Source organism: Azonexus sp., assembly GCF_041909095.1.
Lineage (GTDB): Bacteria > Pseudomonadota > Gammaproteobacteria > Burkholderiales > Rhodocyclaceae > Azonexus.
Genome location: NZ_JAYREB010000010.1, coordinates 60,269 through 113,171 on the forward strand (window position 1 = coordinate 60,269; position 52,903 = coordinate 113,171).

General features: G+C 65.4%; 61 protein-coding genes and 1 riboswitch (2 of these 62 cut by a window edge). Of the genes, 37 read left to right on the plus strand and 24 right to left on the minus strand.

Annotation, left to right across the window (positions count from 1 at the left end):
* From imuA to ACE3OV_RS15735, 3 genes are all read left to right on the plus strand, one after another.
* Nucleotides 1-162 carry the end of a translesion DNA synthesis-associated protein ImuA gene (gene imuA / locus ACE3OV_RS15725; protein WP_374328416.1) on the plus strand. 552 nt of this gene lie to the left of the window's left edge, so the window shows 162 of its 714 coding nt (coding positions 553-714); its start codon lies beyond the left edge, outside the window; it ends in the stop codon at nt 160-162.
* Complete coding sequence (locus ACE3OV_RS15730) at nt 95-1,528, plus strand: DNA polymerase Y family protein (RefSeq protein ID WP_374328417.1); 1,434 nt, start codon at nt 95-97, stop codon at nt 1,526-1,528. The genes imuA and ACE3OV_RS15730 overlap by 68 nt, the downstream gene beginning before the upstream one ends.
* An 84-nt stretch (nt 1,529-1,612) precedes the next feature.
* Nucleotides 1,613-3,823 carry an OsmC domain/YcaO domain-containing protein gene (locus ACE3OV_RS15735; protein ID WP_374328418.1) on the plus strand — a complete coding sequence of 737 codons (2,211 nt, stop codon included), beginning with the start codon at nt 1,613-1,615 and terminating at the stop codon, nt 3,821-3,823.
* Nucleotides 3,824-3,947: 124 nt separating this feature from the next.
* Here the strand turns inward: ACE3OV_RS15735 and ACE3OV_RS15740 are convergent, their stop codons facing one another.
* From ACE3OV_RS15740 to ACE3OV_RS15755, 4 genes are all read right to left on the minus strand, one after another.
* A complete protein-coding gene (locus ACE3OV_RS15740; RefSeq protein WP_374328419.1) occupies nt 3,948-4,919 on the minus strand; it encodes a hypothetical protein in 972 nt (323 codons plus the stop codon).
* Nucleotides 4,920-5,090: 171 nt separating this feature from the next.
* Nucleotides 5,091-5,429: a helix-turn-helix domain-containing protein gene (locus ACE3OV_RS15745; RefSeq protein WP_374328420.1), complete on the minus strand. Its 339-nt coding sequence runs from the start codon at nt 5,427-5,429 to the stop codon at nt 5,091-5,093.
* Between the two features lie 109 nt (nt 5,430-5,538).
* Nucleotides 5,539-5,964 (minus strand): putative toxin-antitoxin system toxin component, PIN family, encoded by a 426-nt coding sequence (locus tag ACE3OV_RS15750; RefSeq protein ID WP_374328421.1) that lies wholly within the window; start codon nt 5,962-5,964, stop codon nt 5,539-5,541.
* Between the two features lie 34 nt (nt 5,965-5,998).
* Entirely contained in the window at nt 5,999-6,250 is a 252-nt protein-coding gene (locus ACE3OV_RS15755; RefSeq protein ID WP_374328422.1) for a type II toxin-antitoxin system Phd/YefM family antitoxin, read from the minus strand.
* Nucleotides 6,251-6,397: 147 nt separating this feature from the next.
* A riboswitch (glycine riboswitch) is annotated at nt 6,398-6,492 on the plus strand.
* A gap of 156 nt (nt 6,493-6,648) precedes the next feature.
* Between ACE3OV_RS15755 and ACE3OV_RS15760 the strand changes: the two genes are divergently transcribed.
* The 6 genes from ACE3OV_RS15760 to ACE3OV_RS15785 all read left to right on the plus strand — a co-directional run bounded on the left by ACE3OV_RS15760 (nt 6,649) and on the right by ACE3OV_RS15785 (nt 14,119).
* Complete coding sequence (locus ACE3OV_RS15760) at nt 6,649-7,317, plus strand: trimeric intracellular cation channel family protein (RefSeq protein ID WP_374328423.1); 669 nt, start codon at nt 6,649-6,651, stop codon at nt 7,315-7,317.
* 58 nt (nt 7,318-7,375) lie between these two features.
* Entirely contained in the window at nt 7,376-10,468 is a 3,093-nt protein-coding gene (locus ACE3OV_RS15765) for an error-prone DNA polymerase (protein ID WP_374328424.1), read from the plus strand.
* A 54-nt stretch (nt 10,469-10,522) separates the two neighbouring features.
* Entirely contained in the window at nt 10,523-10,918 is a 396-nt protein-coding gene (locus ACE3OV_RS15770) for a hypothetical protein (protein ID WP_374328425.1), read from the plus strand.
* Nucleotides 10,915-11,883, plus strand: coding sequence for a CapA family protein (locus ACE3OV_RS15775; RefSeq protein WP_374328426.1), 969 nt, complete (start codon nt 10,915-10,917; stop codon nt 11,881-11,883). Before ACE3OV_RS15770 ends, ACE3OV_RS15775 begins: the two co-directional genes overlap by 4 nt.
* Before the next feature lie 167 nt (nt 11,884-12,050).
* Nucleotides 12,051-13,664 (plus strand): methyl-accepting chemotaxis protein, encoded by a 1,614-nt coding sequence (locus ACE3OV_RS15780; RefSeq protein ID WP_374328427.1) that lies wholly within the window; start codon nt 12,051-12,053, stop codon nt 13,662-13,664.
* Between the two features lie 293 nt (nt 13,665-13,957).
* Nucleotides 13,958-14,119, plus strand: coding sequence for a DUF3149 domain-containing protein (locus ACE3OV_RS15785; RefSeq protein WP_374328428.1), 162 nt, complete (start codon nt 13,958-13,960; stop codon nt 14,117-14,119).
* A 51-nt stretch (nt 14,120-14,170) separates the two neighbouring features.
* Here the strand turns inward: ACE3OV_RS15785 and ACE3OV_RS15790 are convergent, their stop codons facing one another.
* Nucleotides 14,171-14,821, minus strand: a complete 651-nt coding sequence (locus ACE3OV_RS15790) for a pyridoxamine 5'-phosphate oxidase family protein (protein WP_374328429.1) — start codon at nt 14,819-14,821, stop codon at nt 14,171-14,173.
* Between the two features lie 85 nt (nt 14,822-14,906).
* Between ACE3OV_RS15790 and ACE3OV_RS15795 the strand changes: the two genes are divergently transcribed.
* Genes ACE3OV_RS15795 through bla form a run of 3 tightly spaced genes read left to right on the plus strand, consistent with a single transcriptional unit; the run spans nt 14,907 to nt 17,999 of the window.
* Entirely contained in the window at nt 14,907-16,343 is a 1,437-nt protein-coding gene (locus ACE3OV_RS15795; protein WP_374328430.1) for a PLP-dependent aminotransferase family protein, read from the plus strand.
* 46 nt (nt 16,344-16,389) lie between these two features.
* Nucleotides 16,390-17,106 carry a hypothetical protein gene (locus ACE3OV_RS15800; protein WP_374328431.1) on the plus strand — a complete coding sequence of 239 codons (717 nt, stop codon included), beginning with the start codon at nt 16,390-16,392 and terminating at the stop codon, nt 17,104-17,106.
* Between the two features lie 20 nt (nt 17,107-17,126).
* Nucleotides 17,127-17,999, plus strand: coding sequence for a class A beta-lactamase (bla, locus tag ACE3OV_RS15805; protein ID WP_374328432.1), 873 nt, complete (start codon nt 17,127-17,129; stop codon nt 17,997-17,999).
* A gap of 27 nt (nt 18,000-18,026) precedes the next feature.
* Here bla and ACE3OV_RS15810 read toward each other — a convergent pair whose 3' ends face one another.
* The 3 genes from ACE3OV_RS15810 to ACE3OV_RS15820 form a co-directional block, all read right to left on the minus strand.
* Nucleotides 18,027-18,515 carry a T6SS effector amidase Tae4 family protein gene (locus tag ACE3OV_RS15810; protein ID WP_374328433.1) on the minus strand — a complete coding sequence of 163 codons (489 nt, stop codon included), beginning with the start codon at nt 18,513-18,515 and terminating at the stop codon, nt 18,027-18,029.
* On the minus strand, nt 18,512-18,901 hold the full coding sequence (locus ACE3OV_RS15815; RefSeq protein WP_374328434.1) for a Rap1a/Tai family immunity protein: 390 nt from the start codon (nt 18,899-18,901) through the stop codon (nt 18,512-18,514). The genes ACE3OV_RS15810 and ACE3OV_RS15815 overlap by 4 nt, the downstream gene beginning before the upstream one ends.
* A gap of 189 nt (nt 18,902-19,090) precedes the next feature.
* A complete protein-coding gene (locus tag ACE3OV_RS15820; protein ID WP_374328435.1) occupies nt 19,091-20,359 on the minus strand; it encodes an ISNCY family transposase in 1,269 nt (422 codons plus the stop codon).
* A 193-nt stretch (nt 20,360-20,552) separates the two neighbouring features.
* On the opposite strand from ACE3OV_RS15820, the gene cysE reads away from it, so the two are divergent.
* The 10 genes from cysE to iscX all read left to right on the plus strand — a co-directional run bounded on the left by cysE (nt 20,553) and on the right by iscX (nt 28,088).
* A complete protein-coding gene (gene cysE, locus ACE3OV_RS15825; protein ID WP_374328436.1) occupies nt 20,553-21,302 on the plus strand; it encodes a serine O-acetyltransferase in 750 nt (249 codons plus the stop codon).
* 58 nt (nt 21,303-21,360) lie between these two features.
* The gene (locus tag ACE3OV_RS15830) at nt 21,361-21,864 is read left to right on the plus strand and encodes an Rrf2 family transcriptional regulator (protein WP_374328437.1); all 504 of its coding nucleotides are present in this window, start codon (nt 21,361-21,363) and stop codon (nt 21,862-21,864) included.
* 6 nt (nt 21,865-21,870) lie between these two features.
* On the plus strand, nt 21,871-23,028 hold the full coding sequence (locus ACE3OV_RS15835) for a cysteine desulfurase family protein (RefSeq protein WP_374328438.1): 1,158 nt from the start codon (nt 21,871-21,873) through the stop codon (nt 23,026-23,028).
* A gap of 21 nt (nt 23,029-23,049) precedes the next feature.
* The gene (locus ACE3OV_RS15840) at nt 23,050-24,261 is read left to right on the plus strand and encodes an IscS subfamily cysteine desulfurase (protein ID WP_374328439.1); all 1,212 of its coding nucleotides are present in this window, start codon (nt 23,050-23,052) and stop codon (nt 24,259-24,261) included.
* 20 nt (nt 24,262-24,281) lie between these two features.
* Complete coding sequence (gene iscU, locus ACE3OV_RS15845) at nt 24,282-24,665, plus strand: Fe-S cluster assembly scaffold IscU (RefSeq protein ID WP_374328440.1); 384 nt, start codon at nt 24,282-24,284, stop codon at nt 24,663-24,665.
* A 4-nt stretch (nt 24,666-24,669) separates the two neighbouring features.
* On the plus strand, nt 24,670-24,993 hold the full coding sequence (iscA, locus tag ACE3OV_RS15850) for an iron-sulfur cluster assembly protein IscA (protein WP_374328441.1): 324 nt from the start codon (nt 24,670-24,672) through the stop codon (nt 24,991-24,993).
* 135 nt (nt 24,994-25,128) lie between these two features.
* Complete coding sequence (gene hscB / locus ACE3OV_RS15855) at nt 25,129-25,662, plus strand: Fe-S protein assembly co-chaperone HscB (protein ID WP_374328442.1); 534 nt, start codon at nt 25,129-25,131, stop codon at nt 25,660-25,662.
* 13 nt (nt 25,663-25,675) lie between these two features.
* Nucleotides 25,676-27,556, plus strand: a complete 1,881-nt coding sequence (hscA, locus tag ACE3OV_RS15860) for a Fe-S protein assembly chaperone HscA (RefSeq protein ID WP_374328443.1) — start codon at nt 25,676-25,678, stop codon at nt 27,554-27,556.
* Nucleotides 27,553-27,897: an ISC system 2Fe-2S type ferredoxin gene (fdx, locus tag ACE3OV_RS15865; RefSeq protein ID WP_374328444.1), complete on the plus strand. Its 345-nt coding sequence runs from the start codon at nt 27,553-27,555 to the stop codon at nt 27,895-27,897. Before hscA ends, fdx begins: the two co-directional genes overlap by 4 nt.
* Nucleotides 27,894-28,088 (plus strand): Fe-S cluster assembly protein IscX, encoded by a 195-nt coding sequence (iscX, locus tag ACE3OV_RS15870; protein WP_374328445.1) that lies wholly within the window; start codon nt 27,894-27,896, stop codon nt 28,086-28,088. Before fdx ends, iscX begins: the two co-directional genes overlap by 4 nt.
* Here iscX and ACE3OV_RS15875 read toward each other — a convergent pair whose 3' ends face one another.
* Complete coding sequence (locus tag ACE3OV_RS15875) at nt 28,089-30,650, minus strand: chemotaxis protein CheW (protein WP_374328446.1); 2,562 nt, start codon at nt 30,648-30,650, stop codon at nt 28,089-28,091.
* Nucleotides 30,651-30,841: 191 nt separating this feature from the next.
* Between ACE3OV_RS15875 and ACE3OV_RS15880 the strand changes: the two genes are divergently transcribed.
* The 4 genes from ACE3OV_RS15880 to ACE3OV_RS15895 are packed head-to-tail and all read left to right on the plus strand — an operon-like array spanning nt 30,842 to nt 32,859.
* Nucleotides 30,842-31,156 carry a YkgJ family cysteine cluster protein gene (locus tag ACE3OV_RS15880; RefSeq protein ID WP_374328447.1) on the plus strand — a complete coding sequence of 105 codons (315 nt, stop codon included), beginning with the start codon at nt 30,842-30,844 and terminating at the stop codon, nt 31,154-31,156.
* Nucleotides 31,153-31,350 (plus strand): hypothetical protein, encoded by a 198-nt coding sequence (locus ACE3OV_RS15885; RefSeq protein WP_374328449.1) that lies wholly within the window; start codon nt 31,153-31,155, stop codon nt 31,348-31,350. Before ACE3OV_RS15880 ends, ACE3OV_RS15885 begins: the two co-directional genes overlap by 4 nt.
* Before the next feature lie 2 nt (nt 31,351-31,352).
* On the plus strand, nt 31,353-31,625 hold the full coding sequence (locus tag ACE3OV_RS15890; protein WP_374328450.1) for a hypothetical protein: 273 nt from the start codon (nt 31,353-31,355) through the stop codon (nt 31,623-31,625).
* Nucleotides 31,612-32,859: a threonine/serine exporter family protein gene (locus ACE3OV_RS15895; protein ID WP_374328451.1), complete on the plus strand. Its 1,248-nt coding sequence runs from the start codon at nt 31,612-31,614 to the stop codon at nt 32,857-32,859. Before ACE3OV_RS15890 ends, ACE3OV_RS15895 begins: the two co-directional genes overlap by 14 nt.
* On the opposite strand, the gene serB is transcribed toward ACE3OV_RS15895, so the two are convergent.
* The 4 genes from serB to ACE3OV_RS15915 form a co-directional block, all read right to left on the minus strand.
* Nucleotides 32,840-33,682, minus strand: coding sequence for a phosphoserine phosphatase SerB (gene serB / locus ACE3OV_RS15900; RefSeq protein WP_374328452.1), 843 nt, complete (start codon nt 33,680-33,682; stop codon nt 32,840-32,842). The genes ACE3OV_RS15895 and serB overlap by 20 nt on opposite strands.
* 17 nt (nt 33,683-33,699) lie before the next feature.
* Entirely contained in the window at nt 33,700-33,999 is a 300-nt protein-coding gene (locus ACE3OV_RS15905; protein WP_374328453.1) for a type II toxin-antitoxin system RelE/ParE family toxin, read from the minus strand.
* On the minus strand, nt 34,000-34,224 hold the full coding sequence (locus ACE3OV_RS15910) for an addiction module protein (protein WP_374328454.1): 225 nt from the start codon (nt 34,222-34,224) through the stop codon (nt 34,000-34,002).
* A 92-nt stretch (nt 34,225-34,316) separates the two neighbouring features.
* The gene (locus tag ACE3OV_RS15915; protein ID WP_374328455.1) at nt 34,317-34,844 is read right to left on the minus strand and encodes an RBBP9/YdeN family alpha/beta hydrolase; all 528 of its coding nucleotides are present in this window, start codon (nt 34,842-34,844) and stop codon (nt 34,317-34,319) included.
* Nucleotides 34,845-34,945: 101 nt separating this feature from the next.
* On the opposite strand from ACE3OV_RS15915, the gene ACE3OV_RS15920 reads away from it, so the two are divergent.
* Together ACE3OV_RS15920 and ACE3OV_RS15925 are read left to right on the plus strand one after the other, a co-directional pair.
* Nucleotides 34,946-35,203 carry a type II toxin-antitoxin system Phd/YefM family antitoxin gene (locus tag ACE3OV_RS15920; protein ID WP_374328525.1) on the plus strand — a complete coding sequence of 86 codons (258 nt, stop codon included), beginning with the start codon at nt 34,946-34,948 and terminating at the stop codon, nt 35,201-35,203.
* Nucleotides 35,200-35,610: a type II toxin-antitoxin system VapC family toxin gene (locus ACE3OV_RS15925; protein WP_374328456.1), complete on the plus strand. Its 411-nt coding sequence runs from the start codon at nt 35,200-35,202 to the stop codon at nt 35,608-35,610. Before ACE3OV_RS15920 ends, ACE3OV_RS15925 begins: the two co-directional genes overlap by 4 nt.
* A gap of 14 nt (nt 35,611-35,624) precedes the next feature.
* Here the strand turns inward: ACE3OV_RS15925 and ACE3OV_RS15930 are convergent, their stop codons facing one another.
* Nucleotides 35,625-36,569, minus strand: coding sequence for an MBL fold metallo-hydrolase (locus ACE3OV_RS15930; RefSeq protein ID WP_374328457.1), 945 nt, complete (start codon nt 36,567-36,569; stop codon nt 35,625-35,627).
* A 78-nt stretch (nt 36,570-36,647) separates the two neighbouring features.
* Between ACE3OV_RS15930 and ACE3OV_RS15935 the strand changes: the two genes are divergently transcribed.
* On the plus strand, nt 36,648-37,481 hold the full coding sequence (locus ACE3OV_RS15935; protein WP_374328458.1) for an alpha/beta fold hydrolase: 834 nt from the start codon (nt 36,648-36,650) through the stop codon (nt 37,479-37,481).
* Nucleotides 37,482-37,517: 36 nt separating this feature from the next.
* Here ACE3OV_RS15935 and ACE3OV_RS15940 read toward each other — a convergent pair whose 3' ends face one another.
* The 3 genes from ACE3OV_RS15940 to ACE3OV_RS15950 are packed head-to-tail and all read right to left on the minus strand — an operon-like array spanning nt 37,518 to nt 42,847.
* The gene (locus ACE3OV_RS15940; RefSeq protein WP_374328459.1) at nt 37,518-38,591 is read right to left on the minus strand and encodes a 3-deoxy-7-phosphoheptulonate synthase; all 1,074 of its coding nucleotides are present in this window, start codon (nt 38,589-38,591) and stop codon (nt 37,518-37,520) included.
* Nucleotides 38,588-42,025, minus strand: coding sequence for a transcription-repair coupling factor (gene mfd, locus ACE3OV_RS15945; RefSeq protein WP_374328460.1), 3,438 nt, complete (start codon nt 42,023-42,025; stop codon nt 38,588-38,590). The genes ACE3OV_RS15940 and mfd overlap by 4 nt, the downstream gene beginning before the upstream one ends.
* 54 nt (nt 42,026-42,079) lie before the next feature.
* The gene (locus ACE3OV_RS15950; RefSeq protein ID WP_374328461.1) at nt 42,080-42,847 is read right to left on the minus strand and encodes a hypothetical protein; all 768 of its coding nucleotides are present in this window, start codon (nt 42,845-42,847) and stop codon (nt 42,080-42,082) included.
* Nucleotides 42,848-42,935: 88 nt separating this feature from the next.
* On the opposite strand from ACE3OV_RS15950, the gene ACE3OV_RS15955 reads away from it, so the two are divergent.
* A complete protein-coding gene (locus ACE3OV_RS15955; protein WP_374328462.1) occupies nt 42,936-43,112 on the plus strand; it encodes a hypothetical protein in 177 nt (58 codons plus the stop codon).
* Here the strand turns inward: ACE3OV_RS15955 and ACE3OV_RS15960 are convergent.
* Genes ACE3OV_RS15960 through ACE3OV_RS15980 form a run of 5 tightly spaced genes read right to left on the minus strand, consistent with a single transcriptional unit; the run spans nt 43,102 to nt 47,403 of the window.
* Nucleotides 43,102-43,707, minus strand: coding sequence for a hypothetical protein (locus ACE3OV_RS15960; protein ID WP_374328463.1), 606 nt, complete (start codon nt 43,705-43,707; stop codon nt 43,102-43,104). The genes ACE3OV_RS15955 and ACE3OV_RS15960 overlap by 11 nt on opposite strands.
* Nucleotides 43,704-44,798 (minus strand): AmmeMemoRadiSam system radical SAM enzyme, encoded by a 1,095-nt coding sequence (gene amrS, locus ACE3OV_RS15965; RefSeq protein ID WP_374328464.1) that lies wholly within the window; start codon nt 44,796-44,798, stop codon nt 43,704-43,706. The genes ACE3OV_RS15960 and amrS overlap by 4 nt, the downstream gene beginning before the upstream one ends.
* Nucleotides 44,792-45,340 (minus strand): AmmeMemoRadiSam system protein A, encoded by a 549-nt coding sequence (amrA, locus tag ACE3OV_RS15970; RefSeq protein WP_374328465.1) that lies wholly within the window; start codon nt 45,338-45,340, stop codon nt 44,792-44,794. Before amrA ends, amrS begins: the two co-directional genes overlap by 7 nt.
* Nucleotides 45,333-46,139: an AmmeMemoRadiSam system protein B gene (gene amrB, locus ACE3OV_RS15975; protein ID WP_374328466.1), complete on the minus strand. Its 807-nt coding sequence runs from the start codon at nt 46,137-46,139 to the stop codon at nt 45,333-45,335. The genes amrA and amrB overlap by 8 nt, the downstream gene beginning before the upstream one ends.
* Nucleotides 46,140-46,146: 7 nt before the next feature.
* On the minus strand, nt 46,147-47,403 hold the full coding sequence (locus ACE3OV_RS15980; RefSeq protein ID WP_374328467.1) for an MgtC/SapB family protein: 1,257 nt from the start codon (nt 47,401-47,403) through the stop codon (nt 46,147-46,149).
* A gap of 41 nt (nt 47,404-47,444) precedes the next feature.
* Here ACE3OV_RS15980 and ispD point away from each other — a divergent pair, with 41 nt between their 5' ends.
* Genes ispD through thpR form a run of 3 tightly spaced genes read left to right on the plus strand, consistent with a single transcriptional unit; the run spans nt 47,445 to nt 49,142 of the window.
* Nucleotides 47,445-48,125, plus strand: a complete 681-nt coding sequence (gene ispD, locus ACE3OV_RS15985) for a 2-C-methyl-D-erythritol 4-phosphate cytidylyltransferase (RefSeq protein ID WP_374328468.1) — start codon at nt 47,445-47,447, stop codon at nt 48,123-48,125.
* The gene (ispF, locus tag ACE3OV_RS15990) at nt 48,122-48,604 is read left to right on the plus strand and encodes a 2-C-methyl-D-erythritol 2,4-cyclodiphosphate synthase (protein ID WP_374328469.1); all 483 of its coding nucleotides are present in this window, start codon (nt 48,122-48,124) and stop codon (nt 48,602-48,604) included. The genes ispD and ispF overlap by 4 nt, the downstream gene beginning before the upstream one ends.
* On the plus strand, nt 48,594-49,142 hold the full coding sequence (thpR, locus tag ACE3OV_RS15995; protein WP_374328471.1) for an RNA 2',3'-cyclic phosphodiesterase: 549 nt from the start codon (nt 48,594-48,596) through the stop codon (nt 49,140-49,142). Before ispF ends, thpR begins: the two co-directional genes overlap by 11 nt.
* Nucleotides 49,143-49,188: 46 nt before the next feature.
* On the opposite strand, the gene ACE3OV_RS16000 is transcribed toward thpR, so the two are convergent.
* On the minus strand, nt 49,189-50,487 hold the full coding sequence (locus ACE3OV_RS16000; RefSeq protein ID WP_374328472.1) for an ATP-binding protein: 1,299 nt from the start codon (nt 50,485-50,487) through the stop codon (nt 49,189-49,191).
* A complete protein-coding gene (gene ompR / locus ACE3OV_RS16005; protein ID WP_374328473.1) occupies nt 50,487-51,215 on the minus strand; it encodes a two-component system response regulator OmpR in 729 nt (242 codons plus the stop codon). Before ompR ends, ACE3OV_RS16000 begins: the two co-directional genes overlap by 1 nt.
* A gap of 151 nt (nt 51,216-51,366) precedes the next feature.
* Between ompR and ACE3OV_RS16010 the strand changes: the two genes are divergently transcribed.
* The 4 genes in view from ACE3OV_RS16010 to ACE3OV_RS16025 are tightly spaced (at most 35 nt apart) and all read left to right on the plus strand, a layout consistent with a single transcriptional unit that may run on beyond the window.
* Nucleotides 51,367-51,678: a hypothetical protein gene (locus tag ACE3OV_RS16010; RefSeq protein ID WP_374328474.1), complete on the plus strand. Its 312-nt coding sequence runs from the start codon at nt 51,367-51,369 to the stop codon at nt 51,676-51,678.
* Nucleotides 51,679-51,709: 31 nt separating this feature from the next.
* The gene (gene tsaB / locus ACE3OV_RS16015) at nt 51,710-52,402 is read left to right on the plus strand and encodes a tRNA (adenosine(37)-N6)-threonylcarbamoyltransferase complex dimerization subunit type 1 TsaB (RefSeq protein ID WP_374328476.1); all 693 of its coding nucleotides are present in this window, start codon (nt 51,710-51,712) and stop codon (nt 52,400-52,402) included.
* Between the two features lie 35 nt (nt 52,403-52,437).
* A complete protein-coding gene (gene rimI, locus ACE3OV_RS16020; RefSeq protein WP_374328477.1) occupies nt 52,438-52,872 on the plus strand; it encodes a ribosomal protein S18-alanine N-acetyltransferase in 435 nt (144 codons plus the stop codon).
* Nucleotides 52,863-52,903, plus strand: partial view of a uracil-DNA glycosylase family protein gene (locus ACE3OV_RS16025; protein WP_374328478.1) — the start only. It continues 697 nt past the right edge of the window; the window shows 41 of its 738 coding nt (coding positions 1-41); its start codon is at nt 52,863-52,865; the stop codon falls past the right edge of the window. The genes rimI and ACE3OV_RS16025 overlap by 10 nt, the downstream gene beginning before the upstream one ends.

A 52,903-nucleotide genomic window follows, 5' to 3' on the forward strand; every position in this document is an offset into this window, starting at 1 on the left:
AGCGCTGGCCTGGCGCTGCGCATCCTGAAGCGGCGCGGTCGGCCGGCGTCGCGCCTGTTGCAGATCGACATCCCCCGACCGGGAAGGAAAGCACGTGTTGTGGCTGGCCCTGCATTTTCCGCTGCTGACGCTGGAAGCCCTGCCATCGCGGCAGTCGCCTAGCGTCGTCACGGCCCGTGGCCGGGTCCTGGCCGCCGACCCGGTCGCCGCCGCCGCCGGCATTCTGCCCGGCCAGAAATTGTCGACTGCGCTCGGCCTGTTGCCCGGGCTGCGCGCCAACGAGCGCGACCCGGCGCGCGAAGCCCGGGCGCTCGCCGATCTCGCCTGCTGGGCCGGGCGCTTCACGCCGACCGTCAGCCTGGCGTCGCCGGATGCGCTGCTGCTGGAGATCGGCGCCTGCCGGCGGCTGTTCGGCGGCGTCGCCGCCATTGTTGAGGCGGCACTCGACGGCTGCCGGGCGCAGGGCTGGAGCGTCGCCTGGGCGGTTGCACCGACGCCGCTCGGCGCCCGCTGGCTGGCGCGCGCCGACGCGGCGGCCAGCTACGAGAACCTGGCCACGCTGCAGGCGGCGCTGGCCGATTTGCCGTGTGCCGTGCCCGGCTGGCCGGCCGAGGTCGTCGCCCGTCTGGAAGCCTTCGGTCTGCGCCGTCTCGGCGAATTGACCTCGCCCGCCGGCTTGCGTCGGCGCATCGGCAACGGCCCGGTCGACGACCTGCTGCGCGCCCGTGGCGAACTGCCCGATCCGCAGCGCGCCTTTGTCTTTCCCGAACGCTTCGCCGCCGGCCTGGAGCTGCCGTCGCGCGTCGATTTCGCCGAAGGCCTGGCTTTCGCCGCGCAGCGCCTGTTCTCCGCACTGGCCGGCTGGCTGCAGGTGCGCCAGTCGCTGTTGCGCGCGTGCACGCTGCATCTGACCCACGACGACGGATCGACCAGCGCGCTGCCGCTGCGCTTCGGCGAGCCCTGCGCCGATGAGGGCCGCTTCATGCGCCTGCTGCGTGAACACCTCGGCCGCCTGCAACTGGCGGCGCCGGTCGAGGCGCTGCAACTGGATGCCGACGAAGTCGTCGCCCGGCCCGGCGCCAGCGCCGGCCTGTTCGAGCAGGCGGCGAGCGGCGAGGGCGCCGCCGCCTGCCTCGAACGCCTGCGTGCCCGCCTGGGCGACGACGCCGTGCGCAGCCTGGCGGTGCGCGCCGACCACCGCCCGGAATGCGCGACGCGCAGCACCGATCCGGCGGACATCCTGGCGGCCAAGGCCGCACCGGATGCAAGCGGTGCCATGCCGCGCCCGTTCTGGCTGCTGCCGGTGCCGCAGCCGCTCACCGAACGCGCCGACGGCCCGCACTGGCACGGCCCGCTGCAACTCGTCACGCGCGGCGAGCGTCTGGAAAGCGGCTGGTGGGACAGCGGCGAGCCCGGCGCGGCCGGCGACATCCGCCGCGACTACTTCGTCGCCCGCAACGGCGAAGGCCGCTGGGCCTGGATCTTCCGCGACGCGCAGGGCTGGTATCTGCACGGACTGTTTGCCTGAGCCGGGCTTTTTCCCCGTCTGCCGGCGGGAAACCCGGATAATGGCGGCCAATTCGTTTTGCACGCCATTTCTGGAACTCCCCGCATGGAAATCAAGGTCAATTTTCTCGACAAGCTTCGTCAGGAAGCCAAGTTCGACGACTTCACGGTCATCGCCGATCAGTCGATCCGCTACAAGGGCGACGGCTCGGCGCCGGGGCCGTTCGATTACTTCCTGGCTTCGTCGGCCTTGTGCGCGGCCTACTTCGTCAAGCTTTACTGCGACACGCGCAACATCCCGACCGAGCACATCCGCCTGTCGCAGAACAACATCGTCGATCCGGAAAACCGCTACAAGCAGACTTTCAAGATCCAGGTCGAGCTACCGCCGGACATTTCCGAGAAGGACCGCCTCGGCATCCTGCGCTCGATCGACCGCTGCACGGTCAAGAAGGTGGTGCAGACCGGCCCCGAGTTCATCATCGAGGAAGTCGAGAATCTCGATGCCGATGCGCAGGCGCTGCTGAGCATCAACCCGGACGCGGGCACGCAGACCTTCATCGCCGGCAAGGACCTGCCGCTGGAGCAGACCATCGCCAACATGTCGGCCCTGCTCGCCGGGCTGGGCATCAAGATCGAGATCGCCTCGTGGCGCAACCTGGTGCCCAACGTCTGGTCGCTGCACATCCGCGACGCGCATTCGCCGATGTGCTTTACCAACGGCAAGGGCGCGACCAAGGAAAGCGCGCTGGCGTCCGCCCTGGGCGAATACATCGAGCGCCTGAGCTGCAACCATTTCTACAACGACCAGTTCTGGGGCGAGGAATTCGCCAACGCGCCCTTCGTGCATTACCCGAACGAGCGCTGGTTCAAGCTGGGCAAGAAGGATGCGCTGCCCAAGGGCCTGCTCGACGACTACACGCTGGACATCTACAACCCGGACGGCGAACTGCGCGCCTCGCACCTCTACGACACCAACTCCGGCAACACCGAGCGCGGCATCTGCACGCTGCCTTACGTGCGCCAGTCGGACGGCGAGACGGTGTATTTCCCGACCAACCTGATCGACAACCTCTTCCTCAGTAACGGCATGAGCGCCGGCAACACGCTGGTCGAGGCGCAGGTGCAGTGCCTGTCGGAAATCTTCGAGCGGGCGGTCAAACGCGAAATCCTCGAAGGCGAAATCGCGCTGCCCGACGTGCCGGCCGAGGTGCTCGACAAATATCCGGGCATCGTCGCCGGCATTACCGAACTGGAAAATCAGGGCTTCCCGGTGCTGGTCAAGGATGCCTCGCTCGGCGGCCAGTTCCCGGTGATGTGCGTGACCCTGATGAACCCGCGCACCGGCGGCGTCTTCGCTTCCTTCGGTGCCCATCCGAGCCTGGAAGTGGCGCTCGAACGCAGCCTCACCGAACTGCTGCAGGGGCGCAGCTTCGAAGGCCTCAACGACCTGCCGCGGCCGACCTTCGAGAGCAACGCCGTTACCGAGCCGAACAACTTCGTCGAGCACTTCATCGACTCCAGCGGCGTTGTGTCGTGGCGCTTTTTCAGCGCCAAGGCCGATTACGACTTCGTCGAATGGGATTTCTCCGGCCAGGGCGAGAATTCCAACGCCGACGAAGCCGCCACGCTGTTCGGCATTCTCGAAGAAATGGGCAAGGAAGTTTACGTTGCGGTCTACGACCAGCTCGGCGCCCAGGCCTGCCGCATCCTGGTGCCCGGCTACTCGGAAATCTACCCGGTCGACGACCTGATCTGGGACAACACCAACAAGGCGCTAGCCTTCCGCGAGGACATCCTCAACCTGCACCGCCTCGACGACGCCCAACTGGAAGCCCTGCTGGAGCGCCTGAAAGAGAGCGAACTCGACGACTACACCGACATCATCACGCTGATCGGCGTCGAATTCGACGAGAACACCGACTGGGGCCAGCTGACCATCCTCGAACTCAAGCTGCTGATCAACCTCGCGCTGCAGGATTTCGAAGCGGCCAAGGAGCAGGTCGAAGCCTACCTGCAATACAACGAAAACACCGCCGAGCGCGGCCTGTTCTACCAGGCGGTCAACGTGGTGCTGGAGGTGCTGCTCGACGACGAACTGGAGCTGGAAGACTACGAGCCCAACTTCCGCCGCATGTTCGGCAAGGAGCGCATGGATGCGGTCATTGGCTCAGTGGACGGCAGCATCCGCTTCCACGGCCTGACGCCGACCAGCATGAAACTGGAAGGCCAGGACCGCCACCAGCGGCTGCTTGACAGCTACCGCAAGGCGCACGCGGCGCGGGCGAAGGCGGCTGGGGTGAGCTTGGGGGATTGAGGCTTGAGAATCTGCAAAAGACAGCTACCGACCCTAAACGGACCTGGGCGAACAGGGAAAGCGGACGCTCAGCGTTTGAATTCAATGGCCGCCAATTGAATTCCGTCGGAATAAACAGGGGCTTTCATGCGCGGCTCGGACTTGCAGTTCTTGAAAGATCAATACCGATGGATCTGATGCCCGGTGCGCGTCGTAGTGGATGAAGAACCTCAATCTCCAATTTGGAATATGAATTGCTGCCCGGACGGGGGTAGGTCGGTGACTTAAGCCAATAGACAAGATAGATCCCGTGTTGTGCCTTTAGTCGAGTCATGTAGGCAGGGAGTTGAACCGTGAGGCCGTGAGCTAGATTCGGGCTGTCAGCCTTCTTTGCTTCAATCGCAACCTTAGCCAGTCCTGCATTAGACACAGGTGCAACGACCCAGAAGTCTACGTTGCCACTACCGGAGACTGGCTCACAGCTCACATCGAAATTCCTAGCCGCTCCATATGAAGCCAAGAATGAAGCGACAAAGCGCGAGATTTCTGGCTCATCAAGCGGTCGATCATCGATGCCTTGTTTCCCCCATACAAAACGCTCTGCTCCAAATTTCCGTATGTCCTCCTCGCAAAGGTGAAGGCAGTCAAGGACAGTTGCGAAGACGTCATCTGCCGACTTGTACGTCGTGCCAACCAAAAGGTTGTGTGCTCTGAGTGAGCGATGAAGTTCCAAGGGGGGAACCGTGTACGGAGTGCGTACTGCTCGCATGTGCCTGTCCATCGCACTCCAATCACCGGTCCATGGGGCAATCCCGCAGCCGATGGATTCCACGTCCCATTGAATGGCAACGTGAAGACGATCACGCCCGCGAATCTGTTCGCTGTGCTGATATTGACCGTTTCGTCGGATAAAAACCATGCCTTCACGGCATCTGGCTTCTAACTCGAAGCCAGGAAAGGATAACTTAAAAAGAATCAGATTGTTCTCAAGCAAGCCTTCATTCGCTGCGAACTCGACCGTTGCTGCGGTCGCGCAGAAATCTGATATCGAAACATGGCTCTTCATCTGTTTAAACAGTTGGAGCGTAACAGGGCCTAGTGTGCGGGTGTCGTACATGAGGATTTAATAGACCGGCATGGGCCGTTCATGAATGCTGGCGCCCTGATTATGCTCATGCGATCCGCGGATGTGCAAAAAAATGGGACGTCGCCGCCATGGAGGTCCGCTATCGGAAGGAATACTCAATGGCCGCTTCTGGCCGAAGGCGGATGTTGTCCTCCGAGCAATTCAGAAATCCCGTTCGTCATCGCGGATTCCCTTCATCGCCGGGCGCGCCCGCTGCTTGCGTTTGTTCTCCAGCATGCCGATTTCCAGCGGAAACAGCCCGTCCAGTTCGGCCGTTTTGCCGGACAGCCATAGCGCATGGGCGAGCAGGCCGAGGCTGACGGTGGGTTTGCCGGCTTCGAGGGCGCGGTAGGTGGTCGGCGAGCAGAGCAGGCGTTCGGTCATCTGCTCGATGGTCAGGTTCTGCGCCAGCCGCCAGGCGCGCAGGCGCAAGCCGAGCTGGCCGAGGGCGTGCAGGGCTTCGTCCGGGAGCGTGATTAGGCTGTGACTGGCGCGAGGCATGATCAATAAAGTGTTTATTGATGAGGCTAATCATCAATATATTGTACGAACACGAGATACAGCAAGGCGTTGAAATTGCAGGCGCGTTTCGGTTTTGTTCGTGCTCGGGTCAGACGGAAAACGGAGCGAGACGTAAGGCTTCGGCTGGTGAGAGGATGCGTACCCCCTGCGCTGCGGCGCTGCCAGCCAGGACCAGCAAATCCTGATCGCCGGTGATCAGCCAGTTGGCGTCGGCCGCGAGCGCCAGATGGAGGAATTTGTCATCCGCCGGGTCGCGGCACAGTGGCTGGCCGGCAATCGTTGGCGGCACATCAACCCAGCAAGCAATGGATTCAAGATCGAGCAGGAAGCGCTTGCGCTGTTCGAGCGTGATGTAGCGGTCAAATTTTGGCCGCCATAAGCGCTCCCTGAGTTCGGTAAAGGTCTCGGCCGAAAACACCAGCCAGCCGTTTCGCACCGCCTGCCGCGTCAACTGCGCGGGCGCACCGCTGGCGGAGAGCAAACCGCTGATCCAGACATTGGTATCGATGACCACCGCGCAACCCGCAGAAGCCGGACGCATGCTCCGTTCAGCTCTCGTCGGCGAGCAGTTCGGCCAGCTTTTCCGGGGTCAACCCGGCACGCTCTGCGCCTGCGGCAGTTTCGTCCATGGTTTTCAGCAGACGATCCGCATAGAAGGCACGCATCGCCTCGTAATCCTCGGCGCTCACCATGACGCCCACCACCCGGTCATGGCGCATCACCCGCACCGGCTCGCGCTGCACACGGTCGAGAAACTCGCCAAAACGGGTCTTGGCTTCATTGGCGGTATAGGTTTGCATGCTCAGTCCTCACGGTGCTGCTATGACAGCCTTAATGTAGTCAAATCGTTCGATTCGGTCAAACCGACTGATTCAGGCGGCGTACTGTGTCAGCGCTTGGCAGGCCACCAGCCGATTGACAGGCGCCCCCGGCGCTGCCGATAATCCTGCCCCTCTGCAGGAGAGAGAGCGCTGGTTCGCCAGGCTCCGCCGAAGGCGCAAACTCCCATAATCGCTCAGGCATGCCGAACTGCAGACATGATTCGCCGGCTGGAGAGTAGTTGCGAGCGTCTCGGCGCTTGGCAATTCACCGAAGGGGCAGGCTCCGAGGAGCCGAAACTCTCAGGTAAAAGGACAGGGGGAGAGGCGTTGCGGAAACACCCGTTGGGGGTTTCCGCTTTTTTGACGAAAGCCTCCTGATGTTCGACAGTCTCGCCCTCGTTTTTCAACCGCTCGCCAGCAAGCAGTTCGACCTCTTGCTGGTCGTCTACCTGGTCGCCATCGCTGCCGAGGCGATGTCCGGCGCGCTCGCCGCCGGCCGCCGCGACATGGATTTCTTCGGCGTCGCCGTCATCGCCTTCGTCACCGCGCTCGGTGGCGGCACGATCCGCGATGTCGTGCTCGGCCATTACCCGATCGGCTGGACCCAGCATCCCGAATACGTCTACCTGGTCATCCTCTCTGGGCTGGCGACGACGCTGATCGCCCGCTTCATGCACCACATGAAGCGCCTCTTCCTGATGCTCGACGCGCTCGGCCTGGTCGCCTTCTCGCTGATCGGCTGCAACGTCGCGCTGCAACTCGATTACCCGGTGGTGGTCGTGATCATGGCCGGCATGCTCACCGGGATTTCCGGCGGCGTGCTGCGCGATGTGCTGTGCAACCAGGTGCCGGTGGTCTTCTGCCGCGAGCTTTACGCCAGCGTCTCGCTCTTCGTCTGCGTGCTCTTCCTGATCTTGCGCGGGCTCGGCTGGGACAGCGACCTGATCACGCTGGTCTGCTTCGGCGCCGGTTTCGCCTTCCGCATGCTGGCGCTGCGCTTCGCCTGGAAGCTGCCGACTTTTTCCTATCAGCAGCGCTGGGACTGAAACGCAGGCTGGGCTAAAATGACTGTATGGAAATACAGTTATTTGCCAAAGGCCCGCCTTGACCGTCCCGCCTGCGCTCCCCGAATACGCCGAGCTGCACTGCCTGTCCAACTTCAGCTTCCTGCGCGGGGCCTCGCATCCGGAGGAACTGGCGGCGCAGGCGGTGGCGCAGGGCTACGCGGCGCTGGCGCTGACCGACGAGTGCTCGCTGGCCGGCGTGGTGCGCGTGCATCAGGCGTTCCGGGCGCAGGGCGGGACGACGCGCCTCGTTATCGGCAGCGAGATGCGCACGGTCGACGGCCTGAAACTGGTTTTTCTGGCGCAGAACCGGGAGGGCTACGGCAACCTGTCGGCGCTGATCACGCTCGCTCGGCGGCGGGCGGAGAAGGGCGCCTACACGCTGCAGCGCCACGACCTGAACGCCATCTCGCCGAACGGCGCGCTGCCCGACTGCCTGGTGCTGTGGGTGCCCGAGGCGACGCCCTCGGTCGCCGACGGACGCTGGTTGGCCGAACGTTTTCCCGGCCGTTGCTGGATTGCCGTCGAACTGCACGCTGGGCCGGACGATGCGGCGAAACTCGCGGAACTGCAGGCGCTCGGCGCCGCCTGCGGTCTACCGCTGGTCGCGGCGGGCGACGTGCACATGCATGTGCGGGCGCGGCGGCCGGTGCAGGATGTGCTGACCGCGCTGCGCCTGAAAACCTCGGTGTTCGATGCCGGCCACGCGCTGTTCCCGAACGGTGAGCGCCACCTGCGTTCGCGCCTGCGCCTGGCGCGGCTCTATCCGCCCGAACTGCTGGCCGAAACGCTGCGCATCGCGGAAAAATGCACGTTCTCGCTCGACGAGTTGCGCTACGAATACCCGGAGGAAATCGTCCCCGCCGGCCACACGCCGACCTCCTGGCTGCGCCACGAAACCGAGGCCGGGCTGCGCCGGCGCTATCCGGCGGGCGTGCCGGCCGCGGTGCGCGAGCGCATCGAGCACGAATTGCGGCTGATCGCCGAGCTTAACTACGAAGCCTATTTCCTGACCGTCTACGACATCGTCTGCTTCGCCCGCAGCGCCGGCATCCTCTGCCAGGGGCGCGGTTCGGCGGCGAATTCGACGGTCTGTTTCGCGCTCGGCGTTACCGAAGTCGATCCGGCGCGCTCGGCGATGCTGTTCGAGCGCTTCGTTTCGAAAGAGCGCGGCGAACCGCCCGACATCGACGTCGATTTCGAGCACGAGCGGCGTGACGAGGTCATCGCCTACATCTACGGAAAATACGGCCGCGAGCGCACGGCGCTGGCCGCCGCCGTCATCACTTACCGGACCAAGGGCGCGCTGCGCGACGCCGGCCGCGCGCTCGGTTTCGACATCGCCCGCATCGATGCGCTGACTGCCTCGCTCGCCTGGTGGGACAAGCGCGAGCAGATGCCGGAACGCTTTGCCGAGCAGGGGCTGGACCCGGCGTCGCCGCGTGTCGCCAAGTGGCTGTGGCTGGCCGAGCAGCTACGCGGCTTTCCCCGCCACCTGACCCAGCACGTCGGCGGCTTCGTCATGTCGCGCGGGCCGCTGGCCCGGCTGGTGCCGGTCGAGAACACGGCGATGGCCGAGCGCACAGTGATCCAGTGGGATAAGGACGACCTCGACGCGGTCGGCCTGATGAAGGCCGACGTGCTGGCGCTCGGCATGCTGTCGGCGCTGCGCCGGATGCTGGCGATGATCGGGCCGCTGGCATTGAACGAAATCCCCGAAGGCGACAAGGCGACCTACGACATGCTGTGCCGCGCCGACAGCATGGGCGTCTTCCAGGTCGAATCGCGGGCGCAGATGAGCATGTTGCCGCGCCTGAAACCGCGCAATTACTACGATCTGGTGATCGAGGTGTCGCTGGTGCGCCCCGGCCCGATCCAGGGCGACATGGTGCATCCCTACCTGAAGCGGCGCCAGGGCAAGGAGGATATCGAGCGCATCACACCGGCCATCGACGCGGTGCTGGCGCGCACCTGCGGCGTGCCGATCTTCCAGGAACAGGTGATGCAACTGGCCATCGTCGCCGCCGGCTTCACGCCCGGCGAGGCCGACGAGCTGCGGCGGGCGATGGCGGCCTGGCGCCGTAAAGGCAATCTCGCCCGTTACCAGGACAAGCTGCGCGCCGGCATGGCGCGCAACGGCGTGCCGGCCGCCTTCATCGAGCGCATCGTCGCCCAGATCCAGGGCTTCGGCGAATACGGCTTCCCCGAATCGCACGCCGCCAGCTTCGCGCTGCTGGTCTATGCCTCGGCCTGGGTCAAGCGCCACCACCCGGCGGCCTTCCTCTGCGGGCTGTTGAACAGCCAGCCGATGGGCTTCTATTCGCCGGCTATGCTGATCCAGGATGCGCGCCGCCACGGGGTCAGCGTGCTGCCCGCCGATGTCACGGCCAGCGATTGGGATAGCCGCATCGACGAGGGCGGCGCGGTGCGCCTCGGCCTGCGCGAGATCAAGGGGCTGGGCAGGGAAGCGGGCGATCGGATTGCCGATGCGCGGCGACGGGTGTCATTTGCCGACGTCGCCGACCTTGCCGCGCGCTGCGCCCTGGGCAAGCGCGATCTGGATCAGCTCGCTGCCGCCGATGCCTTGCGTAGCTTGGCCGGGCATCGCCGCCAGGCCGCCTGGGCGGTCGCCGACAGCGGCCGGCGGGCGATCCAGGGCGATCTCTTCGCCGGCCTGCCGGCGCCGGAAGCAGCGGTTGAGCTGGCGGCGCCGACGCTGGCCGACAACCTGGTCGCCGATTACCAGCAGCTCGGCCACAGCCTGCGCCCGCATCCGCTGACCCTGCTGCGCGAACATCTCGCGGCGCGCCGTTTCCTCACTGCCGGCGAACTGGCGCAACGCGGCGACCGCGCGCTGGTCCGTGTCGCCGGCATCGTCACCGGCCGCCAGCGACCGGGCACGGCGACCGGCATCGTCTTCGTCACGCTGGAGGACGAGACCGGCTGGACCAACGTCGTCGTCAAGCCGGCGCTGGTCGAGAAACAGCGGCGCGAACTGCTCGCCGCGCCGTTGCTCGGCGTCTATGGACAGTTGCAATGCGCCGACGGCGTCGTGCATCTGGTTGCCCAGCGCCTGGTCGACCTGTCGGCCTGGCTGGGGCGGCTGGAAACCCGCAGCCGGGATTTCCACTGAGCCGGCGCCGGCGCTTTCCCGGTTATGATGCCGGCCACAGGGGAGGGAAACGCGATGCGTCTTGAGCTTTGTCTGCTGGCTGCGCTGCTCGGGGCGCCGGCTCTATCCGTCGCCGCCGATGGGCCGTGGCTGCGCTGCCGGCTGGAGCAGTCGAATACCGTCCAGGTTCTCGACTACGGACCGGCCGCCGACATCTACCGGGTGCCGGCGACCAACATCAACGACAACTTCCACTTCAAGGCCGTCGTCGTCGCAGCCGACGGCATCGCCGAGTACGTCAAGATCTACGCCTATTACCAGCGTCGCGGCCAGCCCATCCTGTTGCAGCAGGCGACCTACCGCGCGCCGATCGCCGACGGCCGTTCGCTGACCGGCGAACAGCGCCTCTATTCGCCCATCCTCGGGCGCGAACTGCAGTACGACTGCGCCCTGACGAGTGTCCGCCCATGAGATCGCTGCTCCTGCTCGCCGCCTGCCTGCTGCCGGTTCCGGTGTGGGCCGATGCCAGCACCGTTTCGGTCGCCTTCGTCGGCGACGTGATGCTCGACGACACGCCGGGCAAGGTGATCCGCCAGGGTCGCGACCCGTTGGCGCCGTTCGCCGCCATTCTCGACAGCGCCGACCTGCGCATCGCCAACCTCGAATGCGTCGTCGCCCACGGCGGCAAGGCGGAAGCCGACAAGCCCTACACCTTCCGCGCACCGCCGCGCGTGCTGAAGCTGGTGAAACGCCATTTCGACGCCGTCGGCCTGGCCAACAACCATTCCGGCGATTTCGGCCCGGCGGCCTTTGGCGAAATGCTCGGCCACCTCGATAAAGCCGGTCTTGGCTACTTCGGCGGCGGGCGCACGCTGGCCGACGCCCATCGGCCGCTGATCGTCGAGCGCAAGGGGCTGCGCATTGCGCTCCTCGGCTACAACGAATTCTTCCCGCGCAGCTTCGAAGCCGGCCACAACCAGCCGGGCATTGCCTGGAGCGAGGACGAGCAGGTGCTGCTCGACATCCGCCAGGCGCGCCAGCGCGACCGCGCTGATCTGGTGATTCCGGTGATGCACTGGGGCTGGGAGCACGAAACCCGGGCCAGCGAGCGGCAGAAAGCGTTGGCACGGCGGATGATCGACGCCGGCGCCGACGCCGTCGTCGGCGGCCATCCGCACGTCACCCAGGAAATCGAGATCTACCGCGGCAAGCCGGTGATCTACAGCCTCGGCAACTTCGTCTTCGACGGCTTCGACGACCCACTCAACAACACCGGCTGGCTGCTGCGCCTGGAACTCGACAAGACCGGCGTCGTCAGTTCGCGCATCGTCGTCGCCAGGATCGACCGCGAAGGCACGCCACACCCGGCGCCGCAGGCGGTCAGCGCCTGCTGGCAACGCGGCGAAACGGCGCCGGCGGATTGCCGGGAGCACTGAGTCCGCCACTCTGGTGCTGGCTGTTGCGGCCTTGGTGCGAGCGCTCAAAACGCCCGATTTGCCTCGATGCCGATTGAATGCGCCGGATTTTGTTCTTGTTCGACTCTTCCGGTCCATGCAAAATCCAGCTCTTCATTAGCTGTTGGCAATATAGGGGAGGCAAAAGCATGGCCAGTTTGCGAAGCATCATCGGCATTTCCATGGTGGCGATTTCCGTAGCGGCAATAGGCAGCGGGGCGGTTGCCTACATGGCAGTCAGTCAGCTGGATCAGCAGATGGTACGCACCCAGGAGGTGATCATTCCGAACGCGACCGCATTGCGCGAGGCCAATCGTGCCGGTATCCAGGTCCAGGCGGCAGTGCGGGCGGCGGTGCTGATTCCGGATGACGTCCAGTCGCGCCAGAACCTCACGACCAGCCTGGAAGAGTTTCCCGCCCTGATGGCAGACCTCGAACAGAAGGCGCGTCGTGACTCGGTCAAGGAATTCGCCCGCTCGGCGGCCCAGGAATGGCGGGAACAGGTTGCGCCCAAGGTGATCGCCGTGCAGGAGGCGCTGGCGCAGAACAACGTCGAGGAAGCCAAGCGTCTGATTGCCAAGGAACTTAATCCAAACTGGCGCAAACTCAAGAGCCGCCTCGAAGAAGCCGGGCAGGCCCGGGAGCAGGCGAATCAGGAGGAATTCAAGGCGCAGCGCGAAGCGGCCAGCCAGTCGCTGCTGATCGTCGAACTGGCCATTGGCCTGGTGGTGGCGATGGCGATTGGTATCGCCCTGTGGACCGACCGGCGCCTGCGCCATCGTCTCGACGCCGGCCGGACGATCGTCCGCCAGGTGGCGGAGGAGCGTGTGCTCGGTGGTGTCGCTGTCGGCGCTGTCAATGACGAACTGGGCGAGATGATTTCCGGGGTCGATCGCCTGCGGGCTGCGATTCGCGAGGTTATCCAGCGTCAGCAACAGGCGCTGGCGACGGTGCGTTCGGCGGCCGACGAACAATTGCAGGATGCCGCCGCCACCGGCGACAGCGTTCGTCAGGCAGCGTCCAGCGCCGAACGGATGGCGGCTTCGATCGAGGAGCTTTCGGCCAGCATCGAGCAACTCAGCGAATCGGCGCGTTTGGCCGATCAGCGTGCCGACGGTGCGCATCAACGGGCGACCGAGGGCAGCCAGACGATACAGCGGACCGCCGAGGAAATCCGGACGATCGCCAGCATTTCCAGTGAGGCCAGTAGCTCGGTGCTCGACCTGATCGAGAACACGCGTCAGATTTCGGCGATTGCCCAGGCGATCCAGGACATTGCGGAACAGACCAACCTGCTCGCCCTCAATGCGGCCATCGAGGCTGCCCGGGCGGGCGAGCAGGGGCGGGGTTTTGCTGTCGTTGCCGACGAAGTGCGCAAGCTCGCCGAGCGGACCTCGTCGTCAACCGGCGAAATCCGCAGGATCATCGATCAGGTGCAGAACAAGTCGGCGCGTACCACCGAGCAAATGCAGGCGGTGCAGTCCAGTATCGATCAGGGCCTGCAACTGGCGGAAGAGGTCAGCAGCGAAATTGCCCATGTCCTGGAGGCGATCGATACCGCGCGCGGCGATGTGCGTGCGATAGCGGACGCCACGAAGGAGCAGGCGCAGGCGGCAAACAGCCTGTCGGTCGATGTCGAGGCGGTGGCCCGTGCCGCCGAGGAAGCGGCACGGCGCTCGCAGGGCAGCGAGTCGCAGGCCCAGGTGCTGCAGCGTACGGTGTTGCAGGCAGAGGAATCGCTGCAGGCATCATTCCGCCTCTGAATCCCTGCGTCTTGCACGGAGCAAGGGCGCCAACAGGCGCCTTTGTTTTATCTGTTGTGTCACAAATGGCGTGCATGGCAAAAGAGTCGTGCCAATAATGGCAATTTTGTTCCGCGCCGACCTTTGCTTCATCTTCTGTTGCTCTGCCGAAACCCGCATGGCATGGACGTTTTCCTTGTTTTCCCGGGCTCCTGGTCGGGCTGCGACCAAAGGTCGCAGCTGGGCATGTTAATTGCAAGCAGTTACACGCTTCAACGGCACTTTTCATCCAACAATGCAAACGGAGAATGGTCATGGCGTGGAATCTTCTTTTCACTTCCGACATTGGTCTGCTCAGCCTGTTCACAATTCTGTTCATCATCGTGATGGCAATCTACATCGGCATTTATGCCGCCAAGCAAGCCAATAAGGAAGGGAGTGGCACGTCGGCGAAGCCGCATCAAGGGGCGCACTGACAACAGCAGCAAAATCAGGGGGGATTCGCCGGCATTGGCCGGCGAATTTCATCAAGCCCGCAAAACAACAAGATCGGGCAGCGCCGGTTCCGTAAAGGCGGCGCAATCTTCATCCGGCAGCAAGGCGCCGGCAGCGGTGTGTAGTGGTACGACACCCGCCCATACAGCGATGCCAAGATCCCCGGCATCGTCTTCGACACCCCAGTGACGGATTTTTGCCGCGGCTTCGTCCAGCGGCAGGCGCAGGACGCAGGTGCCGGCGAGTTCGGCCGGTGTCGGCGCGCGCACCAGTGCCGAACGCCCGGGGCTGACGTGCTCGACAAAGGCGGCGAGCGCCTTTTTCTTCTCTTCCGGGTCGTCGACCGCGACAAAACGGCCGTAGATGACCACCGAGCGAAAATTCATCGAATGGTGAAAGGCCGAGCGGGCCAGCACCAGGCCGTCGAGATGGGCGATGCAGACCGAGCAGTCGCTGCCGGTCAGGGTCCGGGTCAGCCGCGAGTTGCTGGCGCCGTGGATGTACAGGTGATCGCCGACGCGCCAGCTGGCGGTCGGCAGGCAATGCACGCTGCCCCCTTCATTGAAGGCAATCTGGCAGATCTGCGCGGCGTCGACGATGGCGGCGACGGTGGCGAAATCGTAATGGCCGCGTTGCGGCTTGCGGCGAATCTGCGTTCGCGGGCTGGGGGCGTCGGGTTTCATTGCGTTCTCCTGAAAAAGTCCGGCCAGCATAGCCCGGCTGTGGCACCATCGACGGAGCCACGAAACCCCTTGCTGATGGAGCCAGATGGCGCTCGATCTCTTTCTCGACGAACTGCGCCAACCGGCCACCGGCGAAGCGCGCCAGCAACGCCTGTACCGCCTGCTCAAGCAGGCCATTGTCGACGGTCGCCTCGGCGCCGGCCTGCGCCTGCCGGCCAGCCGGCGGCTGGCGGTCGACGCCGGCATGGCGCGTAACGGCGTCTTGTACGCCTACCAGCAACTACTCGCCGAAGGTTTTCTCGTTGCTGACCGTGGCGGTACCCGGGTGGCAAATTTGCCGGCGCCAGCGACGCTGGCGCCAGTTGTGCCAGCGGCCGGCATCCTGTCGCGGCGGGCGGCGGCGCTCTCGGCCAGTGCCCATGGTGAGCCGACCCTGCCGTTCGCGCCCGGCGTTCCCGACCTCAATGCCTTTCCCTGGCCGCTCTGGGCGCGCCTGCTGCAAGACGCCTGGCGCGCGGTCGGCGCCCGTCACCTGGCCTATGCCGAAGTCGGCGGCGAGCCGGTGCTGCGCCAGGCCGTCGCCAGCTTCCTCGCCGCCCGCCGCGGCGTTGCCTGCACGGCGGCGCAGGTCTTCATCTTGCCCGGCGCCCAGGCGGCGCTAGACGCCTGCGCCCGCCTGCTGGCCGATCCCGGCGACATTGCCTGGGTCGAGACGCCGGGTTATCCGGTCGCCCGCAACACGCTGCTCGCCGCCGGGCTGACGGTGCAGCCGGTGCCGGTGGACGGGCAGGGCATGGCGGCGCCGGATACGCTGTGGCGGGAGCGGCCACCGCGCCTGCTGCACCTGACGCCGTCGCACCAGTACCCGGGCGGCAGCGTGCTGGCGCTGGAGCGGCGGCTGGCTTTCCTGGCCCGCCTGGTGCCCGGAGAAAACTGGCTGATCGAGGACGACTACGACAGCGAGTTCAACCACACCCGGCCGCTGCCGGCGATCCAGGGGCTGCGCCCGGAAGCGCCGGTGGTCTATCTCGGCACCTTCAGCAAGTTGCTTTATCCTGGCTTGCGCATCGCCTACCTGGTATTGCCGCGCTGGGCCGTCGACAGTTTCGGGCAGGCGCTCGGCGAACTGCATCGCGGCGGTCAGGCGGTCGAGCAGCGGGCGCTCGCGCGCTTTCTCGACAGCGGCCGGCTGACCCGCCACCTGCGGGCGATGGCGCCGATCTATCGGGAGCGTCAGCAGGTCTTGCGGGCGGCGCTGGCACAGCATTTTCCCGGCGCCCGCATCGCCGGCGGCGACGCCGGCCTGCATCTGGTGCTGCATCTGCCGGGACGGGTGCCGGATGCGGCGATCGTCGCCGCAGCAGCCGGGCAGGGCGTCGCCGCGCGAGCACTCAGTCGCTACAGCGCCGAGGGTCAGGGTGAGAACGGACTGGTCCTCGGCTACGGCATGGCGCAAGCCGCGATCATTCCCGAACTGGTGCGCCGGCTTGCCGTCGCCGCCGCGCAGGCGGAAATGGCATGAGGCTTGCAGAGCAAGCTGCAACTTCATTGCCCGAGAGTTTTGCGCCATGCTCGTACAAGCCGCCAATCCCTGGTCTGCCGCCATTTCCCCTGTTTCTTCAGCAACCCGCAGTCAGTCGCTGACGGCAACTGCCGCCACGACAACGGCAAATGCTGCCGGCACGGTCAGCATCTCGCAGGCAGCCCGCGATCGTCTGGCTGCCGAGAGCAATGCTTCCACTTCGGCGCGTACGGCGACCTTCGATACCAACCAGGGATCGGTCGACATCGACATCGAAGCCTATTTCCAGCCGCCGCCCGGCGGCTTCACCGAGTTGCCGCCGCTGCTGCTGCCGTCGCCGGCCAACATCCAGGCGTTGGGTGATTACGTATCGCAGGAAATGCCGGGCTTCCTGGCTGCCAACGGCATTCCCGAGGCGCCGGCCAGCGTCAGCTATGACCGCCATGGGCTGCTCCAGTTGCCGGCCGATTATCCCTACGTCGAGCAGTTCAAAGCGGCGCTGGCCGAAGAACCGGCGCTGGCGCGCAGCATGCAGACGGCGGCTGCGCTGACCTCGCATCAGGTCGAAATGCAGAAGAGTTTGCCTTTCCACGAGGAATACACCGCCGCCGCATCGTCAGCCGAAGCCGCTGCCGTGGTCGCCAAATACGCCTGGTTGTTCGCCGACAACCGGCCGGCCGCGCAGATTGCGCTGCAGTTTTCCGCCGATGGCCGGATGAGCCTGAGCGCGGACGGCAAGCCGGTCATCTGGCCGAGCGCCTGAGCGGCTGGCACAATGCGCGCATGTCGCGCCGCCGTTTTCTCCGCACCCTTTCCGCCATCGGCCTGATCGCTGCCGCCCCGCGCGCGGCGCTGGCCAACGGCTCCGTCACCGATCGCCTGCGCGCGCTGGAAGCGGCGGTCGGCGGTCGCCTCGGCGTGCATATCATCGATACCGCGACTGGTGACAGCGTCGGTTACCGTGCCGACGAGCGCTTCATGCTGCTCAGTTCGTTCAAGGTGCTCGCTGGCGCCTACGTGCTGCAGCGCGTCGATGCCGGGCTGGATCGTCTCGACCGGCGCATCGTCTTCGACCGCTCGGCCTTGCTGCCCTGGTCGCCGGTGACCGAAAAATTCGCCGACGGGCAGGGCATGACGCTCGGCGAGCTTTGCGCGGCGACCATCGCCACCAGCGACAACGCCGCCGCCAACCTGATCCTCGACAGCTTCGCTGGGCCGCCAGCGCTGACCGCCTTCCTGCGTGGCAGCGGCGACGACGTCACCAGGCTCGACCGGCGCGAACCCGAACTGAACCAGCCCGGTGCCGATCCGGATTTCGACACGACGACGCCCCGGTCGATGGCGACGACGCTGCAGCGGCTGCTGCTCGGCGACCTCCTGTCGCCGGCCTCACGCCGGCAATTGCAGGACTGGCTGCTTGCCTGCGTCACCGGCGAACGCCGGCTCAAGGCGGGGCTGCCGGCGGACTGGCGGATCGGCGACAAGACCGGCAGCAATCGCAGCGACGCCAGCGATGTCGGCATCGTCTGGCCGCCCGGTCGGCCGCCGCTGCTGGTGGCCGCCTACCTGAGCGACAGCCCGGCCGAGCCGGCGGCGTGCGAGGCCTGTCTGGCCGGGGTTGGAAAAATTCTGGCCGATTTCGTCACGGGCAGTTGATGAATTGAGATTTGAAGTCTGGCCGGATCAATCCAGCGGCCAGAACCAGATTTCCTTTGACGAGAAATAGCATGCCGAATTACATACCTGCGTGCCGTTTGTCGTTTCGATGACGTCGATATGGCCACCACCGTAACCATCGATCTTCCAGAAAAATACGATGCCTTTCTTGCCGGCCAATTTGGCAGGCGCATCGGCGGCTTTGAATACTTGTGGCTTACCCAGGACTTGCGGCCTGGCAAGTTGATCGGCAAGTAGTTTTGCGCCGGGCTCGAACAACTGTCCCTTGTGCGTGCCGCCTTTGATCTTCAGGCGCCCGTGAATCGTGACGCCGGATTTGATCAAGGCCAGGCTCATCCGTGTGGCGCAGGTGTTTTGGTATCCGCTGTTTTGTTTGATCAGGGCTTTTTGATCGTAACCAAGTTCGCTGTAAAGCGTATCGCCAGAAACGTAGTCAGACCGGTAAATGTCCGACGTGTAGTGGTTGCTTTTCAGGCTTGCGAAGGAAAGGTTCATTTGTGCTTCTCCTTGCAGGAAAAATCCTTCTTCAGAATGTCAGTAATGACTAGCGCGGCCCGCTTCCGAAGCTGGCTTGCTTCTGCATTTTTCAGACCCTCGTAGACGGCCTCGTTCAGCGAGATCGTCTTGATCCGGTGATAGTCACACCATGCGTTTCCCTCGGTAGCATCCAGGACACCGACCAGATACATCTGCGCGTATCGCCTTTCCATCATGTTCTTGCTCATGAAGGCGGCGAAGAAATCGCTGGCGCTCAGATTGTTGTTTTCGATGACCAGCGATTGGGAATCGGGCAGTGGCTGGGCCAGTCTGGTTTCGGCAAGAGGGTGAAGGGGAACGCCAAGGCACAGCGCAAAAAGTAATGGGCGGGCTGACTTGAACATGGGGTCATGTCCTTTCGTGTCGGTTTATGCAAACGGACTAATTTTAACCGTTGCCGAAAGCAATGCGCTTCGATATTTCGAGGCAAGGCTGGCACGGTGGGTATCTGGCGGCAAGGTCGCGCTTACGTATGTCAATCCCAAGCAGAAATGTCCGGTCTCCTGCTAAGCAGAGATGTCCGGTAGTGGGAGTCATGGCCGAGCGGAATTCCGCTCGGCCATGACGCGCGCGGCGGCTGCAGGGGGAACCGGCTGGCGCCAGGGATGGTTGGGCGCAGGCTTGGCCGGTGCCGGGCGAGCCTGGACCACCTTGGCATCAGCCACCGGAGCCTGGGGCCGTGCCGCCAGTAACTCGTAGGCAAGTACCCGATCCCCCTGGCGGACCTCCAACTTCCCGTCGAGGTGGGCTCGGATCTCCACCTGGGCGCCGACCAGGCGGCGCTCCCAACCTTTGGGCGCAAGGATGCGCAGCCATTGCTGGTGGTATTGGCAGGTGAGTTGCCGGGATAGCTTGCGGCGCTCCTTCTGGCACAGAATGCCGCGCAACTGTTCCGCCGGACAGGCCGGGGCATGGGCGTCTTCCGGTTCCTCGGGGGGCCGTCCAAAGCGGCTGTTGTAATCAGCCAGGAATGCGGGCAGGAAGGCATTTCCCGCCTCCCAACTGGCGATGCCGGCCAGGCGCATGAGTTTGACCAGACGATCCTGCAAGATCCCATTGGCCCTTTCCACCCGCCCCTTGGCCTGTGGCGAGTTGGCACAGATGCCTTCGATCCCCAACTCGCCCAGCGCCCGCCCGAACTGGGTCAGCGACGACTTCGCCGACTCGGCGGCATTGACCCGGAATATGCTGTGCCGGTCGCTGTAGAACGCCTGCGGCAAGCCGTGCCGGCCGATGTACTCCTCTACCAGCGCCATGTAGTCAGCCGTCGTTTCCGCCGCCACGAAGCGGGCCGCCTGAATGCGGCTGGTGGCGTCATCCACAAAAACCAGCAGCGTGCAGCGCGGCGCCCGGCCTTCGAACCAGTCGTGGGGCGAGCCGTCGATCTGTACCAGCTCCCCCAAACGGGGCCGTCGTGCTCGCGGCGGATGGAAGCGGACCGACCGGCGCTTGGCCCGCCACAGCCCGGCCTCGCGCATCAGCGTGCGGGTCGTCTCCACCGAGAAAACCAGACCGTGGCGCTCAAGCAACATCTCTCGGGCAAGGGTCGGTCCGAAATCACCGTACTGCTCCCGGATCACCGCCACCGCCGCTTTCCGACGTTCCTCGTCGATCCAGTTATTGGGCTTCTTGCCTCGCCGGACCGAGCGCAACCCGGCCGGCCCAGCCGCTTCCAGACGACGTTGCAAGCGTCTGACCTGCCGGACCGACAATCCCAGTTCCCGAGCCGCCTCAAGCTGGCTCAGCGCACCAGCCTTCACCCGCTCCAGCACACCGTGCCGTTTCAATTCCCGCTCGTTCAAGCCTATCTCCTGTGACCCCGTGTCCGATTCCTCCTAAACCGGAGATTACTGCTTTGCACGGAGCGGACATTACCGCTTGGGTCTAACAGGTCGCGCTTACGTATTGGCATCCTTGCCGGTTTGCGCTAAATAGCTGACAAATTCAGTCGAGTATTCTAGAATTCACCCCCTTTCGATAGGGAGATAGCACCCCATGTTCCGGCACTTGCGTGAGGATATCCGCGCGGTCTTCGACCGCGATCCGGCGGCCCGCTCGTTCTGGGAAGTGCTCACCTGTTACCCCGGCATCCACGCGCTGATCCTGCATCGCGTCGCGCACTGGCTGTGGGGCCACCGGCTACGCTGGCTGGCGCGCTTCACCGCGCACCTGGCGCGTTTCCTGACCGGCATCGAGATTCACCCGGGCGCCACCATCGGCCGCCGCTTCTTCATCGACCACGGCATGGGCGTCGTCATCGGCGAGACCGCCGAGATCGGCGACGACGTCACGCTCTACCATGGAGTCACCCTGGGTGGTACTTCTTGGGCCAAGGGCAAGCGTCATCCGACGCTGGAGAACGGCGTCGTCGTCGGCGCCGGCGCCAAGGTGCTAGGTCCCATCGTTATCGCGGCCGGCGCCAAGGTTGGCTCCAATGCCGTGGTCACCAAGACGGTGCCGGCCGGCGCCACTGCGGTCGGCAACCCGGCGCGCATCATCGACGCGCAGAGCAAGGAGCGCGAAGCGCAGGCGGAAAAGCTCGGCTTCTCGGCCTACGCCGTCGCCCGCGACCAGGACGATCCGCTGGCCAAGGCGATCCACGGCCTGCTCGACCACGCCGCCGAAACCGATCGGCGCCTGGCTTCCTTGCTCAAGGAGCTCGACGCGCAAGGCGTCAAGTGCGACCAGGAAGTGCAGCAGAGCGACGATTTCGACGCGAAATACCTGAGCAAAATAGTTGACTGATTTTGTCTGGTTTGGCTATAGTTGACCGCAATACTTGGTTATTAGTCGGGAGACCGCAATGCGTTTGACCACCAAAGGGCGTTTTGCCGTGACAGCGATGATGGATCTTGCCCTGCGCGGCGGCGAAGGGCCGGTTGCCCTGGCCGGCGTCGCCGAGCGGCAGAGCATCTCGCTTTCCTACCTTGAGCAGTTGTTCGGCAAGCTGCGTCGCTACAAGCTCGTCGATTCCGTGCGCGGCCCCGGCGGCGGCTACTGCATCGCCCAGCCGTTGGCCCGGGTTACGGTCGCCGACATCATCCGTGCCGTCGATGAGAACCTCGATGCGACGCAGTGTGGCGGCAATGAAAATTGTCAGGACGATCACCGCTGCATGACCCACGACCTGTGGACGACGCTCAACGCCAAGATGTTCGAATACCTGGCCTCGGTGACCCTGGCCGACCTCGTCGAGCGGGAAAAAGCCAAGGCCGCCGCTCGCGGCGAATCGGTGATCGCCGACCAGCGCCCGCTCGGCCCGCATCCGCGCCGGACGATCCGCGACAAGACGGCAGTCGCCGCCTGATTCCCGATGTTCGCGCCCGTCTACCTCGACCACAACGCGACCACACCGCTCGATCCGGCGGTGCGGGCGGCGCTGTTGCCGTGGCTCGACGGGCTGTGCGGCAACGCGTCTAGCCGCCACGAATACGGTCGGCGCGCCCGCCAGGCGATCGACGAGGCGCGTCAGCGTGTCGCCGCGGCGCTCGGCGCGCATCCGACTGAAGTCATCTTTGTCAGCGGTGGCAGCGAGGCCAACAACCTCTTCATCAAGGGCGCCGCCGCCAGTTTGCGCCCCGGCGTCGTCGCGGTCAGCGCCGTCGAGCATCCCTGCGTGCTCAAGCCGGCGGCGCAACTTGTCCGCCAGGGCTGGACGCTGCGCGAGATCGCCGTCGATGGAGCAGGGCGGATCGACGACGCGGACTTCGCCGCCGTGCTGCAACTGAAGCCGAAGCTGGTCTCGGTGATGCTCGCCAACAACGAGACCGGCGTCGTCCAGGATGTCGCGACCCTGGCCGCCGCGGCGCGCGCCGCCGGCGCCTGGACGCACAGCGATGCGGTGCAGGCTTTCGGCAAGCTGCCCATCGATTTCCGGACGCTCAACGCGGCCGGCCTGCACGCGCTAACCGTTTCGGCGCACAAGATCAACGGCCCCAAGGGGGCGGCGGCGCTGCTCGTCGACAAGCGCATCGAACTGCAGCCGCAGATCGCCGGTGGCGGTCACGAGCGCGGTCTGCGCTCGGGGACCGAGAACGTGCCGGCGATCGTTGGTTTCGGTGTCGCCGCGGAACTTGCGGCGCAGCGCGTTGCCCAAGCGGCAGCGCGTCTGGCCGCCCTGAAGGATAGTCTCGAGCGCGGGCTGATCGCACTCGGGGCGAGCATTTTCGCGGTCGACGCGCGACGCCTGCCGAACACCAGTTATTTCGCGATTGCTGGTATCGACGGCGAAACCCTGGTCGGCAAGCTCGACCGGGAAGGCTTTGCCGTCGCCAGCGGTGCCGCCTGCTCCAGCGCCAACCCGGAACCGTCGCACGTGCTGCGGGCGATGGGCGTGGCGCCGGAAATCGCCCGCGGTGCGGTGCGCGTCAGCCTCGGTGCCGGCAACAGCGATGCCGATGTCGAACAATTCATCAACGCCTTGCGGGTCACGGTCGGACGCCTGCAGGGATTGAAGGCGGTTACCGCCTGAACCGACCCAGCGAGAAAGACGATGAAACTGCCTATCTACCTCGATTACTCGGCCACCACCCCGGTCGATCCGCGTGTTGCCGAAAAGATGATCCCCTACCTGTGCGAGCATTTCGGCAATCCCGCATCGCGTTCGCACAGCTTCGGCTGGGTGGCCGAAGCCGCCGTCGAGGAGGCGCGCGAGCAGGTCGCTGCGCTGGTCGGCGCCGACCCCAAGGAAATCGTCTGGACTTCCGGCGCCACCGAATCGAACAACCTGGCCATCAAGGGTGCCGCCAACTTCTACGCCGCCAGCAAGGGCAAGCACATCATCACCGTCAAGACCGAACACAAGGCGGTTCTCGACACCGTGCGCGAGATGGAGCGCCAGGGCTTCGAGGCGACCTACCTCGACGTGCAGGAAAACGGCCTGCTCGACCTCGAAGTGTTCAAGGCGGCGATCCGCCCGGACACCGTGCTCGCCTCGGTGATGTTCGTCAATAACGAAGTCGGTGTCGTCCAGCCGATCGCCGAACTCGGCGAAATTTGCCGCGAGAAGGGCGTCATCTTCCACGTCGATGCGGCGCAGGCGACCGGCAAGGTCGACATCGACCTGAGCCAGCTCAAGGTCGACCTGATGAGCTTCTCGGCGCACAAGACCTATGGCCCGAAGGGCATCGGCGCGCTCTACGTGCGGCGCAAGCCGCGTATCCGGCTGGAAGCGCAGATGCACGGCGGCGGTCACGAACGCGGTTTCCGCTCCGGCACGCTGGCCACGCACCAGATCGTCGGCATGGGCGAAGCCTTCCGCATTGCGCGCGAGGAAATGGTCGAAGAAAACAATCGAGTCAAAGCCTTACGCGACAAACTTCTGAAAGGACTTCAAGATATCGAAGCAACTTTCGTCAATGGCGATCTGGAACAGCGCGTCGCCCACAACCTCAATATCAGCTTCGCCTACGTCGAAGGCGAGTCGATGATCATGGCGATCAAGGACCTCGCGGTGTCGTCCGGTTCGGCCTGCACCTCGGCCAGCCTGGAGCCGTCCTACGTGCTGCGTGCGCTGGGGCGCGACGACGAACTGGCGCACAGTTCGATCCGCTTCTCCATCGGCCGCTTCACCACCGAGGAAGAAATCGACTTTGCCGTCAAGCTGTTGCACGAGAAAATTCAGAAACTGCGTGACCTTTCCCCGCTGTGGGACATGTACAAGGAAGGTATCGATCTGAGTACCGTCCAGTGGGCTGCCCACTAACGAATTAACGGAGAAACAACATGAGCTATAGCGTTAAAGTCATTGATCACTATGAGAATCCTCGCAATGTCGGCTCGCTCGACAAGGACGATTCCGACGTCGGTACCGGCATGGTCGGCGCGCCGGCCTGCGGCGACGTGATGAAGCTGCAGATCAAGGTCAACAAGTCGGGCGTCATCGAGGACGCCAAGTTCAAGACCTACGGCTGCGGCTCGGCGATCGCTTCGTCGTCGCTGGTCACGGAATGGGTCAAGGGCAAGACCGTCGATCAGGCGCTCGACATCAAAAATACCGACATCGCCGAGGAACTGGCGCTGCCGCCGGTTAAAATCCACTGCTCGATCCTGGCCGAGGACGCCATCAAGGCGGCCGTGGCCGATTACAAGAAAAAGCACGGAGAATAGGAAAATGGCAATCACCCTGAGCGACAAGGCAGCCAAGCACGTCGCCGGTTTCCTGCAGAAGCGCGGCAAGGGCATCGGTCTGCGCCTTGGCGTGCGGACCAGCGGCTGTTCCGGCATGGCCTACAAGCTGGAGTTCGTCGACGAACTCAACGCCGACGATCAGGTCTTCGAAACCCACGGGGTCAAGGTCATCGTCGATGCGAAGAGCCTGCCCTATCTCGAGGGGATGGAACTGGACTACACCCGCGAAGGCCTGAACGAGGGGTTCAAGTTCAATAACCCCAACGTCAAGGATCAGTGTGGTTGTGGCGAGTCCTTCAACGTCTGATTTGTGTTGGGGGATGGCTCGGCGGGGCGGCGTTGAGCCCCGCTTGCCGTACTGACGTACTGTCTGTGCGGGGCTCGCCTTGCTCCGCCTTCGCTTTGCCGTTTGTCGCATCCTGATGCGCTGCCTTTCCGAGGTTTGTCTTTGGACCTGACCGCTGATTTCTTCTCCCTGTTCGACCTGCCGAAGGCGTTCCGGCTCAACCTGTCGGAACTCGATTCGCGCTACCGCGACGTGCAGGCGCAGGTGCATCCGGACCGTTTCGCCAGCGCCCCGGAGACCGAGCGGCGGCTGTCGATGCAATGGGCAACGCGCGCCAACGAGGCGTACATGACGCTGAAAAAGCCGCTGGAACGGGCGAAGTACCTGCTCGAACTGGCCGGCCACGACCTGCAGGCGGAAAGCAATACCGCGATGCCGGCCGATTTCCTGATCGAACAGATGGAATGGCGCGAGGCGGTGATGGAAGCGCGTGCCGGCGGCGATCACCACGAGCTGGAGCGGCTGTTCCAGCGCCTGACGGACGACATCGCCGGTCGCTACGAGGAAGTGGCGGGTCTGCTCGACGACGCGCAGGACTACGCCGCGGTGACCGACCGGGTGCGGCGCCTGATGTTCCTGGAAAAACTGCTGTTTGAAATCGACGACGCCCTGGCGTCGCTGGACGACTGAAAGAAAAAGACCAATGGCCCTGTTCCAGATCGCCGAGCCCGGCGAATCCGCCGCCCCGCACGAACACAAGCTCGCTGTCGGCATCGACCTCGGCACCACCAATTCGCTGGTTGCCACGGTGCGTTCCGGCATCGCCGTCTGCCTCAACGACGATCAGGGGCGGCCGCTGCTGCCGTCGGTCGTCCATTACCACGCCGACGGTTCGACCGAAGTCGGCCACGAGGCGCGGCGCAACCAGGCGCTCGACCCGAAGAACACCATCGTCTCGGTCAAGCGCTTCATGGGGCGCGGCCTCAAGGACATCGCCCACGTCGAGGCGATGCCCTACGATTTCGTCGATGGCCCCGGCATGGTCCGGGTTCGTACCCAGGCCGGCGTCAAGAGCCCGGTCGAAGTCTCGGCGGAGATCCTCAAGGTCCTGAAGGAGCGCGGCGAAACGGCGCTCGGCGGCGAACTGGTCGGCGCCGTGATCACCGTTCCCGCCTATTTCGACGACGCGCAGCGCCAGGCGACCAAGGACGCCGCACGCCTGGCCGGCCTCAATGTGCTGCGCCTGTTGAACGAACCGACCGCCGCCGCCATCGCCTACGGCCTCGACAACGCGGCGGAGGGGATTTACGCGGTCTATGATCTGGGCGGCGGCACTTTCGACATTTCCATCCTCAAGCTGACCAAGGGCGTCTTCGAGGTGATGGCCACCGGCGGCGATTCGGCGCTCGGCGGCGACGATTTCGACCATCGCATCTACTGCTGGGCGATCGAGCTGGCCAAGCTGCAGCCGCTCTCCGCCGAGGACGCGCGGCGCCTGATGATGAGCTGCCGCGAAGCCAAAGAGTTCCTGACCAAGAACCCGGAAGCACCGATCTCGCTGCGCCTGTCCACCGGCGAAAACATCGATCTGCGCCTCGACGTGGCGACCTTCGCCGAAATCACCCGTACCCTGGTCTCGAAGACCTTGCAGCCGGTCAAGAAGGCGCTGCGCGACGCCGGTCTGCGCGTCGACGACGTCAAGGGCGTGGTCATGGTCGGCGGCGCGACGCGCATGCCGCAGATCCAGAAGGCGGTCGGCGATTTCTTCCGCCAGGACCCGCTGACCAACCTCGATCCGGACAAGGTTGTCGCCATCGGCGCCGCGACGCAGGCGAACCTGCTGGCCGGCAACAAGACCGGCAAGGACGACTGGCTGCTGCTCGATGTCATCCCGCTGTCGCTCGGCCTGGAAACGATGGGCGGGCTGACCGAGAAGGTGATCCCGCGCAATTCGACGATTCCCACGGCACGCGCCCAGGAATTCACCACCTTCAAGGACGGCCAGACGGCGATGGCGATCCACGTCGTCCAGGGCGAGCGCGAGATGATCGCCGACTGCCGTTCGCTGGCCCGTTTCGAACTGCGCGGCATCCCGGCTATGGTCGCCGGGGCGGCGCGCATCCGCGTCACTTTCCAGGTCGATGCCGACGGCCTGCTGTCGGTCACCGCCCGCGAGCAGACCACTGGCGTCGAATCGAGCATCACGGTGAAGCCGTCCTATGGCCTGTCCGACGACGAGATCGCCGGCATGCTGCAGGATTCGCTGGCCCACGCCAAGGACGACGCGATGGCCCGCGCCCTGCGCGAGGCACAGGTCGAGGCCGAGCGGATGATCGAAGCGACCGCCGCGGCACTGGCCGAAGACCCGCATCTGCTCAACGCAGCGGAGACCACCAAGATCCGCAACGCCATCGCCAAGCTGCAGGAAGCAGCGGCCGGCGACAACCGCCGCCTGATCAACATCGCGATGGACGACCTCGGCTTCGAAACCCAGGAATTCGCCCACCGCCGCATGGATCAAAGCATCAAGAAAGTGCTCTCCGGCCGCAAGGTCGAGGAAATTAGCACGGGAGAGGAAGAATGACGCAAATCATCGTGCTGCCGCACGTCGAGTTGTGCCCGGACGGCGCCGTCATCGAGGCGGACGCCGGCAAGTCGATCTGCGAGAACCTGCTGGCCAACGACATCGAACTCGATCACGCCTGCGAGATGTCCTGTGCCTGCACCACTTGCCACGTCATCGTCCGCGAGGGCTTCGCCTCGCTGGAGGAAGCGAGCGAAATCGAGGAAGACCTGCTGGACAAGGCCTGGGGGCTCGAACCCTGCTCGCGCCTGGGCTGTCAGGCGATCGTCGGCGAGACGCCGCTGGTCGTCGAAATCCCCAAGTACAGCATCAACATGGCGAAGGAAGGGCACCGCAAATGAAGTGGACCGACATCAACGACATCGCCATCGAACTCGCCGACAGCCGGCCGGACACCGATCCGCTCAAGGTCAATTTCGTCGACCTGCGCAACTGGGTGCTGGCGCTGCCCGGCTTCGACGACGATCCCAAGCACTGCGGCGAGAAGATCCTCGAAGCCATCCAGCAGGCCTGGATCGACGAAGTCGCCTGATCAGGCCGACTGCGGCGCCGGCAACGGGCAGCCGCGCAACTGTTCGCGCATCGTTGCCTCGGAGAGCAGGACCAGCATCGGCTGGGTGCCGCCGCCGTGCGTCGTCACCACTGAAGCCAGCACCGAAGCCACGCCGACGTAGATGTTGGCAAGGTCGTTGATGTCGCTGCTCGGCACTTCGAGGATTTCGCCCAGGCGATCGACCAGGATGCCGAAATTGCCGCCCGATGCGCCGCGCACCACCACCACCTGGCGCCGGATGCCCGGCTGCTCGTCGTCGGGCAGGCCCAGTGCGGCATGCAGGTTGTAGATCGGCAGCGTTTCGTTGCGATAGATCAGCGCGCCATAGACCTGCTTTGGCGCATTGGCCAGACAGGCGACGCCGACCAGATCAACCGCCTCGATCACCGCCGTCACCGGCAGCCCCAGCCAGTGGCCGGCGAGGTGGAAGGTGGCGATCTCGCGGATCTCGCCATCGGCCGGCTGGCTGGTGCGGCGCATCGCCACTTCGCCTTCCACGGCCATGCTGCGCGCCTGCGGGTCGTAGGCGCCGAGCGGGATGAAGACGAGGGCGGTGACCGCGTTGCGGTAGGCGTCGTCGGCGCCCTTGAATTCGCGGTAACCGGCCGACGGCCAGGCACCAACGGCGGTCACCTGACCGTCAAGGGCAATCAGCCGGGCACAGCCGGTGGCGTCCGGCTTGAGCAGTTCGGTCGGCAGGCTGACCGTCTGGCCGACGCGGTAGCTGTCGTCGCTGCTGGCGATCACCGTGCCGGCGTCGTCGACAAACAGCGCCACGCTGCCCGCCACCGTTTCCCCGGAGGCTTCGCGCGGCAGGGCGTCGCGCAGCATGTTGGCGAATTGCGGCGTGCCGTCGAAGACGATGGCGATGCCGCCGACCACGCGCTCTTCGCCGGGCGCCCGCACGGCGGCAAGGTAGGTGTAGGTCGGCTTGCCGCAGTACAGCGCGCTGGCCGCAAAGGGCGACACGGCATAGGACTGGCTGTCGCGCAAGGCCAGGCATTCGCCAACCCAGGGGGCGTCTAGTGCCTTGCCGACGAGGTCGCCGTAGGCCGGGTTGGAGACGGCGATGACGACGCCGTTGGTATCGAAGAGCAGCAGGTTGTCGTAGACCGTGTACAAGCTGTTGATGTAGCGGATCACCTGCTCCAGCCCTTCGCGCCGGCCCTTCGCCGCCGGGTCGGCGAGCAGGGCGCGGATGCGGTCGTCGAGCGCCCACCAGCGGCAGTCGTTGGCCCGCTCGTAGAGGTTGCGGTCCATGATGTCGATGGCCAGCCCGGCGAAGAACTGGCTGTCGGCGAGCAGCGAGGAAAGCACCGTCGATTGCAGCTTGCCGATCGAGCGCGAGAAAACCTCGCGCATGTTCATGCCGATACGGCTGATCTCGCGCAGCAGGATCTTAGAGAAGGCGCTGTTGACCACCGCCGAGGTGGCGACGCCATGGCGCACCGTGCCGTTCCACACCGCCCGGCTGAGGTCGCGCTGGATCGCCTCGGCCTTGCGCGGGATCGCCCGCAGCGGTTCGGAAAAGGCGCGGCCGCCCGACATCACCGAAGCGAGCAGCGCCGGATCGTCGATATCGAGTGCGTCGTCGTCCTGGATGTCGAAGGCCTGGTCGACCGGCATCATCACCAGGCCGCGCCAGCCGGGGCCCATGTAGCCCTGGTAGCCCTTGGTGTCGCTGGCGAAGGCGAGGTAGGCACGGCCGGCAAAACGAATGCGCTGCATCTGCCCGGAGGCGACGCGCAGTTCGGCGCCGACCGGCACCTGCCAGCGGTCGCTGCTGGCAATGACGCAGCCGTCGGCGTCGAGCAGCGTCATCACGGCCGGGTCGTCGTGCACCGTCAGGCCGTGGAAGATGCGCTGCATTTCGTCGCCGAAGCGGAAGCAGAGGGCGAGCACGCCGAGCGTTTCGCCGAACTCCGAGCGGATCCGGTAGGCATAGATCAGCGAACGTTCGCGTTCAGGGAATAATTCGGAATGGGCGTAACTCTCGACATAGGCCGCCGTGGTGCCCGCCGCTTCGCGCACCCAGGTGTCGCGGATGGCGGCGATCCGGTCGTCCTCGGCGAGGCGGACGAGAATGCGGCCGTTCCGGTCGAGCAGGACGATGTCGTCGTAGACCGAATACTTGCGCACGTATTCGCGGAAGCGCTGCTGCAGCGCCCAGGGATCGTCCGGGCTGGCGGCGAACTGGCGGATGGCCCCGTCGGTGGCAAGAAAGCCGATGTCGGCGGTACGTTCGAACAGGTTGCGGATCAGGATGTCGATCACCACCTGCGAGCGCGCCTTCATCTCCTGTTCGCGCTTGGCCAGCGTCTGCTCGGCGAGGTTGTTGAGCAGTTCGCCGGTCAGGCTGGCGAAGGCCTCGCGGGTCTGGCCGATTTCCGCCGTCGTTCCGGACAACTGGCCGAGCAGGTTGAGGTTGTCCCAGATGCCTTGCAGCGACTGCAGCATTTCCCGGTATTCCTCGATCAGCGGCATGTGTGGCAACAGTGGCCGGACCGCATCTTCGACCTCGATTCCCTTGTACTTTGCCACGCCTATCTCCCGCAGATTCCTGAAACACATTCAGTAAAGCAAGCGACATGCCTGTCGCTCGCCCGTGTTGGAGGGCGATTTCCGCTGCTTTCCGGCACAGGAAAAGGGAATGAACTTTTCTTGGCACCTTGATGGTGCATTCGCGCCTTGTCGCCACGCGGCGCAAGCCCAGTCGTGGGACAATGCCGCCCATGAATCCTTCGCCCAGCCGGGAATCTCCCGAAATCACCTGCCAGGATTGCGACGCCTGCTGCTGCCAGCTCGAGGTCATGCTGATCTGCGACCGCGACATCCCGCCTCGCCTGACCGCCGACGATCGCTGGGGCGGGCAGGTGATGCGCCGTCTCGATGACGGCTGGTGCGCGGCGCTCGACCGCGCCAGCATGCGTTGCACCATTTACGAAGATCGCCCCGACATCTGCCGCGATTTCGCGATGGGCGACAGCGACTGCGTCGCCGTGCGCGCCCGCTACTACACTCCGCAAGCCATCCAGGAGCCGTCATGACCTACGAAGAACACCTCGACGAGGTGACGACGCTGATCACCGAAAAATACGATGTGGCCGATCAGGCGGCGATCAAGATGGTGATGCGCGCCCAGGCCGACGATTATTTCAGCGGCCACGACGACAATCCCGCAATCCGCACGCTGGACCGGGCGCATCTCGACGCCCGGACCGTTTACCGGAAGTACCGCTAGCCATGCGCTCGACCCGCGCCACCGCCGCCGTCGCCCGCCTCAACCGGCGCAGCGAAGGGCGGCACTACCTGATGGTGATGACCGGCAACGGCTTGTTCCGTCTGCGCGAACGCATCGACGGCCAGGACAGCGACGTTTCGGACGCGCTGCCGCTCGACGATTTCGTCCGCCTGGTCGATGCCACCGGCCCGCAGCCGGTGCGCCGCGTGACCAAGAGCGACGAGGCTTTCGCCCGCCAACTGGCGCGCCGGAAAACCGCCGATGGCGATGACTGAAGACGAGCTTGCCAGCCTCGGCCGCTTCCTGCGCGATCTCGGTCGGGCGCTGCACGTCAGTGGTGCGCCGGCGCAGGAACTGGAACGCCGCCTGAAGGCGGTCGGTGCCCGGCTTGGCGTCGAGGTTGAGGGCTTCGCCGTGCTCACCTTCCTGGCGCTGACTCTGGTCGACAGCGACGGCCAACGGCGGGTCGAATTGCTGCGCCTGCCGCCCTACGACTACAACATGGCCCGCCTCATCGAGCTGGAAGCGCTGTGCGGCGAAATCGACGGCAGCGCGCGGCTCGCCGACTACGAGCAGCGCCTGGCGGCGACCATGGCCTTGCCGGTGCCGTGGTCCGGCCTGCCTTTCGTCATTTTGGGCAGCCTGCTGTCGGCCAGCGTCGCGCTACTGCTGCGCGGCGGCTGGATGGAAATGCTGTGCGGCGGCGCGGTCGGTGCTGCCTTCGTCGCCGGCGTGCTGGTTTGCGCGCGTTTCCCCAGACTCGGCCCGGCGGTGCCGGTGATCCTGTGCACGCTGGCGGCCTTGCTGGCGCAGGCGCTGGCCTGGTTCTTCCCGCAGCAGAATCCCTTCGTTTCGGCGGTCGCCGGCGTCGTTTTCATGTTGCCCGGCTTCATGCTTACCGTCGCCATGTCGGAACTGGCGACGCAGAACTATCTGGCCGGCAGCGGCCGCCTGACCGGCGCCTTCCTGCAACTCTTCCTGATGGGCGCCGGCCTGGCGATCGGCACCCAGATCGCCCAGACGCTCTACCCGGTGGCGGCGCAGGGCGTCGTTACGCCGCTGCCGGCCTGGGCCATCTGGCCGACGGTGGCGGTGCTCGGCGTTTCGCTACTGGCGGTGCTGCAGGCGCCGTGGTCCACGGTGCTGGTTTCGGCCGGCGGCTGCCTGCTCGCCTGGGCCGCATATTCGCTGGCGGGCGCGGCGATGGGCTATGTCGTCGGCGCATTCTGCGGCGCCTTCGCGCTCGGCGTCGGCGGCCACCTCTACCACGCACTGAGCGGGCGGCCGTCGCTGCTCGTGCAGAGCCCCGGGTTGATCACCCTGGTGCCCGGCAGCATGGGGTTTCGCGGCGTACATGCACTGCTGGCGCAGGACAGTGCCGCCGGCATTTCCCTGATCACCGAAATGCTGCTCACCGGTGCCGTGCTGGCGGTCGGCCTGCTCCTTGCCGACAACCTGGCGCCGCCGCTGTTGCAGCGCAAGCGCGAGGTCAGTCCTCGAACAGGTTGAGCAGCGCGTTCAGCCCGCCGAAATTGATCGCCACGTCGGCCTTGGCGCGCGTTGCCGGCTTGGCGTGGAAAGCCACCGAGAGGCCGGATTCGGCCATCATCAGCAGGTCGTTGGCGCCGTCGCCGACGGCGATCACCTGATCGCGGCGCAAGCCCAGTTCGTCGCGCAGGCGGCCGAGATGGTAGGCCTTGGCGGCGGCATCGACAATGTCGCCGACGACCCGGCCGGTCAGTTTGCCGCCGGAAATTTCCAGCTCGTTCGAGGTGGCGAAGTCGAAACCGAGTTCGATGCGCAGCCGCTCGGTGAAGTAGGTGAAGCCGCCGGACAGGATGGCGGTGCGCAGGCCGGCGTTCTGCACGCCTTCGAGCAGTTCGCGGGCGCCGTCGGAAAGCAGCAGGCGCTCGCCGAAGACGCGCGCCAGCATGCGGGCGTCGAGCCCGCCCATCAGCGCCAGGCGGCGGCGCAGGCTCTCGCGGTAATCGATCTCGCCGCGCATCGCCGCCTCGGTCACTTCCGACACCTCGGCCTTCTTGCCGGCGAAATCGGCCAGCTCGTCGATGCACTCGATGGTGATCAGCGTCGAATCCATGTCGAAGCAGATCAGGCCGAAATCGGACAGCTTGCGCCCGGCCTCGACGAAGGCCCAGTCGAGCCTTTCCGCCTCGATCAGCGGAATCAGCGCATCGAACTCGGGTGTCCGCCGCGCCTCGCGCAGGCGCACCACCTGCGGCGGTAGCGGTTCGGCAGCCGCGGCGCCGGTGGCGCCCAGAATGCGGTCGAGCAGGAAAGTGGGCAGGGCGCCGCCCTGGATAATCAAGTTCATGGTTGAGGCTTGGGAAGTCATCGTTGCAGTAGCTTTTGGTGAATTCTGGAGGGTTTTTGCCGGCAGTCCAGAATGGCAACTACCGTGATCGAATTGGTCGCCATCTCGTAGTAGATGGCATAGGGAAAGCGCTTTGCCAGGGTACGGTGAAAGCGCCCGTCCGGTTTGGGGTGAATGCCGCCGTAAAGGACGAGGGCGTCGATATCGGAAAACAGGCTGTCGAGAAAATAGGTGCCGACGCCGGGCGCTTGTCGCTCGTAAAAGGCATGCCCGTCGAGCAGGTCGCGTTCGGCAGAACGCGTCAGACGAATTTCCACTTACCTTTTGCCAACCAGATTGCGGATCCTTTGCTTCGCTTCTTCCAGCGTCGATGAAGCTTCCTCGTTCCGGTCCAGCAAATCGCCACGCACGGCAAGAACTTCACGATGCCAGTCAGGCACTGCAGCGGTCACAGCATCTTCGGAATCCAGACTCTCCCAGAGCGTCTCCATCAGGCGGATTCTCTCGGCAACAGGCATGGCGGCGAGTTCGGTATGGGTCATTGGGGGGCTCCTGGTGCTGTCAAGCCGCCATTGGGTGAGGCGAGCGAGTGGATGAGCACTGACATGAATTACACATTGCCGACCATGATCGTTCAGGCGCACAGTTGTTGCAACAGTGCCATGCCCGCCGGCCAGTCGCCGAGATTGCTGGCGGCGTTGATGTGGCCGGCGGCGCTGATTTCGACCAGGCGACTCCCCCATGCCGCAGCGCAGACCGCCGCATGTTCGGGCGAGCTGTAGGGGTCGTCGCTGCTGGCGACGACGATGCTGGGGAAGGAGAACGGCTGCATCGGGAGCGGCGAGAAACCGCTTGCTTCGACCGGAAAAGCCGCGCTGTCGGGATCGGGCACTGCCACCAGCAAAGCCGCCCGGATCGGCGCATGCGGCAGCGTCGCCCAGTGCGCCACGGCTAGGCAGCCCAGGCTGTGGGCGACCACGACCACCGACGGGCCGAGGCGAAGCACCGTGCTTTCCAGCACCGAGGTCCATTCGCTGCATACAGGGTTGTCCCAGTCGCGCTGCGCGATGCGCACGAAGTCCGGGTTGGCTCGCTCCCAGCACGACTGCCAGTGCTCGGGGCCGGAGTTGCCGATGCCTGGGAAGGTGAGGAGGGTAGGCATGGGGATCAAGACTTGCAGAGGTAGTGGTGCGTTGAAATTGGTTTGACAGTCGTTGTTGATGCCTGCAGACTAGGCAGATGACTAGTTTTGGCGAGGTTGCTATGCATACATGGCCAGTTCAGGATGCGAAAGCGCGCTTCAGCGAGTTTCTGGATGCCTGCCTGCAGGAAGGCCCCCAGATGGTAACGCGAAGAGGCGCCGAAACGGCAGTGCTGGTGCCGGTCCGGGAATGGCGGCGTCTGCAGACGGCGGCACGTCCCTCCCTGAAGCAGTTGCTGCTCTCCGAGCAGGCTCGCGCCGACCTGATCGTCCCGGCGCGCGGGCTGGCAAAGCGCCGCACCGTCGAGCAAATGCCGTGACGGCGATCTACCTGCTGGATACGAACGTGGTTTCCGAACTGCGCAGGCCGCGCCCGCATGGTGGCGTGCTGGCCTGGTTGGAATCGCTGGACGACGCCCAGCTCTACCTGTCCGCCGTGACTCTGGGCGAGATTCAGGCCGGCATCGAGATAACGCGGGAACAAGACCCGGACAAGGCCAAGGAAATCGAGGCCTGGCTGGAACTGGTGGCGGGTGCCTACAACGTCCTGCCGATGGATGCGACGGTTTTCAGGGCCTGGGCGAAATTGATGCACGGAAAGTCCGATACGCTTTACGAAGACGCGATGATCGCCGCGACGGCGAAAGTACACGGGCTGACGGTGGCGACAAGAAATGTGGTGGATTTCAATGTCTTTGGCGTTGAGGTGTTCAACCCCTTTGCTTAGTTGTGGCAGTGCGGCTACAGCCGATGATCCAGCCAGTAAGCCAGCCCTTGCGCATTCAGTTCGAGGTCGGTCGCCAGGACGTCGATGATGTCTGCTTCCGGCAAGCTGCAGCCATGTGTCCGCAAGTCGGCCAGCAGTGCGTCGGTGATGCCCTGCTTGATTGCCGCATGCCGTCCGGCACCGGCGTTGGCGTGGGCTTCGGCAATCGCCACGTGGCTGTCGAGGCGCTGGCGCAAGGCCGCGGCCTGCGTCGTCACGTCGTACACCTGCGCGTAGTGGGTCAGGTACATCGCCGTCGGGGTGAAGCTCATCAGGCGGTTGATCGAGGCATGCATTTCGACGGGGTCGAACTGCGTCGGCGAGGTGGTCGGCAGGATGAACTGGCGGCCGTCGACGTCGAATTCGCGGTACGACAGGCCGAACATGTCACCGGTGAAAATGCTGTTGGTCTTGCGGTCGACGATGCAGATGTGATGCTTGGCGTGGCCCGGCGTGTCGATGCAGAGCAGTTCCCGGCCGCCGAGTTGCAAGGTCAGCCCTTCGTGGGCGTCGATGATCCGTTCGGCTGCGATCGGCAGGATTTCGCCATAGACCTGATCGACATAGTCCTGGCCATAGACGGCGGTGACGCCGGCGACCAGCTTGGACGGCTCGGCCATGTGGCGGGAACCGCGCGGATGCACCACCAGCCTGGCGTTCGGCAGTTCACGCATGAGCGTGCCGGCGCCGCCGGCGTGGTCGAGGTGGATGTGGGTCAGGATGATGTAATCGACGGCGTCGCGGCCCAGGCCGAGTTTTTCGAGCGCCGCCAGGACGTTGGGCAGCGAATCGTTGCTCCCGGTGTCGATCAGGGCGACCCGCCCGTCGTCGACCAGCAGGTGAATCGCCGCCAGGATCGGTCGCACATAGCCTGCATCGAAAGCGTAGATGCCGTTCTTGTAATCGCGCCAGTCAAACATGGGTTCTCCTCGTTGGCTTTTTTAGTATTGGGGGCCCCGATTATACTGGCGGGCCTCCGAGTTTCCGCGCCCACTCCGATGACGCATTTCCCCGCCGACGACGGCGAAAACATCCATCTTCACGTCTCCGGCGAAGGCTCGCCGCTGATCCTGCTGCACGGCTGGACGTCGAGCCACCAGGAATGGACGCCATTTCTTGCCGCGCTTGCCGCCCGGCACCGGGTTTATCGCTGGGACGCCCGCGGCCACGGCGGGCATGCGCTGGCCCATCCCGGTTCGGCGACGGTCGAGCGGATGGCCCGCGACCTGAAGAACCTGATCGACCACTACAAGATCGCCAACGCGACGGCGGTCGGCCATTCGATGGGCGCCCTGACGCTGTGGCAATACCTGCGCGACCACGGTACGCATGGCCTCGGCAAGCTGTGCCTGATCGACCAATCGCCCAGGCTGCTCACCGACGACGACTGGGACCATGGCATCTATGGCAATTTCGGTGCTGACCGCAACCGGCAGTTGATCGACTGGCTGCGCGAGGATTTTGCCGAAGGTGTCCTGAAGCTGACGGCGCTCGGCCTAAACCAGCGCGCCCGGCAGAAATACGAAGAGAACGCCAGCGGCTGGGAACGCTTGCGCCAGGCCTTGCGCGGCCAGAATCCGGAACCGCTGATTCACTGCTGGCAAAGCCTGACCGCCGCCGACTACCGCGACGTGCTGGCGCGGATTCCATTGCCCACGCTCCTCGTCTATGGTGGGCAGAGCAATTTCTACGGCGGCGAAACGGCGCGTTACGTCGCCGACACCATCCCCAACGCCATCCTCAACATCTACGAAGGCAGCGACCATTCGCCGCACCAGTGGCAACGCGAACGCTTCGTCCGCGAGTTGCTGGAATTCATCGACGGCGAGTGATTTCTCATCGCCGGGCGATGGCGGCAGTTCGCCGGATCAGTCGGCGATGCGCTCCGGCAGCACGTCGCGCAGCAGCACGGCGGCGTCGCGCAGCATCTTCTCGGTAGCTTCCCAGCCGACGCAGCCGTCGGTGACCGAGCAGCCGTACTTGAGCTGGGTGAGGTCGGCAGGGATCGGCTGGTTGCCGGCTTCGATGTTGGATTCGATCATCACGCCGAGGATGGACTTGTTGCCGGCGCGGATCTGGTTGACCACGTCGGCCATGACCAGCGGCTGCAGTTCCGGCTTTTTCGAGCTGTTGGCGTGCGAGCAGTCGACGACGATGTTGGTCGGCAGCTTGGCCTTGACCATCGCCGCTTCGGCGACGGCGACCGAGACGGTGTCGTAGTTCGGGCCGCTGTCGCCGCCGCGCAGCACGACGTGGCCGTGCGGGTTGCCGGTGGTGCGGACGATGGATACGTGGCCTTCGTTGTTCAGACCGAGGAAGGAGTGCGGGCGCGAGGCGGAGAGGATGGCGTTGGTCGCCACGGTGAGGTCGCCGCTGGTCGCGTTCTTGAAGCCGACCGGCGTGGACAGGCCGGACGACATCTCGCGGTGCGTCTGCGATTCGGTGGTGCGGGCGCCGATGGCGGTCCACGTGATCAGGTCGCCGTAGTACTGCGGGCCGTAGGGGTCGAGCGCTTCGGTGCCGGCGGGCAGGCCGAGTTCATTGACCTGAAGCAGGAAGTCGCGGGCCTTCTGCATGCCGACGTCGACCTGGAAGGAGTCGTCCATGAACGGGTCGTTGATGTAGCCCTTCCAGCCGACGGTGGTGCGCGGCTTTTCGAAATAGACGCGCATGATGATCTGCAGCGTGTCGCCGACTTCGTCAGCGAGCGCCTTCAGGCGGCGGGCGTAGTCGAGACCGGCGACCGGGTCGTGGATCGAACAGGGGCCGACGACGACGAACAGGCGGTGATCCTTGCGGTCGAGGATGTTGCGCAGCAGGTCGCGACCTTCGCTGACGGTGGCTTCGGCCTTGGCCGAGAGCGGCAGTTTCTGGTGGATTTCCGCCGGGCTCGGCATCGGATCGAAGGCGGAAACGTTGATGTTTTCTAGAATCTGGGTCATTTGGTCAGCTCGCGTATCATGTCTTTCACCGCCGTAACCTTGTCCTGCAAGGCCGGGCAGTGGCGCAAAAGTGAAATCTTATCCTGTCCGGCCAGCTTATAGCTGCGGTTCTTCTGGATCAAATTGATGATCCTGATCGGCTCGATAGGCGGATTCTTCGAGAATTCCGGCGCGAACTGGATCGTCACCTGGTCGTTGCCGGCGTCGAGCTTCTGCACCAGCAGCGGCTTGACCAGCAGGCGCAGCCGGTGCGTGGCGACCAGCGCCTGCGCCTGCAGCGGCAGTTCGCCGAAACGGTCGACCAGTTCTTCCTGCAGGGCATCGATGTCGTCGTCGGCTTCGCAGTTGGCCAGGCGTTTGTATAGCGTCAGCCGCTCGTGCACGTCGGGGCAGTAGGCGTCGGGCAGCAGCGCCGGGGTGCGCAGGTTGATTTCGCCGCTGACGCCGATCGGCTGCGTCAGGTCGGCGGTTTCCAGCACCTTGCCCTGCTTCAGGTGGGCGACGGCGCGGTTGAGCATCTCGCTGAACATGGTGAAACCGACTTCCTGCATCTCGCCCGACTGGTTGTCGCCGAGCACCTCGCCGGCACCGCGGATTTCCAGATCGTGCATGGCCAGGAAGAAGCCGGAACCGAGTTCCTCCATCATCTGGATCGCTTCGAGGCGCTGCTTCGCCTGCTTGGTCATCGCCTTTTCGTCCTGTACCAGCAGGTAGGCGTAGGCCTGGTGGTGCGAACGACCGACCCGGCCGCGCAACTGGTGGAGCTGGGCGAGGCCGAATTTCTCCGAACGGTTGATCAGGATGGTGTTGGCGTGCGGGTTGTCGATGCCGGTTTCGATGATTGTCGTGCACAAGAGGAGGTTGGCGCGCTGGCCGGTGAAGTCGCGCATCACCTTTTCCAGCTCGCGTTCGTTCATCTGGCCATGGCCGATGACGATGCGCGCTTCCGGCACCAGTTTTTCGAGCTTTTCACGCATGTTCTCGATGGTGTCGACCTCGTTGTGCAGGAAGTACACCTGGCCGCCGCGCTTCAATTCACGCAGCACCGCTTCGCGGATGATGCCGTCGGAGAACTTGCTGACGAAGGTCTTGATCGCCAGGCGCTTTTGCGGCGCGGTGGCGATCACCGAGAAGTCGCGCAGGCCTTCCATCGACAGCGCCAGCGTGCGCGGGATCGGCGTCGCGGTCAGGGTCAGCACGTCGACCTCGGCGCGCATCGCCTTCAGCGTTTCCTTCTGGCGCACGCCGAAGCGGTGTTCCTCGTCGATGATGACCAGACCGAGGCGATTGAATTTCACGTCCTTGCCGATCAGCTTGTGCGTGCCGATGATGATGTCGATCTTGCCCTCGGCCAGGTCCTGCAGCGCCTGCGCGGTTTCCTTGGCGGTCTTGAAGCGGGAGATTTCGGCGACCTTGACCGGCCAGTCGGCGAAGCGGTCGACGAAAGTCTGGTAATGCTGTTCGCAGAGCAGCGTCGTCGGGCAGAGCACGGCCACCTGCTTGCCGCCAGCCACCGCGCAGAAGGCGGCGCGCAAGGCGACCTCGGTCTTGCCGAAGCCGACGTCGCCGCAGACCAGCCGGTCCATCGGCTTGCCCGACTTCATGTCGGCGATGACGGCGGCGATGGCCTGCGCCTGGTCGGCGGTTTCCTCGAAGCCGAAGCCGTCGGCGAAAGCCTCGTAGTCGTTTTCCGAGAAGTCGAAGGCGTGGCCCTGACGGGCTGCGCGCGCGGCGTACAGCGCGAGCAGCTCGGCGGCGGTGTCGCGCGCCTGTTCGGCGGCCTTGCGCTTGGCTTTTTCCCATTGGCCGGAACCGAGCGTGTGCAGCGGTGCGGCGTCCGGCTCGGCGCCGGAATAGCGCGAAATCACGTGCAGTTGCGCCACCGGCACGAAGAGCTTGGCGTCGTTGGCATAGTGCAGTTCGAGGAATTCCTGCTCGCCGAGGCCGAGGTCCATGCGCACCAGGCCGCGATAGCGGCCGATGCCGTGGCTTTCATGGACCACCGGGTCGCCGACCTTGAGTTCGGTGAGGTCCTTGAGCCAGTTGTCGAAGCTCGCCTTGCGCGCCGCTTCACGCCGGGTGCGGCGTGGGCTGCCGGCAAACAGTTCGGTTTCGCTGACGAAGGCGACCTGGTCGAGGGCAAAGCCCTGCTGCAGCGGGCTGACGGTCAGCGCCAGCCGTTCGCTGCCGGCGGCGAAGGCGGCAAAGTCGGCGCAGGCGGCGGGCCTGAGGCCATATTCGGCGAACATCGCGGCCAGCGTCTCGCGGCGGCCAGCGGTTTCGGCGAGCAGCAGCACGCGGCCGGGATAGCTGGCGAGATGGTTCTTCAGGGCGGCGAGCGGATCGTCGCCGCGCCGGTCGACGGCGACGTTGGGCAATTTTCCGGCGCCGGCGTTTTTTCCTTCCAGGGCCAGTCGACCGTAAGATTTTGCCGCCGTGAAAAAGGCTTCGTCGGTCAGGAACAGCTCTTCCGGTGCCAGCAGCGGCCGCGCCTTGTCGCCCTGCAGCAGCTTGTAGCGCGAGCGGGTGTCGTTCCAGAAGGCGGTGATCGCGGCCGGCGCGTCGCCATGGCTGACCAGGAGTGCGTCCTTGGGCAGGTAGTCGAACAGCGTCGCCGTCTCGTCGAAGAAGAGCGGCAGGTAGTACTCGATGCCGGCGCTGGCGATGCCGGTCGAGATGTCCTTGTAGATCCCGGACTTGGCCGGGTCGCCCTCGAAACGCTCGCGGAAGGCCTGGCGGAAATGGGTACGGCCCTTGTCGTCGAGCGGAAATTCGCGCGCCGGCAGCAGGCGGACTTCCGGTACCGGGTAGACGGTGCGCTGGGTGTCGACGTCGAAGGTCTTGATGCTCTCGACCTCGTCGTCGAACAGGTCGAGCCGGTAGGGCAGTTGCGAGCCCATCGGGAAGAGGTCGATGAGGCCGCCGCGGATCGAGTATTCGCCGGGCGACACCACCTGGGTGACGTTGGCGTAGCCGGCCAGCGTCACCTGGGCGCGGAACTTGTCGGCGTCGAGCGTCTGGCCCTTCCTGAATTCAAAGGTGTAGGCGGCCATGAATTCCGGCGGCGCCAGCCGGTTGACGGCGGTCGCCGCCGGTACCAGCAGAATCTGCACCTCGCCCTGCAACGCCGCCCACAGCGTCGCCAGGCGTTCGGAGACGAGGTCCTGGTGCGGCGAGAAATGGTCGTAGGGCAGGGTTTCCCAGTCCGGTAGCAGGCGCACCTTGAGCTGCGGCGCGAACCAGGGGATTTCTTCCAGCAGGCGCTGCGCGTCGGCGGCACTGGCGGTGACCACAGCCAGCGTCCGGCCGGGGTGGGCGGCGGCCAGTCCGGCCAGGGTCAGGGCGTCGGCCGAGCCGGCGAGTGGTGCGAGATCGACGCGTTGCCCAGGTTTGGGCAGGCTGGGAAGCTGAATCAGGGAGGGGGCAGCGGACACGGCGGCAGGGTGAAACGACGGGGCTGGAATTATAGCCGCTGGCGCGCCCACCCCCTACCGCGTCAGGCCGATCTCGCGCGCGGTCAGTGGGCCGATCATCGTGTGGCGCAGGCTGGCCGGCATTTCGGCCTGATCCTGGGTCAGCGGGATGCGGCCGCCCATGATTTCGGCCTGGCGTTGCGGCAGCAGCGGTTGCCGTTGCGGTTCGGCGTAGCCATCGGGGAAGAGCGGCTGCAGGCTGCGCAGGTCGTACTTGTCGGTGGCGCCGAAGGTGTGCAGCATTTCGTGAGCGATGACGACGGCGTTCTGGCGCTGCTGGCGAGGGTGGGCGTAGGCGTGGATCAGCCCGAGCTGGCCCTTGCTGAGACCGACCGAGTGATCGAGCCGCTCGTTGTTTTTCGGATCGTGATAGAGGACGAAAAGGCGGATCTGCGGCGGCGGTCCGGCGATGTCGTCATGCTGCGTCGCCCACCAGCGCAGCTTGAGGCTCCACAGCATGTTGTCGAGGGCACTGCCACCGGTTGGCGGCAGCGGTGGCAAGGCCTGCTGCGCCGGGGCGACGCGGACGACGACCGGCTGCAGCACGCGTTTGCCGTGGCGCAGCATTTCCTGATCGATCCACTGGCCGATTTCTGCGAAACTGTCGTTGTCCAGATTCTTCAGGTAGTCCGCGGTCTGCGGCGAATTGTCGGCGGCCAGCGGATAGAGCGCGACATGGACGGTGTGCTCCCAGGAAGTCAGCCGGCTTTCCGCGCGCCAGGCGGCGAGGGCAACTGTGGCCAGGGCGAGGAGCAGGATCAGGATGCGGAATTTGCGGAACATGAGACCTTAAGGGGGATGCGCAAGTTGAGGGCTGCATTATATGATCGCGCTATCGCGTTCAGACCATTTGCATTTTTGTTTCAATCCCATGACCATCTTTGACGAAAAACGTGCCGGCCGCGAACGCCGCAACAATCCGCATGGCACTCCGAAATACGGGGTTGAACGCCGCAACGGGGAACGTCGCCAGATCAGCCTGGAAGAAATATCCTTTGTCGAATGGGCGACCAAGTTCGCCGAGTACAAGAAACAGCTCAAGAAGTAGCGGCGCCCGGCAGGCGCTGTGCGAACCATTGCACCGCCGGTACGGCGGGATTGTCGTCGGCCGTCAGGCGCCGTGCTTCGAGCGGACAGGACAGATACTTGAGCGCCCGTTGCCAGGCTTGCGACGAATTTTCTTCCGCCGCCAAAAACAGCATCAGCAGCGGCGCCGTCAGCAATTCGAGCGCCTGCACGCCGGCCCGGTCGATCAATCCGTCGCAGACGCAGAGCGCCAGCACCTGGCGGTCGCGTTGGGCGGCGACGCGGACGGCAGCCGGCACCAATTCGTCCCGGGCGTGGATGGCGCAGGGCAGGCGCTCCATGTCGCCGTCGTCGCGGATCAGGTCGAGGATGTCGGTGAGGCGCCGGGTCAGGCGGGCGACATCCTGCGTCGCGTCGGCAAACTGCATCTCGCGAGCGCTCAGCAATTCCATCGCCAGCACGGCATAGCCGTTCTGCTGGAAGGTCGTACCGACGGCATCGTCGACCTCGACCCGGTGCGGGCGGGGCAGCAGCACCAGGCCTTTCGGTTTGTCCGGCAGCGCCAGTTGACCGTGCAGGCGGCCGCTCGGCGTATCGAGCAGAAGGTCGCGTCTCATGCGGCGATCCGCACCGGCACGCGGCGGGCGCCGAAGGCTTTGCCGTGATCGCCGAGCGCCGGGCCGAAGCGGCCGGCCAGCGCGCTGCCGCAGTGCGGGCAGGCGCCATTTTCGTCAAGCGCGTAGCGGCGGATCTCGTACCAGTCGCGGACGATCAGCGGTGCCTGGCAGTGCGCGCAGAAGGTGGTGCCGCCGTCGCTGTCGTGCACGTTGCCGGTATAAACGTGTTTCAGGCCGGCGTCGCGGGCGATCCGGCGGGCGCGGGTGAGCGTTGCGGCCGGCGTCGGTGGCAACTGGTCGAGTTTCCAGTCGGGATGGAAGGCGGTGAAATGCAGCGGCACGTCGGCGCCGAGTTCAGCGTGAACCCATTTCGCCAGCGCGTCGATTTCGCCGTCGCCGTCGTTTTTGCCCGGGATCAGCAGGGTGGTGATTTCCAGCCAGCAATCGGTTTCATGGCGGATCAGCGCCAGCGTGTCGAGCACCGGCTGCAGCCGGCCGCCGCACAGGCTGCGGTAGAAGTCGTCGGTGAAGGCCTTGAGGTCGACGTTGGCGGCGTCCATCACGGCGAAGAACTCGCGCGCCGGGGCCGGATGAATGTAGCCGGCGGTGACGGCAACGTTGCGCACGCCGGCGGCGCGGCAGGCCAGCGCGGTGTCGATCGCGTATTCAGCGAAGATTACCGGGTCGTTGTAGGTGTAGGCCACCGCGTCGGCGCCGTGGCGGCGTGCCGCGTCGGCAATCGCGGCGGGGGACGCGGCGTCCATCAGGCGGTCCATGTCCTTGGAGCGCGAGATGTCCCAATTCTGGCAGAACTTGCAGGCGAGGTTGCAGCCGGCGGTGCCGAAGGACAGGATGCTGCTGCCCGGGTAGAAATGGTTGAGCGGTTTCTTCTCGATCGGGTCGATGCAGAAGCCGGACGAGCGCCCGTAAGTGGTCAGCCGCATCTGTCCATCGACCATGCGGCGGACGAAGCAGGCGCCGCGCTGGCCTTCGTGCAGCTGGCAGTCGCGCGGGCAGAGATCGCACTGCAGGCGACCGTCCGGCAAGGCGTGCCACCAGCGGCCAGGATGCGCCGATTCGGGGATCAGCATGGGTCTTCCTTCCATTTGCGCACCGCGTAGCGCGCCAGGCGGACGTCCGGCCCCCAGTAGTTCGCCGGCAGCCCGGCCTTCTGGCGCAGGCGGGCGAGGAAATCGGCTGGCGCCGGCAGTTGTTCCCAGACCTGCGGCAGGAAAGTGGCGCGCCGGCCGCCGGCGCTGAGGATGACGCCATCGACGCCGGGGCGCAACTGACGGCAGGCGTCGGCTTCCGATCCGACCGGCAGCGGTTCGGCCGGTGTCAGCAGCGAGACCTCGACGCGGGTGCGCTGCAGTTCGCTGGCCATCAAGGGCGGAAAGCGCGGATCGCGCAGGGCGGCGGCGCGGGCGTTGGCGCGCACGTCGTCGAGCAATGGCCGGTGCGCTTCGAGGCTGCCGATGCAGCCGCACAGTTCGCCACCCTGGGTCAGGGTGACGAAGGTCGCGCCGGGGTCGTGCAGTCCAGCCAGGTCGGGGGCGGCGGGCGCCGCTTCGCCGAGCGCTTCGGCGATGGCGGCGCGGGCGTGGCGGAGCAGGGCGTTGCCGAGTTCATCCATGGTCGGCCTCGTGGAAGGCGAAGGCAGCATAGCCGACGACACGCTGGCGGTCGCCGGCGGTGTCGCCGGAGTTGCAGAGATCGAGCAGGCTGGGTTGCAGTCCGTGACGTTTCGCAGCGAGCAGCAGGCCATTGAGCGGGAAGGCGCCGCAGGCCTGGTGCGGGTCTATATCGGTCGCCAGCTCGAGGATGTGGCGGCTGGTCTCGTCGTCGACCTGCTGCGCTGTCGCGTAGGGCAGGAAATGCGACAGATCGGAGCTGATGACGAGAAGCGTCTCCGGACCGCCCCACAGGCGTTCCAGCACTTCGGCGACGGCTTGCGGCGTGGCCTGGCCGACCGCCAGCGGCAGCAGGCTGAAATCGTCGAGAGTGCGTTGCAGGAAGGGTAGGTGGACTTCCAGCGAGTGTTCCTGAGCGTGTGCCGTTTCACTGACGACGACCTGCGGCAGACCGGCGAGCGCGGCGCGGGCGGTGGCATCGACGCGCACCTCGCCAAGCGGCGTGGCGAAGGCTTCGCTGGCCGGCAGCGCCAGACCGCGTACCGGCACCCGGTGCGTCGGCCCGAGCAGCACGACGCGGCGGATCGTCGCCCGCCACGGTGCCAGCGTCGCGTAGGCGCGGGCAGCGGTCGGCCCCGAATAGACGTAGCCGGCGTGCGGCACGATCAGCGCCTTCGGCTGTTGCGTCATGGTGCTTGCCGGCGCCGCGGCGAGCAGGCGGTCGACATCGATACGAAGGCTGGCCGGCGACGCCGGGTAGAACATGCCGGCGACGGCCGGCGGGCGGATCGCGTTCATCATTCCTCCTTCACACCAGCAACAGGCCGACGCCCATGCCGGCGCCGATTGCCAGCAGGCCGGGCAAGGCGTGACGGGCCAATGTACGGCCGCCGATGCTGACCACCAGACCGATCTTGAACACCAGGTTGGCGACCAGCGCCAACGTCACGGCGATCACCGCGTCAGCGCCGAGCACGCGTTCCAGGTTGAACATGCGCAGCGTGGACAGCACGCTGGCGTCGGCGTCGGTCAGGCCGGAAACCAGCGCGACGATGTAGAGGCCGCTGTTGCCGGCGATGTCCTGCAGCCAGGCGGCGGCGAGCAGGACGACGGCGTAGAGGAGGCCGAAGGAGACGGCGGTCTTCAGTTCGGTCGGGTTCTTCACTTCCGGCATCGGCAGCTCGCCGGCCTCGTTGAGGATCTTCCAGCCGTACAGCGCCATGATCACGCCGGGGACGATGCCGCAGGCGAAAACGGTGGCAACCGGCCCGATCAGGCCGGGCGCGACGATGCTGGCGATGATGCCGAGGCGGATCATGACCATGACGTTGGCGATCAGGATGACGATCGCCGACATGCGAACCAGGTGACCGTGTTCGGCGGCGTGGCGGGAGAACATCATGGTCGTCGCCGTCGACGACGCCAGGCCGCCGAAGATGCCGAGTACCGCGGCGCCGTGGCGGGCACCGATGATGCGCAGGGCGAGGTAGCCGGCGAGCGCCAGGCCGGAGATCAGCACCACCATCCACCACACTTGGCGCGGGTTGATCGCTGCGTAGGGGCCGAAGCTGGCGTTCGGCAGGATGGGCAGGATGACCAGCGAGAGCACGGCGAACTGCAGGATGGAATTGAGATCTTTCGGCGTCGTCCGTTCGCTGAGCTGTTTCAGTTCGGCCTTGAAGTAGAGCAGGACCGTCGTCGTGATCGCCAGCATCACCGCCAGCGTCGCGTAACCCAGCCAGACCGCGGCACCGAGTCCGTAGGTGATGATGATCGCCGCTTCCGAGGTGAAGCCGCGGTATTGCTCCTCCTGTTGCGACGAGAAGTTGGAGGCGACCATCGATGCCGCGACGACAACGAGGCCGACGGCCAATAGCCATGGTCCTCCGCTTTTCTCGCCGAGCATGGCGAACAGGCAGCCGAGCATGGCGACCAGCGAGAAGGTACGCAGGCCGGCGGCGGAGTCCGGTCGCCGTTCGCGCTCCATGCCGATGAGCAGGCCGATGCCGAGCGCGGTGGCGAATGCCTCGACCGGTGCGGCCAGTTCGGGAACGACGAAACTCATGGCTTGCCTCTCTTTTCCTTGTTCTTCGTTAAAATTAAGCCATGCCCAGACATTACGCAATCGTTCCCGCTGCCGGCAGCGGCGCGCGCTTCGGCGCCGAGAAGCCGAAACAGTACCTCGACCTGCTCGGCCGGCCGCTGATTTTCCACACCCTGGCGGCCTTGACCGCGCATCCCGCGATCGAGCGCGTCTGGGTGGTGCTGGCGCCGGACGACCCGTGGTGGCCGCGCCACGACTGGTCGGAACTCGGGCCCAAGCTGGAAACCGTGCGCTGTGGCGGCGCCACCCGTGCCGAAAGCGTCGGCAACGGCCTCAAGGCCGCGCTGGCAGCCGACGACGACTGGATCCTGGTCCACGACGCGGCGCGTCCCTGCCTCAGTCGGCAGATGCTCGACGCACTGTGCGATGAATTGGCCGACGACCCGGTCGGTGGCATCCTCGCAGTGCCGGTCGCTGACACGCTGAAACGCGCCGATGCCGACCAACGCGTCGCCGCCACCGAGCCGCGTGACGGCCTGTGGCAGGCGCAGACGCCGCAGATGTTCCGCTATGGTCGGCTGGTCGAGGCGCTGGCCAAGCACAATGCGGTCACCGACGAAGCCGGTGCCATCGAAGCGCTGGGTTTGAAGCCGAAACTGGTGCGCGGCGATTCGACCAACCTGAAAGTCACTTTTCCGGCCGACCTGGCGCTGGCCGCGATGATCCTGAGAGGACGCAAATGAACATCCGGGTCGGGCAGGGCTACGACGTGCACAAACTGGTCGCGGGGCGCAAGCTGATTCTGGGCGGCGTCGAGATCGAACATCCGACCGGGCTGCTCGGTCATTCAGACGCTGACGCGCTGCTCCATGCGATCACCGATGCGCTGCTCGGCGCCGCAGCGCTCGGCGACATCGGCCGCCATTTCCCGGATACCGATCCGCGCTATGCCGGTGCCGATAGTCGCGTCCTGCTGCGCGCCGCCGTCGCGCTGCTCGCTGAGAAAGGCTGGAAACCGGTCAACGTCGACGCCACGCTGATTGCCCAGAAACCCAAGCTGGCGCCGCACGCGCCGGCGATGGTCGCCAATATCGCCGCCGACCTCGGTATCGGCGTCGATTGCGTCAACCTCAAGGGCAAGACCAACGAGAAGCTCGGCTACCTCGGTCGCGAGGAGGCGATCGAAGCGCAGGCAGTAGTCCTCGTCGTCCGTGGCGACTGAAACTGCCCGCGTTTTCTTCGCTTTGTGGCCGCCGGCTGCGCTGGCTGACGACCTCGCCGGGCTGGCCGGACAATTGACACAACTCTGCGGTGGCAAGCCAACGCGCACCGATACCGTGCATTTGACGCTGGCCTTCGTCGGCGAAATTGACGCCTCCCGCCTGCCCGAACTTGCTGCCGCAGCACAGGGGCTGGCGCTGCCGTCATTCGAGTTGACGTTGGATCGACTCGGCTACTGGCCGCACAACCGCATCGTCTGGGCCGGTTGCAGCGCACCGCCGGTCGGGCTCCTTGAACTGGCGGCGACGCTGCGCGCGCGGGTGATGGCGGCGGGTTTTCCGGTCGACCGCGGAAGCGCGGGATTTTTCCCGCATCTCACGCTGCTGCGCAAGGCGATGCGGGCACCGCCGGCCAGCACGCTGGAAGCGCCGCAGGGATGGCGGTGTCAGGGCTTCGTGCTGGTTCGTTCGCACTTGTCGGCGAGCGGATCGCGTTATCGTGTCGTCCAGCACTACCCTTTCCCGGTGCACGCCGCATGAAAATCTTGTCCGCAACGCGCCGCCTCGGCAAGTCGACCATTCGGCCCTAAGCGGACTTCAGGACCAGCCGGGCGAGCAGGCCGCCGGCCGGATTGGCCAGCAGTTCCAGCCGCCCGCCGTGCAGGCGGGCGATGCGCTCGACGATGGCGAGGCCGAGGCCGGTGCCGGTGACATCGGTGCGCGCGACCTCAAGCCGGGTGAACGGGCGCTTCAGGCGCTCCAGTTCGCTTTCCGGGATGCCCGGACCGCAGTCGGCGACTTCGATGCGGATTTCGTCGTCGATTGCGTTGGCCCTCAGGCTGACCGCCCCACCGCCGTATTTCCAGGCATTGTCGATCAGGTTGATCACCGCCCGGCTGACCGCCTTGGGGCGGATCTTGGCGCTGCTCACGCCGTCCAGGTCGACGTCCAGCGGCCGGCCAATGGCCGCCTGACGTTCGCCGATCGCCGCCAGCAGCGCAGCGAGGTCAGTGAACTCCGGCGCCTCGCCCGATTCGGCGCGGGCGTAATCCATGAACTGCGAAATCACCGATTCCATCTGATCGATGTCGGCGACGATGCCCTGACGCGCGGCTTCGTCGCTGACGCTCAGTTCCGCCTCGAGGCGCAGACGGGTGAGCGGTGTGCGCAAGTCGTGCGAGATGCCGGCGAGCACTTCCGAGCGATCCTTCTCGTGGCGGGCGAGGTCGCTGGCCATGGTGTTGAAGGCGGCGGCCAGCGCGCGCAGCTCCTCGGCCCCGTCTTCCGCTAGTGGTGTTGGCGTCTGCCCGCGGCCGACGGCCTGTGCCGAGCGCGCCAGTGCCTTCAGCGGCCGGCTCAGACGCGAGGCAATCAGCCAGGCGACCATCAGCGCCAAGGCCACCGCCAAGGCGCCCCAACTCAACCAGCGTGCCGCAAAATCCCGGGTTACCCGTTCGCGCGGCAGGACCAGCCAGAACTCGTCCTCGTCCTTCGGATTGAAACGGAAGCTGACCCAGAAGCCGGGTTCGCCATTGACCTCGGCGGCAATCCGCGTCGTCGGGCCGAGGCGGGCGACAATCGTGTCCCGCATCAACTCGTGGAAACGCGAATCCGGCATCGGCACCAGTTGGTCCTGCTCTTCGGCTGGGAGCAGGCGGATGCCTTCGGTCGAGGCGAACTCGGCGAACAGGCGCGGCCGTTTGTCCGGCGCGGCGGCGAAGATCGAGGCGCGGATCAGGTTGACCGCCGAGGTCGCCATCGCCGCCGATTCGCGAGCCCGCGGCTCGACGTCGATGTGGCTGAACAGTGCCAGCCAGCCGGCGGTGCTGGACAGTACCAGCAAGGCGAGCAGGAAAAAGGTGCGCGCCAGCAACGAGCGCGGCATCAGCTTTCCCGGGCGGCGCCGTCCGGCATGAAGACGTAGCCGAAGCCCCAGACCGTCTGCAGGTAACGCGGTTGCGAGGGATCGTTCTCGATCAGCTTGCGCAGGCGCGACACCTGGACGTCGATGGCACGGTCGAACGGCCCCTGTTCGCGGCCACGGGCCAGGGTCATCAGCTTGTCGCGCGACAGCGGCTGCCGCGGATGCTGCAGCAGTACCTTGAGGACGGCGAATTCGCCAGTGGTCAGCGGCAGGATTTCGTCACCGCGCTTCAGTGTGCGAGCCGAGAAATCGACCTCGATGTTGCCGAAGCGGACGGCTTCCGGTGCTTCTTCCGGCGCCCCCGGCGGCACGTTGCCCTGGCGGCGCATCACGGCGTGGATGCGGGCGAGCAGTTCGCGCGGATTGAAGGGTTTGGGCAGGTAGTCGTCGGCGCCCATTTCCAGGCCGACGATGCGATCGACCTCGTCGCCCTTGGCGGTGAGCATGATGATCGGCGTCCGGTCGCCCTGGCCGCGCAGGCGACGGCAGATCGACAGGCCGTCCTCGCCGGGCAGCATGAGATCGAGGACGATCAGGTGGTAGTGCTCGCGGCTGCGTGTCTTTTCCATCTGCTGGGCGTCGCCGACCGCCTTGACGACGAAGCCCTGTTCGCCGAGGTAGCGGGTCAGCAGGTCACGCAGGCGGGCGTCGTCATCGACGACGAGAATGTGCTGGTTGTTTTCGTTCATGCGGCAAGGATAAGGGTTGCGCCGGCAGGCAGTGCGGGAAATGGTAACAAAGGATATCTCCGTCGGGCGCGGGAAACATTCGATTACAACTCGATTCATCCTTCATCTGGCGTCAAGTCGGACAATGGATGCGTCTGTAAAACGCTATAAAATGCTGCGCAAGATGAAAGCCCGCCTGATCGTTCCGCTTCTCGCCATGCTACTGCTGCTGCCGGCAGGGCCAGCGGCTGCCGGCGACCGTCGCTATGATTTTCCTTCCGACGACCGCCGGGAGTTGCGTCGGCAGATGCGCGAGAACTGGCGCCAGGATGCTTACGAGCGGCGCCAGCAGCGCGACGATCCCGGGCAGCGCTGGCAGGAGTGGCCACGGGAAGAGCGGCAGCGCTTGCGCGACGAGATGCGCCAGCAGCACGAAAGGCAGGATCGGGACTGGCGCTACGAGCGGAGACATCGCCGCGACTGAACCCCGGCCGGCTCCGGTAGAATGTCGGCCCATGCAGATCCTGGCCCTTGAAACTTCGACCGAGCACGGTGGCTGCGCGCTGTGGCGCGACGGCGACCTGCTCGAAAGCGTTTGCCCGGATGGGCGCTCGCACTCAGAAACCCTGTTGCCGCTGGTGCGCGAACTGCTTGCCCGGGCGGGAACGACGGTCAATGCGCTCGACGGCATCGCCTTCGGCGTCGGTCCGGGGGCTTTCACCGGCTTGCGCGTTGCCTGCGGTGCTGCCCAGGGACTGGCGCTGGCGGCCGATCTGCCGCTGCTGCCAGTGACCAGCCTGGAGTGCATGGCGGCAGCCAGCGGTGGCAGCCAGGTGCTGAGCTTGCTCGATGCGCGCATGGGTGAGGTTTATGCGGCAGCCTACCGGAATGCTGATGCTTCGCCTGTTCTGATCGACGAGATTCGCGTCATTCCGCCTGCCGAACTGGCCTGGCAGGAGAGTGGTGCTGGCTGGCTGGCTTGCGGCAATGCCCTGGCGGCCTATCCGGCGTTGGCCGAACGCTTGGTGTCCGCCGGCTTTGCGCTGCTGCCGACCGCGCTGCCCCAGGCGGCTTGGGTGGCGCGTCTGGCGGCGCCCCGTCTGCAAGCCGGTGCCGGCATCGATCCGGCGCTGGCAGCGCCCCTCTACATTCGCGACAAGGTGGCAAAAACCGTCGCCGAGCGCCTGCGCGAAGGCGGTCGGGCGTGAACGGCGTCGCGGTACTTCCGCTGGAGTTTTTTCCGATGGCCGTTGCCGACCTCGACGCGGTCACCGCAGTCGAGGCTGCGTTGCAGGATTTTCCCTGGACGCGGGGCAACTTCGCTGACTCGCTGCATGCCGGATACAGTGCCTGGATCGCCAGCATCGGCGGCGAGGTGATCGGCTTTTCAGTGGTCATGCAGGTACTCGACGAAGCGCATCTGCTCAACATCGGTATCGCATCGCAACATCAGGGCCACGGTTTCGGTGCCCGTCTGCTGCGCCAGGCGATGACGAATGCCGCCAAGAACGGCGCGCACCGGATGTTTCTCGAGGTTCGCCCGGGCAATGCGCGTGCCGTGGCGCTGTATCGGCATTTCGGTTTCCACGAGATCGGCCGGCGCAAGGATTACTATCCGGCACACCAGGGGCGCGAGGATGCGCTGGTTTTCGAGAAGGAGTTGCCGGCATGCCGCTGAGCCGCGAACAAATGCTGGTCGAAATGGGGAT

Coding starts and splice junctions, on each gene's coding strand:
- ACE3OV_RS15795 (WP_374328430.1), top strand. CDS start 14,907: ATGGCGCTCGATCTCTTTCTCGACGAACTGCGCCAACCGGCCACCGGC.
- ACE3OV_RS15910 (WP_374328454.1), bottom strand. CDS start 34,224: ATGACCCATACCGAACTCGCCGCCATGCCTGTTGCCGAGAGAATCCGC.
- serB (WP_374328452.1), bottom strand. CDS start 33,682: ATGAACTTGATTATCCAGGGCGGCGCCCTGCCCACTTTCCTGCTCGAC.
- amrS (WP_374328464.1), bottom strand. CDS start 44,798: ATGCTGATCCCCGAATCGGCGCATCCTGGCCGCTGGTGGCACGCCTTG.
- ispF (WP_374328469.1), top strand. CDS start 48,122: ATGAACATCCGGGTCGGGCAGGGCTACGACGTGCACAAACTGGTCGCG.
- ompR (WP_374328473.1), bottom strand. CDS start 51,215: ATGAACGAAAACAACCAGCACATTCTCGTCGTCGATGACGACGCCCGC.
- ACE3OV_RS15955 (WP_374328462.1), top strand. CDS start 42,936: ATGACCATCTTTGACGAAAAACGTGCCGGCCGCGAACGCCGCAACAAT.
- fdx (WP_374328444.1), top strand. CDS start 27,553: ATGACGCAAATCATCGTGCTGCCGCACGTCGAGTTGTGCCCGGACGGC.
- ACE3OV_RS15745 (WP_374328420.1), bottom strand. CDS start 5,429: ATGCCTCGCGCCAGTCACAGCCTAATCACGCTCCCGGACGAAGCCCTG.
- ACE3OV_RS15895 (WP_374328451.1), top strand. CDS start 31,612: ATGGCGATGACTGAAGACGAGCTTGCCAGCCTCGGCCGCTTCCTGCGC.
- ACE3OV_RS15775 (WP_374328426.1), top strand. CDS start 10,915: ATGAGATCGCTGCTCCTGCTCGCCGCCTGCCTGCTGCCGGTTCCGGTG.
- ACE3OV_RS15980 (WP_374328467.1), bottom strand. CDS start 47,403: ATGAGTTTCGTCGTTCCCGAACTGGCCGCACCGGTCGAGGCATTCGCC.
- ACE3OV_RS15940 (WP_374328459.1), bottom strand. CDS start 38,591: ATGACCCAGATTCTAGAAAACATCAACGTTTCCGCCTTCGATCCGATG.
- ACE3OV_RS15770 (WP_374328425.1), top strand. CDS start 10,523: ATGCGTCTTGAGCTTTGTCTGCTGGCTGCGCTGCTCGGGGCGCCGGCT.
- ACE3OV_RS15790 (WP_374328429.1), bottom strand. CDS start 14,821: ATGAAACCCGACGCCCCCAGCCCGCGAACGCAGATTCGCCGCAAGCCG.
- ACE3OV_RS15830 (WP_374328437.1), top strand. CDS start 21,361: ATGCGTTTGACCACCAAAGGGCGTTTTGCCGTGACAGCGATGATGGAT.
- ACE3OV_RS15930 (WP_374328457.1), bottom strand. CDS start 36,569: ATGTTTGACTGGCGCGATTACAAGAACGGCATCTACGCTTTCGATGCA.
- ACE3OV_RS15815 (WP_374328434.1), bottom strand. CDS start 18,901: ATGTTCAAGTCAGCCCGCCCATTACTTTTTGCGCTGTGCCTTGGCGTT.
- ACE3OV_RS15800 (WP_374328431.1), top strand. CDS start 16,390: ATGCTCGTACAAGCCGCCAATCCCTGGTCTGCCGCCATTTCCCCTGTT.
- ACE3OV_RS15950 (WP_374328461.1), bottom strand. CDS start 42,847: ATGTTCCGCAAATTCCGCATCCTGATCCTGCTCCTCGCCCTGGCCACA.
- ACE3OV_RS15740 (WP_374328419.1), bottom strand. CDS start 4,919: ATGTACGACACCCGCACACTAGGCCCTGTTACGCTCCAACTGTTTAAA.
- ACE3OV_RS16000 (WP_374328472.1), bottom strand. CDS start 50,487: ATGCCGCGCTCGTTGCTGGCGCGCACCTTTTTCCTGCTCGCCTTGCTG.
- iscX (WP_374328445.1), top strand. CDS start 27,894: ATGAAGTGGACCGACATCAACGACATCGCCATCGAACTCGCCGACAGC.
- rimI (WP_374328477.1), top strand. CDS start 52,438: ATGGCCGTTGCCGACCTCGACGCGGTCACCGCAGTCGAGGCTGCGTTG.
- bla (WP_374328432.1), top strand. CDS start 17,127: ATGTCGCGCCGCCGTTTTCTCCGCACCCTTTCCGCCATCGGCCTGATC.
- ACE3OV_RS15890 (WP_374328450.1), top strand. CDS start 31,353: ATGCGCTCGACCCGCGCCACCGCCGCCGTCGCCCGCCTCAACCGGCGC.
- ACE3OV_RS15885 (WP_374328449.1), top strand. CDS start 31,153: ATGACCTACGAAGAACACCTCGACGAGGTGACGACGCTGATCACCGAA.
- cysE (WP_374328436.1), top strand. CDS start 20,553: ATGTTCCGGCACTTGCGTGAGGATATCCGCGCGGTCTTCGACCGCGAT.
- ACE3OV_RS15780 (WP_374328427.1), top strand. CDS start 12,051: ATGGCCAGTTTGCGAAGCATCATCGGCATTTCCATGGTGGCGATTTCC.
- ACE3OV_RS15810 (WP_374328433.1), bottom strand. CDS start 18,515: ATGAACCTTTCCTTCGCAAGCCTGAAAAGCAACCACTACACGTCGGAC.
- ACE3OV_RS15835 (WP_374328438.1), top strand. CDS start 21,871: ATGTTCGCGCCCGTCTACCTCGACCACAACGCGACCACACCGCTCGAT.
- ACE3OV_RS15880 (WP_374328447.1), top strand. CDS start 30,842: ATGAATCCTTCGCCCAGCCGGGAATCTCCCGAAATCACCTGCCAGGAT.
- ACE3OV_RS15755 (WP_374328422.1), bottom strand. CDS start 6,250: ATGCAAACCTATACCGCCAATGAAGCCAAGACCCGTTTTGGCGAGTTT.
- ACE3OV_RS15915 (WP_374328455.1), bottom strand. CDS start 34,844: ATGCCTACCCTCCTCACCTTCCCAGGCATCGGCAACTCCGGCCCCGAG.
- tsaB (WP_374328476.1), top strand. CDS start 51,710: ATGCAGATCCTGGCCCTTGAAACTTCGACCGAGCACGGTGGCTGCGCG.
- ACE3OV_RS15840 (WP_374328439.1), top strand. CDS start 23,050: ATGAAACTGCCTATCTACCTCGATTACTCGGCCACCACCCCGGTCGAT.
- iscU (WP_374328440.1), top strand. CDS start 24,282: ATGAGCTATAGCGTTAAAGTCATTGATCACTATGAGAATCCTCGCAAT.
- ACE3OV_RS15960 (WP_374328463.1), bottom strand. CDS start 43,707: ATGAGACGCGACCTTCTGCTCGATACGCCGAGCGGCCGCCTGCACGGT.
- ispD (WP_374328468.1), top strand. CDS start 47,445: ATGCCCAGACATTACGCAATCGTTCCCGCTGCCGGCAGCGGCGCGCGC.
- ACE3OV_RS16010 (WP_374328474.1), top strand. CDS start 51,367: ATGCTGCGCAAGATGAAAGCCCGCCTGATCGTTCCGCTTCTCGCCATG.
- amrB (WP_374328466.1), bottom strand. CDS start 46,139: ATGATGAACGCGATCCGCCCGCCGGCCGTCGCCGGCATGTTCTACCCG.
- amrA (WP_374328465.1), bottom strand. CDS start 45,340: ATGGATGAACTCGGCAACGCCCTGCTCCGCCACGCCCGCGCCGCCATC.
- ACE3OV_RS15760 (WP_374328423.1), top strand. CDS start 6,649: ATGTTCGACAGTCTCGCCCTCGTTTTTCAACCGCTCGCCAGCAAGCAG.
- ACE3OV_RS15785 (WP_374328428.1), top strand. CDS start 13,958: ATGGCGTGGAATCTTCTTTTCACTTCCGACATTGGTCTGCTCAGCCTG.
- ACE3OV_RS15735 (WP_374328418.1), top strand. CDS start 1,613: ATGGAAATCAAGGTCAATTTTCTCGACAAGCTTCGTCAGGAAGCCAAG.
- ACE3OV_RS15920 (WP_374328525.1), top strand. CDS start 34,946: ATGCATACATGGCCAGTTCAGGATGCGAAAGCGCGCTTCAGCGAGTTT.
- ACE3OV_RS15935 (WP_374328458.1), top strand. CDS start 36,648: ATGACGCATTTCCCCGCCGACGACGGCGAAAACATCCATCTTCACGTC.
- iscA (WP_374328441.1), top strand. CDS start 24,670: ATGGCAATCACCCTGAGCGACAAGGCAGCCAAGCACGTCGCCGGTTTC.
- hscA (WP_374328443.1), top strand. CDS start 25,676: ATGGCCCTGTTCCAGATCGCCGAGCCCGGCGAATCCGCCGCCCCGCAC.